Source organism: Stenotrophomonas sp. GSD10 (assembly GCF_056172695.1).
Genome location: NZ_JAOCMC010000002.1, coordinates 3,258,556 through 3,316,226 on the forward strand (window position 1 = coordinate 3,258,556; position 57,671 = coordinate 3,316,226).

Here is a 57,671-nt window from a genome sequence, read left to right on the forward strand (position 1 = left end):
GCCTTCGACAGTTTTCTGCGGTCTGTTGGAACGGCTTTTGGGGTCAGATCCGTTTTCCTTCGGAAAACGGATCTGACCCCATATGTATTTCGATATCTGACAGATGTGTCGACCAAGGTCGACACCTATCCACAGCCGCCTGAATCTGTCAGAGGCGGGGCGGTGTCGGAGTGCGGGGACGCCGCAAGTACGTCCCTGTAGGCTTGGCAGCCGCATCCATGCGGCTGACACCCCACACTCCGACACCGCCCCGCCATCCCACGGAATGCCTGCTTCTGCTGTTGCTGTTGAGGTTGCCGGCCAGCGGCCGGCACTACAGCAGGTGCAGGGCTGCAAGCCCTGCTCGACCCACCTCACACCGTGATGGTCTGGGTCAGCGATTCCCACGTCGGCGGCACCGGCCACGCGGCGGCCTGGTTGCCATCCAGCACCCTTCGCAGATCGCGCGGGTCGATCTGCGGTGCCAGCACATGCACCAGCTCCAGCGCGTAATCGCGCAGCACCCGATCGCGCGGCAGCACCGCCCAGGCGATGCACTCGCTGATCGGGTCCGGGGCCGGCCATGCCTTCAGGTCTTCATCATTGGCACTGACCGCCATCTCGGCCAACAGGCCCACGCCCAGCCCGGTGCGCACGTAGGTCTTGATCAGATCGGCATCCAGCGCGGTCAGCGCCAGATCGGGCACCAAGCCATGGGCGGCGAAGGCACGCTGCAGCGACGAGTTCGGGCGCGTGGAGGATTCATAGCTGATCAACGGTTGCCGGGCCAGCGCGGCCAGGTCCGGCACGCGCCCGGCGCGGTCCAGCGGGTGGCCCTTGGGCACCACCACCAACCGCCGCCAGCGGAACAGCGGCACCGCAATGCCATCGGTCGGTTCACTGCCAGCCGTACTGATGATGGCGATATCGGCATCACCCTGCTTCAACCGGTCCAGCGCGTCGGCCTCGGCCGCCTGCTGCAGGTGCACGCTGACCTGCGGGTAGGCCTGCTTGATCGCCGCCACCGCCGGCGGCAGTACGAAACGCGCCTGGGTGTGGGTGGTGGTCAGGATCAGCTGGCCCTGGCTCTCGCGGCGCTGGTTGGCCGCGTAGGTACGGATGTTGTTGGCTTCGGCCAGCACCGCACGGGCACGCGAAATGACCTCGGTGCCGGCCGGGGTGACCGATTCCAGGCTGCGCCCCTTGCGCACGAACAACAGGAAGCCGAGCTCGTCCTCCAGCTGCTTGAGCTGCTTGGACAGGCCGGGCTGGGTGGCGTGCACGCGCGAGGCGGCCAGCGTGATGTTCAGCTCGGCGTCGGCGATGGCAACCAGGTAGCGCAGCTGGGTCAGCGTCATGGGCGGGCAGGCGGCATGGGGCGGAGGTCCACTCTAGGGTCAATTGCCGTCACCAGCTTATAACCAAAGGTTGTTTAAGAAAGGTATCTGGTCATTTCCGGGCGTCATATGCCGGCGCTACGGTCAGCCGGCAGCCGCTGGCCTGAACAGCCAGCCCTCCCCTTTGCCCGCCGATGCCCGGCGCGGCCCCGTTTCCGGAGTGCATCCATGGCCCTGTACGACTCCATCCTCGATACCGTCGGCAACACCCCCATCGTCAAGCTGCAGCGGCTGGCGCCGCCACAGGTCAGCGTCTACGCCAAGGTCGAGTCGTTCAACCCCGGCGGCTCGGTAAAGGACCGGCTGGCGCTGGCGATCATCCTCGACGCCGAAGCGCGTGGCCTGCTCAAGCCCGGCGACACCATCGTCGAGGCCACCTCGGGCAACACCGGCGTGGCGCTGGCGATGGTGGCCGCCGCGCGCGGCTACAAGTTCGTGGCGACCATGGTCGAGACCTTCTCGGTGGAACGCCGCAAGCTGATGCGCGCCTATGGCGCCAAGGTGATCCTGACCCCAGCCGCCGAGCGTGGCAGCGGCATGGTGCGCAAGGCGCGCGAGCTGGCCGAGCAGCACGGCTGGTTCCTGGCCAGCCAGTTCGCCAACCCGGCCAATCCGGCCTATCACCGCAACACCACCGCCGCCGAGATCCTGCGTGACTTCGCCGGCAAGCGGCTGGACTACTTCGTCAGCGGCTGGGGCACCGGCGGCACGCTCACCGGCGTTGGTGAAGTACTGAAGGTCGCGCGCCCGCAGACCCGCATCATCGCTACCGAGCCGGCCGGTGCCGCGCTGCTGAAGGGCGATGACTGGAAGCCGCACAAGATCCAGGGCTGGACCCCGGACTTCGTGCCAGACGTGCTCAACCGCGATGTGGTGGACGAACTGGTGTCGGTCGACGACGACCGTGCCATTGCCACCGCACGCCGCCTGGCGGCCGAGGAAGGCATCTTCGTCGGCATCTCCGCTGGTGCCACCGTGGCCAGCGCGCTGGACGTGGCCGCGCGCGCTGAACCGGGTTCGGTGATCCTGGCGATGCTGCCGGACACCGGTGAACGCTATTTCTCCACGCCGTTGTTTGCCGATGTGAATGAAGGCTCCGACGACGAGTGGCTGGCCGGTCTGCCGTGACACCCGGGGTCAGAGCCTTTTCCGCAGGGAAAGGGCTCCGACCCCGTTCTGCTTCAGCCTGCGTGAAGGCGCCACCCTCCATCGTGCGTGAAGGCCGTCGGATCGCAGCGCGTGAGACGGTCATGACGCAGTATCGATGCCCTGTCCCCTACCGTGGGAACAGCCGGCGCAGATGCTGCGCGGATCACCTCACAGGCAGGAGACGGACGCATGAAGATCGAAGTTTGGCAGGGCGACATCACGACCCTGGCGGTGGATGCGATCGTCAACGCGGCCAATGAGGCACTGCTCGGTGGCGGCGGTGTCGATGGCGCGATCCATCGCGCGGCCGGCGCCGCATTGCTGACCGAATGCGCGCAGTTGCCGGAGCTGCGCCCGGGCGTGCGTTGCCCGACCGGCGAAGTACGTGCCACCGGTGCCTATGCGTTGCCGGCGCGACATGTACTGCACACGGTGGGACCGGTCTGGCACGACGGCCAGCGCGACGAACCGGCACTGCTGGCCAACTGCTACTGGAAATCGCTGCAACTGGCCGAGTCGTTGGGCGTGCAGTCGATCGCGTTCCCGGCCATCAGTTGCGGTGTGTACGGCTATCCGCTGTACCAGGCCGCGCAGATCGCGGTGACCGAAACGCTGGCGTGGCAGCGCAGCCATGCGCAGCCGATGCGCATCGTGCTGGTCGCGTTCAATACGGCCACGGCCAAGGCCTATCAGCAGGCATTGGCTGCAGCGGGCCAGAGTCCGGAAAGCGAGCCGCGCGGCGCGATGTTGCCGCCGCTGGGCGATGCAGGCCTGGCCGCCGCGCATTGAGCGACGGGTTGAGAGAACGGAAAAGGCCGGGCATTGCCCGGCCTTTTCCGTTGTTCGGTCAGTGTCATCCACGCATGGCGTGGATCCACCTCACGGGCTGGCGGCTTCCACGGCGGCGTCCTCGGCCACCGCGGCGGCGGCACCCGCGCTGGCGCCCTCCACCTGCACGCGCACTTCCACCAGGCCGGCAGCGTCGTTCAGGCTGGACACGTCCACGGTGTAGTGACCGGCCGGCAGCGTTTCCTGCAGGCGCGCATTGGTACCATTGCCACCATCGTCGTCGCTCAGCTCAACGTCGCCACCGACCACGCGCAGCACGGTGTCGACCTGGCTGGAGATCGCATCCAGACGCACGTCGGCCGGGCGATCCAGGGTCAGCAGGAAGCGGCGGCGGCCCTCATCGTCGAGCATGGTGTACACGCTGCCCGAGCTCGGCAGCGCGCTGCCATCGCGCTCGACCAGATTGCCCGGCAGCTCGATGCGCGTGGCGGTCAGGGTGAACATGCCATTGACGCCGCTGCCGAGGCCACGCGCGGTCAGGGTGTACTTGCCCGGCTTCAGCGACAGGCTCAGGCGCGAGTTGGTGCTGTCACCGCCATCGTCGTTCTCGGCATCCACGCCCTGGCCGGACAGCTTCAGCACCGGATCGAACACGTCCGACACCAGGCGGATCTCGTACAGGCCTTCCTTCTCCACCTGCAGCGTGTAGTCCTGCGAATCGCTGGCCAGCATGTCGACCACCTCACCACTGCCCAGCAGCGGCTTGCCGTCATACGGCTTCAGCTTCTCGGCGCGCAGGCGATACGGGCCAAAGGCAGTGGCGCCATCGGCGTTGACCGCCACCTGGTAGGTGCCGCCGCCGTTGGCGCGGAAGGCCAGCGAAACGTCACCTTCGCGCTCGTAGCCGGTGTTGCTGGTGGACACCAGGCTGCCGTTGCTGAACACGGCGATCGAACCGCTCAGTGCACCGGTCAGCTTCAGGCCGACCAGGTCCTTGTCGGCCAGCGTGATCTGGTAGAGCTGGTGATGGCTGCCGTCGTTGAAGTTGATGCCGCTGCGCGAGGTGATCTCGCCGGACACCGGCTTGTCGAATTCCAGCGACGCGGCCTTGCCCGCATCCGCGCTGCCACCGATGCGGTTGCAACCGCCGGCGACCAGGGCCGTGGCAACGGCCAGTGTGAGTGCTGCCAAACGCATGTTGTTTCTCCTTGGCCTTCCATGTAGTTCCCGCATGCCGGCCGGGCACGCGGGGGCGGAAACGATACCCGCAAAAGCAAACGCCGGCGTGATGCCGGCGTTGCCCTGTTCATCCTGCGATGGAACGGATCAACCGTTCCACTTGCCCAGCGCGGCCAGGCCGTTGTCCTTGGCGCGCTCATACACGGTCTTCTGGGCAGCGGCGTAGTTGCCCTTCATGTCCTTGGCCCACAGCTTCAGCGCGGCCTGCTGCATGGCACGGCCGTAGGAGAAGCTCAGCGGCCACGGCAGGTTGCCCAGCTGGTTCATCGCGTTCAGGTGCTCGGTCGACTGCTCGTCGGTCTGGCCGCCGGACAGGAACACCACGCCCGGCAGGATCGCCGGCACGGTGCTCTTGAGGCACATGACGGTCGATTCGGCCACTTCCTCGACGTCGGCCTGCTCATCGCAGCCCTTGCCGGAGATGACCATCGAGGCCTTCAGGATGGTGCCTTCCAGCAGCACGTTCTGCTGGTACAGCGCATCGAACAGCGAACGCAGGGTCGCTTCGGTCACTTCGTAGCAGGTCTCGATGTCGTGGTCGCCGTCCATGATCACTTCCGGCTCGACCATCGGCACCAGGCCGCATTCCTGGCACAGCGCCGCATAGCGGGCCAGCGCGTGGGCGTTGGACTCGATGCAGGTGCCCGACGGAATGCTCTCGCCAATGTTGATCACCGCACGCCATTTGGCGAAGCGCGCGCCCAGCTTGTAGTACTCCTGCAGGCGCTCGCGCAGGCCGTCCAGGCCTTCGGTCACCAGCTCGCCCGGGCAGCCGGCCAGCGGGTGCGCACCCTTGTCCACCTTGATGCCCGGAATCATGCCGTGGTCGGTCATGTACTTGGCGAACGGCACGCCGTCCTTGGTCGACTGGCGGATGGTTTCGTCGTACAGGATGGCGCCGGAAATGTGCTCGTTGAGCTTCGGCGTGGTCAGCAGCAGTTCGCGGTAGGCGCGACGGTTCTCCTCGGTGTTCTCGATGCCGACGCCAGCAAAACGCTTGGCGATGGTAGCGGTGGACTCGTCGATCGCGATGATGCCCTTGCCCGGGGCAACCATGGCCTGGGCGGTTTCAGCCAGCTGTTCGATGCTCATGTACTTCCTGTGGCGGGTGCGGGAAAAACGTAAGTATAGCCCCGCCACCCGTTGCCTCGACGTCGAGGCCAGGATGGAAACGATTCCAATGTCCGCACAGGACAACGTGTGTCCTGCGCCATGGGGTCAGATCCCCTAAGGGGCTCTGACCCTGGCCCGGCAGCTCCGCTTACAGGTCGCCCAGGCCGCTGGCGCGGCCGTCCTCGCCCACTTCCAGCAGGCGCAGGGTGTTGGTCGCGCCCAGCGTCTCCATGTGCTCGCCGCTGGTGAATACGACGCGATCACCGGCCTGCAGCAGTTCCGATTCCACCAGCAGGCGGATGCTGCCACGTGCGGCTTCGCGCGGGGTCAGCCCGCGGCTGTCGAAGTTGATCGGGTAGACATCGCGCATCAGCGCCATCTGCCGGCGTGCGCCGTCATGGCGGGTCACCGCGAACACCGGCGCCTTGGCGCGGAAACGCGACAGGTAACGTGCGGTGCCGCCGGATTCGGTCATCGCCACGATCGCGCGCACGCCCACGTGCTGCGACAGGAACATGGTGGCCATGGCGATGGCCTGGTCGGCACGCTCCAGGTTGCGCGGCGAGGCGTTGAAATCGGTCTCGGTCTGGAACTGGCGCTCGGCGCCCAGGCAGATGCGCGCCATCGCTTCCACGGCCTTGACCGGGTAGGCGCCAGCGGCGGTTTCGGCCGACAGCATCACCGCGTCGGTACCGTCGATGACCGAGTTGGCCACGTCCAGCACTTCGGCGCGGGTCGGGATCGGGCTTTCCACCATCGACTGCAGCATCTGCGTGGCGGTGATCACCACCTTGTTCTGCGCCAGCGAGGCCTTGATGATCTTCTTCTGCAGGCCCGGCAGTTCGGCATCGCCGATTTCCACGCCCAGGTCACCGCGGGCCACCATCACCACGTCGCTGGCCTCGACGATTTCTTCCAGGTTCTCGATCGCCTCGGTGCGCTCGATCTTCGAGACCAGCGCGGCGTCGCAACCGTGTGAGCGGGCGATCTCGCGCGCATCGTTCATGTCCTGCGCGTTGCGGCAGAACGACACGGCGATGAAGTCGACGCCGATCTTGGCGACGATGCCAATCAGTTCCTTGTCGCGCTCGGTCAGCGCGCCCAGCGACAGGCCGCCGCCCTGCTTGTTCAGGCCCTTGCGGTCGGACAGCACGCCATCGTTGAGCACGGTGTTGACGATGCGGTCGCCCTGCACTTCCACCACCTGCAGCTGCATCAGGCCATCGTCGAGCAGCAGCACATCACCGGGGCCGACGTCCTGCGGCAGGCCGAGGTAGCTGACGCCGACCTGGCTGGCGTTGCCCGGGCCGGCGTTCTCGCTGGCGATCAGGTCGAAGCGGTCGCCGGCCTTCAGCTGCACCTTGCCTTCGGCGAAGCGCTCGATGCGGATCTTCGGGCCCGGCAGGTCGGCCAGGATGCCCACTTCCACGCCCACGCGGGCCGCGGCGGCACGCACTTCGGCCGCACGCTTGGCCTGGCCGGACGGATCACCATGGCTGAAGTTCAGGCGCACCACGTTGACGCCGGCGCGGAACAGATCCTCCAGCACGCCCGGCGGATCAGTGGCCGGACCGAGGGTGGCAAGGATCTTGGTGCGACGCTGACGCTCGAACATGGTGAAGGGGCCTCTCCCGTTAAAGAACGGAAATTAGCACATCCTTCACGCCCCATGTATACGGTTACAGCCTTGCGCCACCTGACTTCGCGGGTCATGCAACGGACATGCCCCGGACATACGCTGGCGCAGGGCATTCCGTAGAGCCGAGCCCATGCCCGGCTGGGCATACGCCGAAGCAGCCGAGCATGGGCTCGGCTCTCCAGGAGCCTACGCCAGCAGCGTCGTCAGCTGCGCCGGTTCGCGTGCCAGCTGGCCGGCACCGGCTTCGGTGAGTTCAGCCTCGCCACCAAAGCCCCACAGCACACCGACACTGCGCAGGCCGTGGTGACGTGCGCCTTCAATGTCCATGCGGCGGTCGCCGATCATCCAGCACTGTGCCGGCTGCACCCGCAGGCGGCGCAACGCCTCGCCGACCAGTTCCGGCTTGTGGCTGCGTGAGCCGTCCAGGGTGGAACCGACGATCTCCTCGAACAGCCCACCAAACGGCAGGTGGGCGAGGATACGGCGCGCGTGCGGCTCGTTCTTGGCCGTAACCACCGCCAGGCGGTGGCCGCGACCATGCAGCGTGCGCAGGGTGTCTTCGATCTGCGGATACACGGTGTGCTCGCGCCAACCTTCGGCGTCGAAACGCTCGCGGTAGTAACCCACCGCCTGCTCCACACGCGCCGGTTCACCGAACAGCGGCGCGAAGGTGGTGCGCAACGACGGACCGATCCAGCCCAGCAGCGTGTCCTGCGCCGGCACCGGATGGTCCATCTTCTGCAACGCATAGGCGATGCAGGCGGTGATGCCCACCTGCGAATCGATCAGCGTGCCGTCCAGGTCGAAGAACAGGACATCCCTGCGCGGGTCGGCACTCATGCGCCGCGCGCGTCCAGTGCCGCCACTGCCGGCAGGGTCTTGCCTTCCAGGAACTCCAGGAACGCGCCGCCACCGGTGGAGATGTAGCTGACGTCCTTGGCGATGTCGAACTTATCGACCGCCGCCAGGGTGTCGCCACCGCCGGCGATGGAAAATGCCGGCGAACTGGCGATGGCGCGGGCCAGCGCTTCGGTGCCCTTGCTGAAGGCTTCGAACTCGAACACACCGACCGGGCCGTTCCAGACCACGGTGCCGGCCTTGCCGATCAGCTGCGCGTACTGCGCGGCGGTCTGCGGGCCGATGTCCAGGATCAGGTCGTCTTCGGCAACGGCATCAACCGCCTTCACTTCGGCAACGGCATCGGGCAGGAACTGCTTGGCGGTGACCACGTCCACCGGCAGCGGAATGTCCGCGCCGCGCGCCTTGGCATCGGCCACGATCTTCCTGGCGGTATCCAGCAGGTCCGGTTCGTACAGCGACTTGCCGACGTTGTAGCCGGCGGCGGCGATGAAGGTGTTGGCAATGCCGCCGCCGACGATCAGCTGGTCGACCTTGCCAACCAGATTGGCCAGCAGTTCCAGCTTGGTGCTGACCTTGCTGCCGGCCACGATGGCCAGCAACGGCTTGGCCGGTGCGTCCAGCGCCTGTGCCAGCGCATCCAGCTCGGCCATCAGCAGCGGGCCGCCGGCAGCCACCGGGGCAAAGCGGATGACGCCGTGGGTGGAAGCCTGGGCGCGGTGCGCGGTGCCGAAGGCATCCATCACGAACACATCGCACAGCGCGGCGTACTGCTTCGACAGGGCTTCATCGTCCTTGCCCTCCCCACGTTCATGCGACAGTTTTCCAGCAGCACCAGCTGGCCCGGCTGCACGTCCACGCCGTCAACCCAGTCACGCACCAGCGGAACCTCGCGGCCGAGCAGTTCGGACAGGCGGGCGGCGACCGGCGCCAGCGAATCGGCTTCGCTCCACACGCCTTCCTTCGGGCGCCCCAGGTGCGAGGTGACCATCACCGCCGCGCCCTGCTCCAGCGCGCGCTTGAGCGTCGGCAGCGAAGCGGTGATGCGCTGTTCGGAAGTGATGCGGCCATTCTCGATCGGCACGTTCAGATCCTGGCGGATCAGCACGCGCTTGCCGGAGAGGTCGAGGTCGGTCATGCGGACGATGGACATGGGCAACTCTTTGGCTCAGGGACGGGATGCCGGGATGCGGCAGACGGCCATTGTATCGGGTGCGGGTGGCGGGGGGCCGATGCCTGCGGCAGGCAGAGGCGTACGGCAACTGCAACGGCAACCGCAACGGCCGAAGCGCTGGCGCTTCATGATGCTGGAGGTGGGCCGGGGCGGTGTGGGCTGGCAGGGGACGCCGTGAATCCGTCCATGGAGGCTTGGCAGCCGCATCCATGCGGCTGACACCCCTGCCAACCCACACCGCCCCGGCCTCGACAGGTTCATGAGGTGATGCGGATGGCAAAGGCAAGAGCGGTTTCTGATATCGGATGGAGAAAGAAGGGGTCAGATCCGTTTTCCTGCGGAAAACGGATCTGACCCCGAGGGCCCGCTGTTCTGTAGAGCCGAGCCCATGCTCGGCTGGATCTACCGCGAACAGCAGCCGAGCGTGGGCTCGGCTCTACAAGAAGCGCGCAGCCAAGCTGCTTTTGCTCTTGCTCTCCAATTTCTCTTCCGTGGGTGGAAGCAACCGGAAACTGTCAGAGGCCGGGCGGGGTGGGTTCGCGGGGGTGTCAGCCGCATGGATGCGGCTGCCAAGCCTACAAGGACGTACTTGCGGCGTCCCCCGCGAACCCACCCCGCCCGGCCAAGCGCGGCTTTTGCTCCTGCTTTGCACTACCAACCCCACCCACGAGGGGATGTGCCGTTCGCCGGAACCTACGCCGAAGGCGCAGGCTTCTGCCGCAGCAGGCTGAGCGCCAGCCCCCACCACCAGCACGCCCAGGCCCAGCAGCGCCCATAGCAGCCACGCCTTCCAGTCATGCTGCGGCTTCAGCGCGGCATCGCCGGCCAGCGGCTCGGGGCTGCCCTCCAGTCGTGCCAGTGTCGGTTGCCATGACGGATCATTGCGCTGCCGCAGTTCCTCGATCAGTACCCCGATCGGGGCTTCGGCGCGGCGCGCGGTCGAACTGCCCACCGCCAACGCGTAGGGCGCGGCACCCTGGCTCAGGAACACCAGCACTTCCGGCTGGTAACCCAGGCGCAGGGTCGGCGCGGTCGCGGACTCCGCCGGGTTCGCCACCAGTTTCCAGTAGCGGTCGCGGTACACGCCGCCCAGCGGCTGCGCGGCCGACTGCTGGCGCTGGCCCTGCGTTCCCTGCTGCACCTGGTAGGCAATCCACGGCGCGCTGCGGCGCTGCCATTCCGCGCCCGGGTCATCGCGGCTGAACAGCGTCCACTGCACCAGGCTGTTGTCGGTGCTGGCCACGTCGGCACGTGCCGCCGGGAAGCGCCCGTCCATCTCGAAGGTGTACTCGCCCTTGCCGGCCGCGGCCGGCTCCAGCGACAGCCATTCCCACGGAATCGTGGCCGGTGCCGGTGGCAGTTCAACCAGTACGCTGCGCAGGGCCGGCAGGCGTGCGTCGCCCTGTGCCAGCACGCGCAGGTAGCGTGCTTCACCGTCCACCTGCAGGCGGCGCTGCAGCAGGCGCTTGCCGGCGCGCTGCAGATCCACCAGCGGAATGTCACGGCCCAACGGACGCCAGTGCTGCAGGTCGTCGCTGGCGTCAAGCTGCACCTGCGCCTGCAGAGGCTGGCCACTGTCGGCCCAGTCCAGCACCAGCGCTGCCATCGGCTGCTTGTCCAGCACGCTGGCGTCGATCAGCCAGCCGCCCTGCGCGTTGGCAGCCACGCCGGCACCCACGCGCGCCTCGACGCGGCGCACGCGGCCGTCGGTATCACGTTCGGTCAGCAACTGCAGATCGTTGCGCTGCGCTTCGGCCAACGGCGGCAGCGCGAACCAGGGCAGTTCACGCTGCACCGGCGGCTGCGCCAGCGGCTGGTCCGGCGCCAGCAGCGCCGAAGGCAGTGACTGCCCGGCCGCGTTGAACACCTGCAGATCGCCGAGGTCAGCGGCACCGGAACGGCGGTAGATCGCCGGTTCCAGCACGATACGGTAGGCACCGGATTGTGCGCTGGACAGCGTCAGCGGCCATTGTTCGGCGTACTGCGTTCGATACTCGGCGGCCTGCGCAGCCACAGCGGCCAGCAGGCCGAACATCGCCGGCAGCAGTGCCCTGCTCCACGTTTTCATTGTGTTTCCTCCACGGTCGGCGCCGCGCTGGGCGGTGCCGGTGCCAGATAGCCCACGACCGTGCACAGCAGGCCGTAGGCGATGAACGATGCGATGCCCAGCAGGTTGCCCAGGTGCTGACGATCGACAAGCACCAGCTTGGCCAGCACCACGCCCATCAGCACCGCGCCGACCATCCACAGCACACGCTGGCCGCGGCGCGAACCCCACACCCAGGCGATCACGCCAAGCACGCTCCACAGTACGGTCAGGCTGGTCTGCGCCAGGCTGAAGCGCAGCATCGACGCGCTCCACGACAGGCCACCCCACTGATGCACGCCATGCAGCACCAGGCTGGTCAGCGCGACGAAGGCCGACAGTGCCAGCAGCGGCGTGCGGAGATTCAGCAAGGCCTGCGGTGCCTGCCCGCTGTACAGCCAACGCGCCAGCAGCAGCAGGCTCAGCCACTGCCCGACCTCGGCCGGGTTCAGCACCGGCAGCCACAGCAGCGGAGCGGCATCGCCCGGCAACAGCTGGCCGAACAGCCAGCCGATCGACAGCAGCCCGAACAGCACGCACTGCAGGGGCGTACGCGCGCGGTCGAACGCTTCACCCAGCGGCCAACGCAGTACGCTCCAGCGCCACAGCGACAGCGCGGCCATCAGCAGCCACGGCAAGGTGATCAGCAGCGTCGTCCAGCCCTGCGCCAGGCCAGCCTCGCCACCGCCCCACAGCGCCAGCAGCGAAAGCAGCGACGGCCACAGCAGCCACCACAGGAACTGCGCAATGCGCGCCACGGTGTCGCCGCCCTGACGCAGGCACAGCAGTGTTCGCACGCCCAGCAGTGCGAACACGGCCCAGGCCAGCGCGCCGTAGCCCGCGAACGGCTGCTGGTGCGCATCGCTCTGCATCAGGGCCAGCGGGAAGCCCAGCGCCAGCATCGCCAGCGCCGTCACGCCCAGCGCACGCGCCGGCTGGCGGCGCTGCATCTCGGCGGCCAGCCACGCGGTGACGGCCACCAGCACCAGCAGCGCATCGGCTTCGGCACGGTGCGGGAAGAAGCGGAAGATCTCGTGGACAAGCCCCCCAGCCACCACAGCAGCCCCCACAGGTAATAGACCAGTGCGACCTCATGGCGCGGCCTGCGCTGGTAGCTCCACGCCGAGGCGAACCCGGCCACGGCCAGCAACAGTGCTCCAATGGCCGTTGGGTTGAGCAGGAAGCGCGCGTCTTCAAGCCAGTGGTCGGCGCCTGCAACAAAAGCGAACGCCGCGCCGATCTGCAGCAGTGCACCGGCCACCTGCGGCAGCCAGCGCTTCTGGCGCAGCCCCAGCCAGACCAGGCCGGCGCCTTCCAGCGCGAACACCGCACCGGTGGCACGCGCCGACAACGCCAGCGGCACCGCCAGCGTGGCAAAGCCGACCGCCAGCACCGCGTGCGACTGCGCCAGCACGGTGTACGACGCGCGTGCGATCAATGCCCGTGCCAGCACCGCGTAGATCGCCGCCAGACCCAGCGCGCACAGCGCCAGCGTCATCGGCTGCTCATGCAGCATTCCCGCCTGCAGCGAGAACGCCACCAGCGGCGTGCCGAACACCAGGCTGCCATCGACCAGGTCGCGCCGCCCGGCCGGCTGCCGGCGCGCGTACAGCAGCGGGATCAACAGGTAGAAAGCGAAGAACAGCAGCAGGAACGGTTCGGTGCTGGCGAACTTGTCCGGCGCGTACTGCAGCACGCCCCAGAACGTGCCGATGCCGAAGGTGAAGGCGAAGCCCAGCAGGTTCAGCGCGCGCCAGGGGCGGAACCAAGCGATGGCGAAGATGCCGGCGTTGAGCACGGCGTAGTAGCTGAACAATCCCACGTGGTTGCCGCTGCCGGTGGACAACCACAACGGCGCCATGAAACCGGCCAGGATGCCCAGCACCGCCAGCGTGCGCGAGTTCTGCACCACCGCCAGCACGCACAGCCCCGCCACCAGTGCGATTGAACTGGCAAAGGCGAACCCCGGCGTGAGCAGTTCGAATCGCTTGAACGCGGCAAAGATGGTCAACAGCAGTACGCCGATGGCCCCACCCTGCAGGGCCAGCGCGAACAGGCGCCGGCGCTCGCGCTGGTGCCAGCCGAATGCCAGCAGGCCCAGCGCACCCACGGTGATGCCGGCCAGGCGCAGCTCGATCGGCAGCACCAGCCAGCCCTGGTCGCTGACGTACTTCAGCAGCGCGGCGACGCCGGCCAGCAGCACCAGCATGCCGATCTTGACCGGCACGTTGCCTTCGGTGAACCAGCGCTTGACCGCGCCGATGCCACGCTCGATGAAATTCGGCAGCGCCGGTTCCGCCGGCAACGGCGGTGCGACAGGGGCCGAGGGCACCGGCGGCGGCGCAACCGGGCGCGGCACGAGCACGTCGGCGGGAGGCGCTTCGGGCACCGGCGGCTGCGCTGGCGGTGGCGCTGCGGTCGGTGCGGGCCGCAGGAAAGGCGGATCAGCACTGGCCACAGGCGTCACCACCGGCCGTGCAGGCGCACCCTCGGCGGCGGCAACCGGGACCGGTCGGGAAGCCGGTGCGGCGGCCAGCGCGCCTTCCAGCGCGGCAACACGGCGGCGCAGGCCGGCGATCAACACCAGCGCCACCACCAGCAACAGTGGAATGGCCAGCAGAACCAGGACAACCAGGGCGATCAGTGCTTCCATTGCATGCCTTCCAATGCGATCCCGCGCCCCAGCGGCGGCGGTCGACCGGCCCATGCTACGACAGGCCCGGCCCCATGAACGACGAACCCCGGCCAGGCCGGGGTTCGTTTGCGATCCTGGCCGGCCTTACTTGGCGGCGATGACCTTGGCCATTTCCAGGCACTTGTTCGAGTAGCCCCACTCGTTGTCGTACCAGGTCACCAGCTTGACGAAGGTGCCGTCCAGCGCGATGCCGGCATCGGCGTCGAACACCGAGGTGCAGGTCTCACCGCGGAAATCGGTGGCCACCACCTTGTCTTCGGTGTAGCCCAGGATGCCCTTCAGCGGGCCTTCGCTCTGTGCCTTCACTTCGGCGCAGATCTCGGCGTAGGTGGCTTCCTTTTCCAGTTCGACGGTCAGGTCGACCACCGACACGTCCGAGGTCGGCACGCGGAAGCTCATGCCGGTCAGCTTCTTGTTCAGTTCCGGAATGACCACGCCGACGGCCTTGGCCGCACCGGTGGACGAGGGAATGATGTTTTCCAGGATGCCACGGCCGCCGCGCCAGTCCTTGTTGGACGGACCATCGACGGTCTTCTGGGTGGCGGTGGCCGCATGCACGGTGGTCATCAGGCCGCGCTTGATGCCCCACTTGTCATTGATGACCTTGGCCAGCGGGGCCAGGCAGTTGGTGGTGCACGAGGCGTTGGAGATGATGGCCTGGCCGGCGTAGGTCTTGTCGTTCACGCCGAACACGAACATCGGCGTGTCGTCCTTCGACGGAGCGGACATGATGACCTTCTTGGCGCCGGCATCGATGTGCTTCTGCGCGGTTTCCTTGGTCAGGAACAGGCCGGTGGCTTCCAGCACCACGTCGGCGCCCACCTCATCCCACTTCAGGTTGGCCGGGTCGCGTTCCTGGGTCAGGCGGATCTTCTTGCCGTTGACCAGCAGGTCGTTGCCCTGCACCGCCACGTCGGCCTTGAAGCGGCCGTGCACGGAGTCGTACTTGAGCATGTACGCCAGATAGTCCGGCTCCAGCAGATCGTTGATGGCCACGATTTCGATGTCGTCGCCGAAGTTCAGCACCGCCGAGCGCAGGACGTTACGCCCGATGCGACCGAAACCGTTGATACCAACCTTGATTGCCATTTCTCAAGCTCCTGCGGCCGCGACGGGTGCGGCGGGATGGATAGGGCCCACAAGTCTAGCAAACCGGGGCTGGCCACCGTGGGCCAGCCCCCGGCGCGGCGGGCTGGCGGACAGGAATTGATCCGGATCAAAGCGTTAGCGCGGCGTGAGGCCGAGACTGTCGCCATCCACCCCGCAACGAGATCACCCCCATGCGCAAGACCTCCTCCCTGATCGTGGCCAGCCTGGCCGCCGCCCTGTCGCTCGCCGCCGCCCCGGCCATGGCCCAGTCCAAGGGCGACTGGACCATCTCGGCCGGCGTGCACCAGGTGGCCCCGAAGTCGAACAATGGCTGGCTGGCCGGCCACACCCTGAAGGTCGACGTCGACAACGACGTCAAGCCGACCATCACCGGCGAGTACTTCATCGCCGACAACCTGGGCATCGAAGTGCTGGCCGCGCTGCCGTTCAAGCACGACATCAACATCAACGGCCTGGGCCGCGTCGGCAGCACCAAGCAGCTGCCGCCGGTGGTGACCGTGCAGTACCACTTCAACAGCAAGGGCAAGGTGTCGCCGTTCATCGGCGCCGGCGTGAACTACACGACCTTCTTCAGCGAAGACACCACCGGTGCGCTGAAGGACAGCCGCCTGAAGCTGCAGGATTCGTGGGGCCTGGCCGCGCATGCGGGCATCGACTTCGCGATCGGCGAGAAGGGCGCCCTGCGCGTGGACATGCGCTGGATCGACATCGACAGCAAGGTGAAGTTGAACGGCGAGAAGATCGGCACGGTCAACATCGATCCGCTGGTCTACGGCGCGTCGTACGTCTTCAAGTTCTAAGCGGTGTGCTGGGCGCGGGGGCTTCGGCCCCCGCTCGCCCGCCACACGCAAAACCCTCGCGGCATGTTGCCCCGGTCATTGCCGGGGCTTTTTTGGGGGTGTGATGATTCATCCACGCGTGGCGTGGATCTACCGACGGGCGCGATGCCGCAACGACACGAACCGGGTCGATGGCCGGTCATTGATCCGCCGCCACTTCCACCCGGTTTCGGCCACTTTCCTTGGCCCGGTACAGCGCTGCATCGGCACGCGCCAACGCCTGTTCCAGCGTGTCGCCGCCATCATCGTGCCAGCGCGCGACGCCGATGCTCACGCTCACCACTGGCGCTGCATCCGAATCGGCATGGGCGATCGCCAGTGCCTGCACCTGCTGCCGCAGCTGTTCGAAGGGCGCTGTTTCCGGCTCGCCCGGCGCCCAGTGGCCGAGCGCCACGAACTCCTCGCCGCCGTAACGCGCCACCACCGAATCGACACCGCGCAGCTGCGCGGCCAGGGTGACCGCCACCGCGTGCAGCACGGTGTCGCCTGCGGGATGGCCGTGGTGGTCGTTGTAACGCTTGAAGTAGTCGATGTCGATCATCGCGATGCGCAGTGCGCCGCGCGCGTGCGGACGACGCAGGTAGCGCTGGAAGATCTGCTGGGCGCGGTGGTCGAATGCACGCCGGTTGAGCAGGCCGGTCAGGCCATCATGATTGGCCAGTGCATCCAGCCGCTGCTCTGCGCGCCAGGTCGCGCGCGCCTGGCGTTCGGAGATATAGCTGCCGACGATGCCGGCCAGGTTGCTGGCCAGCACGAACATCACGCTCTGCAGCATCTGCGGCCAGTGCCGCCCAGCCTGCAGTTCGGCCAGCACGAAGCCCAGCGCGATCAGCGTTCCGGAAAGCGTGGCGACACCGAAACGCAGGCCGCACAGGAAGTAGTTCAGCAGCAGGAACAGGCTGATGCCTTCGTAGGGATAGTTCACGCCGGCACGGTGCGCGGTCCAGATCATGCTCACCAGCGCCAGACCACTGACCAGCACCACGCTACCGCCCAGCCACTGCAGGTGGCGACGGAACACCGGTACGAAGGTGAGTGCCACGCCCAGCAGCAGGGTCGGCAACAGCACGCCCAGCCGCCAGCGCAGTACCGGCGCATGCACCTCCGGCGGCAACCAGTAGGAATCAAGTACGGCAAAGCCCAGCGAGAAGGCACCGGCCACGGCACAGGCCCAGCGCATGCGCCAGACGACCTGGGCATTGAACGCGGCGGCGAACCCATCGTCTTCGGGGTGGCCTGCCTGGATCCGTCTGTCCGTGATGATCATCACCCTCTCCCACTCCCCTTGGCCGGGCTACCGTAGCGGCCGCAGCATCAAGGCGACGTGGCGACCGGCCGGGCTCCATCAAGCCGCCAGTGCCCGGCCGCCGCTAGAATGTGCGCATGAAAGCCCTGCACTCCCTGTTCCTCGCCGCCGCCCTGGCGCCGGCTCTGCTGTCCGCTTCCGCCCCGGCCCATGCCTGGGGCGCACAAGGCCACCGCCTTGTCGCCGAAGTCGCCGACACCCGCCTCAACCCCACCGCCCGCGCCGAAGTGGACCGCCTGCTGGCCACCGAGCCCGACGCCACCCTGGCCAGCATCGCGCCCTGGGCCGATCAGCTGCGCGCCAAGGACCCCGGCCTGGGCCGTCGCTCGGCCGGTTGGCACTACGTCAACATCGCCGAAGACAACTGCCATTACGAAGCTCCCAAGCACTGCAGGAACGGCAACTGCATCGTCGAGGCACTGAAGGCACAGAGCGCCATCCTCGGCGACCGCAGCCTGACCGACGGCGAGCGCCTGCAGGCGCTGAAGTTCGTCGTTCACCTGGTCGGCGACATCCACCAGCCGATGCACGCCGGCTACGCGCACGACAAGGGCGGCAACGACTTCCAGCTGCAGTTCGGCAACCGCGGTACCAACCTGCACTCGCTGTGGGACAGCGGCATGCTCAACACCCGCAAGCTGGACGACAGCGGGTACCTGCCGGTGCTGCAGGGCCTGCGCGCGCCGAAGCTGGCACGCCAGTCCAACCCGCAGCGCGACCCGCAGACCTGGGCCGAGGCCAGCTGCCGCATCTCCATGCAGGCTGGCGTTTATCCGGCCACGCGTAAGATCGGTGACGAGTACACCGAGCGCTACCGGCCACTGGCCGAAGCGCAGCTGCGACTGGCCGGCGAGAACCTGGCGCAGTTGCTGAACCGCGTGCTCGGCACGCGCTGAGGAGCGTTCCCATGCCAGTCCAGGTGCAGTCGTTCTTCCACCATGACAGCAACACCTTCAGCTACCTGGTCAGCGACACGGCCAGCGGCGAGGCGGCGCTGATCGACCCGGTCCTGGACTACGACCCGGACACCGACGCCAGCAGCGAGTCACCGCTGCGCGACGTGCTGCAGGCCATCGAACAGCAGGGCCTGCAGCTGCACTGGCTGCTGGAAACCCACGCCCACGCCGACCATGTGTCGGCGGGGCGTCGGCTCAAGCAGCGCTTCCCGCAGGCCACGCTGGCCATCGGCGAAGGCATCCGCGCGGTGCAGGCCACCTTTGCACCGCGCTACGGCCTGCAGCTTCCTGCCGCCGATGACATCTTCGACCGCCTGTTCGCCGATGGCGAGACCTTCGCCCTCGGCGAGCTGCAGGCGCGCGTGATTGCCGTGCCCGGCCACACCAGCGACAGCGTTGCCTACCTGATCGGCGACGCCCTGTTCAGCGGCGACTCGCTGTTCATGCCTGACGGTGGCACCGCCCGCTGCGACTTCCCGGGCGGTGACGCCGCGCAGCTGTATCGCTCGATCCAGCGCCTGCTGGCCCTGCCCGATGCCACCCGCGTGTTCGTCTGCCACGACTACGGCCCGGGTGGCCGCGCGTTCGCCAACGAAACCACCATCGGCGAACAACGCGCACACAACATCCACGTGCATGACGGCGTGGCCGAGGCCGAGTTCGTCAGCGTACGCCAGGCCCGCGATGCGACGCTGGCCGAACCGGCACTGATGCAGCCGGCGGTGAAGGCGAACATCCAGGGCGGGGCCTGACGCGCGCCGTTGCACCCGCCGGCCATGGCACGGCGCTACCCGCCCTGTGTGCGCACCACATGCTGGCCCTTCACGATCTCGAAGGTGAAGGCGTACTGCAGGGTGACGGCGACCGGCTCAACCCGCTCGGCGCTGCGGCAGTCGCCGCGATCGGCCGGCACCTTGCCTGCTGGGAAGTGGCAGACCGCGGCGGACGAGTACTGCCACATCGCCACCGCCTCCTGCGCGGCCTGCAGCAAGGGCGCATTCTCCGGCCTCGCGCCCGCACGGCATTCGCTGCGGTCGGTCAGTGGCATGCTGCGCTCAACGCTGCCCTGCGCATCCACCACCACCTGCAGGCAGACCGTGGTCGGCGGCAGTGCCGTGCGTGGGTCGCGCTCGCCCACCACCGGATCGGGTGCCGTATGCAACTGCGGCATCCGGTAGCCCTCGCTGTCGGCCAGCGTGTAGGGCTGGATCTGGCCGGCGCCGCCTGCGGCATCGGGCCGCAGACGCTGGTGACCAACGTTCTCGCTGCGGGTATCGACGGTGGTCAGGCGATCCTGGGTTGCACACCCCACCAGCAGTGCCGCCATCATCCACAGCGGCGCCCGCCTCACTTCGTTTCCTCGGTCTCATCCATGGCGTAGGTGATCGGAATGCGGACGGCACCGGCCACCGGCTTGCCGTTCTTCCGCGCCGGTCGGTAGGTCCAGCTGCGCGCGGCGGCGATGGAGACGGCATCGAACACCCCCGGATTGGTCGCGCTGAGCACCTGCACATCGGTCGGATGGCCCTGTGCGTCCACCTCGATGCGCAGGTTGACCACGCCCACCTGGCGCTGCTCGAAGGCGGACTTCGGATAGGACGGCGGCGGCATCTTGTCGACCTGGATCGGACTGTCCAGCCCCGCCTTGGCCGCATCCTCTGCAGCGTATTCGAACGGCTCGACACCGATCCGGGTACCTGCCGCCGCACCGCCCTGGCTGGCCCACGCCACCGCCGCCATTCCCGCGCACAACCCGACCACCAGCACCTGACCCGACACCCACGGCAATGCCTTCCGCTTGGACTGCTTCAACATGGCGATACGCTCCTTCAACACGGGTTGGCTGCGCCAATGGCAGACCGCGGGCGCAACCGGATGGACCAGCTGCGCCTTCAGCAGCGTGCTGGCATAGAGGCCGCGCAGCGCAGGCTGCGGGGCAATGGTGCGGGCATCACAGGCCAGTTCCTGGTCGCGCAGGAAACGGCGTGCAGCCCATGGCAGAAGCGGGTGGAACCAGAACACTGCGCGCACCAGCAGCAGCGCGCCGTTGGCCCAGTGGTCGCCATTGCGGCGATGGCTGCGCTCGTGCTGCAGGATCAGGTCCTGCTCCTGTGCGGTGAACTGCTGATCGAATTGCGGACCGACCACGATGCGTGGTCGCCACAGACCGACCAGCGCGGGCAGGCCCGGATCAGCGCTGGCCTGCCAACTACCGTCGGCGCGCGCGTGCAGCACGCCCAGGCTGCGTTCGAAGCGGCGCTGCGCACGCAGGTCGCGCAACAGGCTGATGCCCACGCCCAGCGCCCATGCCAGCAACAGCAGCCGAGCCCACGGCAACGACTCCCCGCCGAGACCATCGGCTGCTCCCGGCACCACCGTCAGCGGCAGCGTCGGCACCTGCTGCAGCAACGCCACCTCGGGCAGCGGCAGCAACAGCGCCGCCAACAGCAGCGGCAGCAGCCACCAGCTGCGGTAGGCCAGCGCGGCGCCGCCCAGCCGTACCAGCAAAGGGCGCAACGCGGCCAGCAGCAGCGCAGCCACCGCCAGCCACAGGCTGCCCTGCCACAGTCCATCAAGCAGCTCAGTCATGGTCCAGCTCCTGGATCAGCTTCTTCAGTTCGGCGATGTCCTGCGCGCTGAGCTGGCCGCGCTCGCTGAAATGCGCCACCAGCGGCGCTACCCTGCCCTCGAACACACGGCCGATGAAGTCCTGGCTCTGCGCCTCCACCCAGGCCTGGCGCTGCAGCAGGGGCCGGTACAGATAGCGCCGGCCATCGCGCTCGGCGGCGATCGCGCCCTTGGTCAGCAGGCGGTTGAGCAGGGTCTTGATGGTCGGCTCGGCCCAGTCGCGGTGGGCCAGCGCGGCCACCACGTCTTCGGCGCTACGCGGTGCCTGCTGCCACAGCACCTCCATAACAACGGCTTCGGCTTCGCTGATCGGGGTCATTGTTTACATCCGTAATCGACAACCCGATTACGCGCGTAATCGAGCTTTGTGTCAAGCCCCTCGACTCCGGGTTCATCGCAGCTGCGCCAGCATCGGTTCCTCCCGCCCCAGGCCCCGGATGAAAGCGCTGCCCAAGAAGGAATTCCCGGTCGAGCAGGCCCGCCGCTTCCTCGAGCCCGGCCCGATCGTGCTGGTCAGTACCGCCTGGCGCGGCCAGCGCAACCTGATGACGATGGGCTGGCACATGGTGATGGGCTTCTCGCCGTCGCTTGTCGCCACCTACCTGTGGCACGAGAACCACAGCTTCACACTGGCCCGGGGCAGCGGCGAGTGCGTGATCAATGTGCCCGGCGTGGAACTGCTCGATACCGTGGTGGACATCGGCAACTGCAGCGGCCGTGAGGTCGACAAGTTCGCCCACTTCGGGCTCGACGCCGTGCCCGCGCGGGAGGTCGGCGCGGCGCTGGTGGGCCAGTGCCATGCCTGTTTCGAGTGCCGCCTGTACGACGACAGCCAGGTCGACGCGAGCAACCTGTTCATCTGGGAAATCGTGCATGCACAGGTTGCGCCGCGGCCGAAACTGCCGCGCACGGTGCATTACCGGGGCGACGGGCAGTTCATGGTGTCCGGCGCGGAAGTCTCGCGTCGACGGCGGTTCAAGCCCGACATGCTGTAATGCCCGCACTCCCCACACGCAGGACCGCCGCGCATGACCGAACACCTCACCGACCTGGACGCCGCCGTCGACTGGTTGTTTGCGCGCGTGGACGGGCCGTTGCGGATCGGCGCGCCGCTGGCACTGGGCAAACCGCATCGGCTGCTCAATGCGCTGTATGCACGCGTCGAGAAGGACCCATCGCGGCCGCTGCAGCTGTACACCGCGCTGTCGTTGAATCCTCCCCAGGCACGCGGCGAGGGCCTGGAGGCGCGCTTCATGGCGCCGTTCGTGCAGCGCCATTTCGGCGACGACTTCCCGCGCCTGGCCTATGCCGATGCGATCACGCGTGACGCGCTGCCGGCGCATGTGCAGGTGGAAGAGTTCTACATGCAGTCCGGTGCCCTGCTCGGTTCGCGCCAGGCGCAGTCCAGCTATACCAGCCTGAACTACACCCACGCCGCCGACGCGGTCGCCCAGCGCGCGCCGCAGGTGATCGTGCAGAAGGTGGCGATGCGCGCCGGTGACCGTCGGCTCTCGTTGTCATGCAACAACGACATCACCCAGGACACCCTGGATGCCATCGCCGCGCGTGGCCTGCCGCGGCCCCTGCTGATCGCCGAGATCGACCCGCAGCTGCCTTACCTGGGTGGCTCGGCCACGGTGGATGTGTCGTTCTTCGATCTGGTGATCACCCCGCCGCCACCGTACCCGGCACTGTTCGGCCTGCCGCGGCAGCCGGTCGGCGATGCCGACTACGCCATCGGCCTGTACGCCAGCACGCTGGTGCGCGACGGCGGCACGCTGCAGATCGGCATCGGCACGCTGGCCGATGCGCTCAGCCATGCGCTGGTACTGCGCCACACCGACAACGCGCGCTACCGCCGCGTGCTGCACGCGCTGGACCCGCAGCTGGCCAGCCACCCGCTGGTGCAGGAAATCGGCGGGCTGGATCCGTTCGAGGTTGGCCTGTACGGCTGCAGCGAAATGCTCAACGAGGGCTTCCGCCGGCTGGTGCAGACCGGGGTGATCAAGCGCAAGGTTCACGACGACCTGGCGCTGATGCAGCGCATCGAGAACGGCAGCACGCTGTCCATCGACCACGCCACGCTGGCGGCCGAAGGTGAGTACCTGCACGGTGCGTTCTACCTGGGTTCGCCGGAATTCTATGAGTGGCTGCGCACGCTGCCGGACGACGAGTGCCGCGCGATCGGCATGCGTCGCATCAGCGAGATCAACCAGCTGTACGGCGGCAACGAAACGCTCGAACGCCTGCAGCGCCGCCATGCACGCTTCTTCAATTCCTGCATGATGGCCACCGCGCTGGGTGCGGCGGTGTCGGACGCGCTGGACGATGGACGTGTGGTGTCCGGCGTGGGCGGCCAATACAACTTCGTGGCGATGGCGCACGCGCTGCCGGAAGCACGCAGCGTGCTGATGTTCCGCGCCGCGCGCGATGACAAGGGCCGGCGCGAATCCAATGTGCGCTGGAACTACGGGCACACCACCATCCCGCGCCACCTGCGCGACATCTACCTCAACGAGTACGGCATTGCCGATCTGCGCGGCTTGACCGATGAGGACTGCGTGCAGGCGATGGCGGCGATCACCGAGGCGCCATTCCAAGGTGATCTGCTGCTGCAGGCGCAGGCTGCGCGCAAGCTGCTATCGGCTGCGCAACCGGTTCCGCAGCGCCTGCAGCGCAACACGCCGCAGGCGTTGTCCGCAGCACTGGCACCGTTCCGCACCGATGGCAGCCTGCCGGACTATCCGCTCGGCAGCGATTTCAACGAGATCGAGCAGGTGCTGGTGAAGGCACTGGGCTGGCTGAAGGCCAACACGCAGACCCGCGGCGACAAGCTACGCACGGTCTGGGCCGCGCTGCGGCAGCCGGCCGGTGATGGCGACGCGGTGTACCTGCAGCGCATGGGCCTGCAGGCACCGAAGGATTTCAGCGAGCGCTTGAACGCACGCCTGCTGCGCCTGGCGCTGGCGCGTACTGCGTAATCACGCGTACGGTAGCGCCGGGCCATGCCCGGCGAAAAAGCATCAGTGCCAACCAAGGTTGGCACCTACCAGGGCGCGGCGGCACGCTATGCTGTGGCGATGAACGATGATTCCCGTTTCCTGCATGATCTGCAGCAGCGCGAAGCTGCAGGCGAAGACCTGCGTTACCTCTGCTTCTGGGGCCACCAGCCGCCGCGCAGCGGAGTTTCTGCGTCCTGTTTCAGCCAGTGGTATGACGCCGGCTTCGAGATCGATGGCGTGCACTACCGCACCGCCGAGCACTACATGATGGCCGGAAAGGCGCGTCTGTTTGGCGCCACCAAGCTGCTTGAGAAGATCGTCGCCAGCACCACGCCGGACAAGGCCAAGGCTTTCGGCCGCCAGATCGAAGGCTTCGATGAAGCACGCTGGACGCAGGCCCGCTACGACCTGGTGGTGGAAGGCAACAGGGCCAAGTTCGCGCAGAACCCGGAACTTGGGGCGTTCCTGCGTGCGACCGCAGGCTGGGTGCTGGTCGAAGCCAGCCCGGTGGATTTCATCTGGGGCATCGGCCTGGCCAAGGACCACGCCGACGCGCACAACCCGGCGCAGTGGCGCGGATTGAACCTGCTTGGGTTTGCGCTGATGGACGTGCGGGACGCAATGTAACGCTCATCCACGCACGGCGTGGATCTACTGGCACGGCGGCCGATTCGTTTCGCCCCACAGAAAAAGAGAAAGGCCGGCTTGCGCCGGCCTTTCCTTCATCACGCTGTGATGCTGCTTACAGCGCCTTGGCCGCTTCCACCACGTGCGCGGTGGTGATGCCAAAGTGCTTGTACAGCTGGTCGGCCGGGGCCGAGGCACCGAAGGTGTCGATGCCGATCACCGCACCGTCCAGGCCGACGAACTGGCGCCAGAAACCGGTAACGCCGGCTTCCACCGCCACGCGCTTGCGCACGGCGTTCGGCAGCACCGATTCACGGTAGGCCGCATCCTGGCGCAGGAACACGTCGGTGGACGGCATCGAGACCACGCGGGTCTTGAGGCCGGCCGCGTCCAGCTGGGCCTTGGCTTCAGTGGCCAGCGAGACTTCCGAACCGGTGGCGATCAGGATCACATCCGGGGTACCGGCGGCATCGGCCAGCACGTAGCCGCCGCGCTCGATCTGGGCGATCTGCTCGGCGTTGCGCGGCTGGTGCGGCAGGTTCTGGCGGCTGAACACCAGGCAGCTCGGGCCGTCCTGGCGGGTGATCGCGGCCTTCCAGCTCACTGCCGACTCAACGGCATCGCACGGGCGCCACACGTCGTTGTTCGGGATGTAGCGCAGCGAGGCCAGGTGCTCCACCGGCTGGTGGGTCGGGCCGTCTTCGCCCAGGCCGATCGAGTCGTGGGTATAGACGTGGATGGCGTGGGCCGGGATCAGCGCGCTCATGCGCACGCCGTTGCGGGCGTAGTCGCTGAACACCAGGAAGGTGGCATCGAACGGAATGAAGCCACCGTGCAGGGCCAGGCCGTTGGCAATGGCGGTCATGCCGAACTCGCGCACGCCGTAGTACACGTAGTTGGCGTTGGCGTCGTCGCTGGCGACCGACGTGCTGCCCTTCCACAGGGTCAGGTTGGAGTGCGCCAGGTCAGCCGAGCCGCCGACGATTTCCGGCAGCAGCGGGGCGTAGGCTTCGATGGCCAGCTGCGAGGCCTTGCGCGAGGCGATCGTCGGGCCTTCAGCGGCCACCTGGGCGATGTAGGCATCGGCCTTGGCAACGAAGTCGGCCGGCAGTTCGCCGTGCGAGCGACGGGTCAGTTCGGCCGCTTCGCCCGGGTACTGGCGGGCGTACTTGTCGAACAGCTGTTCCCATTCGGCCTGGCGCAGGGTGCCGGCGCCATTGGCACGCCAGCCGTCATAGATCGCCTGCGGAATCTCGAACGGGCCGTACTCCCAGCCCAGCTGCTTGCGGGTGGCTTCCAGTTCGTCCTTGCCCAGCGGGGCACCGTGGCTGGATTCCTTGCCCGCCTTGTTCGGCGAACCAAAACCAATGGTGGTGCGGCAGCAGATCAGGGTCGGCTTGTCGCTCTGCGACAGCGCGGCCTCGATGCCGGCCTTGATGCTTTCCGGGTCGTGGCCATCGACGTCGCGGACCACGTTCCAGCCATAGGCCTCGAAACGCTCCGGGGTGTTGTCGGTGAACCAGCCTTCGACGTTGCCGTCGATGGAAATGTGGTTGTTGTCCCAGAAGCAGACCAGCTTGTGCAGGCCCCAGGTGCCGGCCAGCGAGGCGGCTTCATGCGACACGCCTTCCATCAGGCAGCCATCGCCCATGAACACCCAGGTGCGGTGATCGACCACTTCCAGCTCCGGGCGGTTGAAGCGCTGTGCCAGCAGCTTCTCGGCCAGGGCGAAGCCCACGGCATTGGCGAAACCCTGGCCCAGCGGGCCGGTGGTGGTTTCCACGCCCGGAGTCTCGTGGCGTTCCGGGTGGCCGGCGGTGTGGCTGCCCAGCTGGCGGAACAGCTTCAGCTGCTCGATCGGCAGGTCGTAACCGCTCAGGTGCAGCAGCGCGTACTGCAGCATCGAACCGTGACCGTTGGACAGCACGAAACGGTCGCGGTTGAACCAGTGCGGGTTGCTCGGGTTGTGGCGGAGGTAGTCGTTCCAGAGGACTTCGGCGATGTCGGCCATGCCCATGGGCATGCCGGGGTGGCCGGACTTTGCGGTTTCAACCGCATCGGCGGCAAGGAAGCGGATGGCGTTGGCCAACTGGCGACGGGTAGGCTGCGTCATGGTTCTGTCGGAATCGGGAGGCGGCCGCGGACGTGCGGGCGGCCTATTGTCCCATAGTCGCCGGGCGGGGTCAGGTCGGACCGGAAAACGAAAGGGGTCGGAGCCCATTCCGTGGGGAATGGGATCCGACCCCGATCAGGTCGCCAGCAGTGGTGCCGGGCTCAGTCCTGGCGCGGGGTCAGCGCCGGGCCGTCGTGCGGCTCGCCCTTGGCCACCAGGGTGGTCAGGGCCAGGTCGCCGGTCACGTTCAGTGCGGTACGGCACATGTCCAGGAAGTGGTTCACGCCCAGGATCAGGCCGATGCCCAGCGGGTTCACGCCCACCATCGCGCAGATCATCGCCACCACCGGCAGCGAGCCGGACGGCACACCGGCGGTACCGATGCCGCCGAGGATGCACACCGCCATCACCATGAACTGCTGGCCGATGCTCAGGTCCACGCCGAAGAACTGCGCCAGGAAGATCACCGTCACGCCCTCGAACAGCGCGGTGCCGTTCTGGTTGGCGGTGGCACCCACGGTCAGCACGAAGCGCGACACGCGCTGCGGCAGGCCCATCTGGTCGGCCACGCGCAGCGCGGTCGGCAGGGTGGCATTGCTGGACGCAGTGGAGAACGCCATCACCGTCGCTTCCTGGGTATCGCGGAAGAACGACAGCGGCGAACGGCCGGACAGCCACACCGCAGTGCCGTAGGTCACGATCATGTGCAGGCCCAGTGCCAGCACCACCACGCCCACATAGGCACCCAGGCGGATGATCAGCTCGAAGCCGAACAGTGCGGCCAGGTTGAACATGAAGCAGGCCACCGCATACGGGGCCAGGCGGATGACCAGGTTGATCAGGGTCATCGAGATTTCGAACACGCCTTCGATGGCGCGGCGCAGCGGGGCGACCTTCTCATTGTCGGTCAGCACCATGCCGATGCCGAACATCAGTGCGAAGAACATCAGCGACAGGATCGCGCCGTTGTCAGATGCCGCCTGCAGCACGTTGCTCGGCACGATCGACAACAGCATGTCCATGCCCTTCGGGGTGCCATGGATGCCGGCCACGATCTCCTTGCTGCGTTCGGCGTTCTCCGACAGCATCAGCGCTGCGGTCTGCGGATCGACGCCCGCGCCCGGCTTGAGCACGTTCACCAGCACCAGGCCGATGCCCACCGCGATACCGGACAGCAGCACGGTGAACGCCAGCGTCTTCCAGCCGATGCGGCCGAGGGCGCGGATGTCGCCCATCTCCGATACGCCCATGATCAGCGCCGAGAAGATCAGCGGCACGATCAGCATGAAGATCAGGTTGAGGAACAGGCCCGACGCCGGGGTGGTGACGTAGTCCATGACCCACTTGGCACCGGCCTGCAGACCCTCGACGCTGCCGCCCAGGGCATGCACGATCAGTCCCAGGATCAGGCCGATCGCAAAGCCGATGCCCATCTTCCAATGCAGGGGCAACTTCTTCCTGTCGGCAGCAGCTGCTGTCATACGCGGGTTTCCTCGAAAATGAATGCACTCTAACAAAGCCCGCAAGCGGCGCCGGTTCAGGTTCGCCGCGGTGGATACAGCGGCGCCAGGCCAGTTTCGGCGGCGCCCGTAGCCGCCGACCAGTGCGGTCCGTCACGGAAGACCTCGCGCAGGCGCGCGCGCAGCGGCGACAGATCGCCCTGCCCGCCCCAGCGTGCCCGCTGCAGATCCTGCAACACCTGGCGCTGGGCCGGGTCTTCCAGGCGGGCAATGACCTGATCGATGCGTTCCACACCGGCCATCGCACACAGCTGTGCTTCCACCCGGTCGAAACCTTCCCCGTCCAGCGCGCGGCGCAGTTCGGCCACGCCGGCACGTCCGCTCGCCACAGTCGGCACAGAAGACTTGCCGGCTGCAGGCGCCGCCGCACGCGGGCGGCGACCTCTCTGCCAGCCCCACAGCAGGGTCAACAGCCATAGCAGCGCCAGGCCGATGGCCGCCGCCATCCATGGCCATGGACGCTCGGACAGGCCACTGGCACGTGGATCGGTCGCGGCGATACGCGCGTCCTGTCCATCGGTGCCGGGCAGCGCGGCGTCGGTGTCGATCGGCGGCAGCGGCGCCGGCGAAGCAGTGCCCGTGCCAGTCCCAGTGCCAGTGCCAGTGCCGGCCGCAACGGCCAGCGTCAGGTCCGGCAGCCTCGCTTCCTGTGCCTTGCCATTGCGCACATCCCACCAGGGCAGGCGCGGCCCCGGCACCACCAGCGAACCCGGCTGGCGAGGCACGATCGAATAGCGACGGGTGATCTTCAGGCGCGGCGTGCTGCCGTTGAAGGTCTCTTCGTACTGCGCGGGTTCGGCGAACACCTGCGCGCTGCTGCCGAGATCGGGCACCGGCAGGTCGGTGAACTGCGCGCGGGTGGCACCCTCGGCGATGGCTTCGACCACTACGTTGGCCGCCTCGCCGGCGCGGCCACGGGTGGGCGCGCTGGTGTAGCGCAGCTGCAGCGCCTGCAGTGGCAGCCAGGGCTGCGGTGCCTGCGCCGGCTGTGCCTGCACCTGCAGGGTGCGATCGGCGCCGGTGGCGTTCATGCGCCCGTCGCCACCGCCGAAGAAATCGTCGAAGAAGCCACCCGCGCTGCGCCCGCTGAAGCGCGCACCGGCCAGCCGCAGTGCGCCACTGCGCTCAGGGATCAGCAGAAAGCGCCGCTCGACCACGTTGTAGCGCCGGCCATTGACCTGGCGCACATCGGTGCGGTCATCGCCCACGCGCTGCAACGAGGCGCCGGCCGGGGTATCCAGCACCAGCTCGCCGGAGGCCAGCTGCGAGGCGAAATACAACCGCACCACCACGCCCACGCTTTGCTGCACATACGGCGTATCGTCATCGACAACGGTTTCGATGAAAGCCATCGCATTGCTGTCGGGCCCCGCCACGGCGGCCGCATCGACCTGCAGCGTCAGCGGCGCGGTACGCACGCTGCCCACCTGCAGGCCGGGAACCACCAGCGCGCCGCTGCGCCGTGGCGTCAACGCCACGCCGTACAGGTTGCGCTGCTGCATGCTGCCATTGCTCCACTCCACCTGCCGGCTGCTGGTCTGGCCGCTCAGGTCGAAGTCGCTGCGTAATGGCGTGAAGTCAGGGGCACCCTGGTCGCTCTCGACATTGAGAGTGACCGTGTCACCCATCGCGATGCGGTCGCGGTCGAGCCAGGCGCGCGGCTGCGCCCACACCAGCATCGGCAGCCACAGCAGCAGCGCCGCCAGTATCTGCAGTGGCCAGCGCCCGTGCATGTTGATCGCCCGCGTCATCGCCCTTCCCTCTTCCTGCGTTCGTTTTCCAGCTGGAACTTGGCGCGCAGCAATGCGCCCGGATCATCCGGCACACGACGCATCCACGCCTCCACCGCCTGTTGCTCCTCGCGCTGGCGCGGCGTGCGGCCCTCACTGCCCGGCACGGGTCTGCCGTCCTTGTCGGCCTCACCCTCGCGCGCCTGCTGCATCGCCTGCTGCATGCGCTGGCGTTGCTGTTCGTCGGCCTGCGCCTGCGCCTTGGCATCTTCCACCTGCGGCGGAGCCTGCTGGCCATCGCGGCCGCGCTGGCCGGACTGCGGATTGGAGGATGCCTTGTCATCGCCGGGCTTGGGTTGGCCCTGCTGGCCCGGCGAAGGCTGGCCCTGCCCCGGGTCCTTCTGGCCCGGTTGTGGTGGCTGGCCCTGTGGACGCTGCTGTTGCTTCTGCTGCCCGTCCGGCGACTTCGGTTGATCCTGCCCCTTGCCGCCTGGCGGCTTGCGCTTGCGCGCGGCATCGACCACGGCACGGTTGGCCATTGCATCGGCCATGCCCGGATGCAAGGTCAGCGCACGATCGTAGGCGGCGATGGCGTCATCGTAGTTGCCTTCGCGCGCCAGCGTGTTGCCCAGGTTGTACCAACCGGCATCACTGTTGATGCCTTCGAACTGCTGACGGGCGCCGGCAAAGTCCCCCTTGCGGTAGGCCTGCACGCCGTCGGCAAGGCGCTGGTGCTGCTGCTGGTCGGCGCGCTTCCACAGCGTGCCCTGCGCCGGTTGCGAAGCCGGCGCCGCGGGTGTCTGCGCATGCACGTCGTTCATCCAGGGCAGCAGGCCCACTGCCAGCACCGCAGCGAGCACCGCGCGGCGGCGGAAGGCCAGCAGCGCCAGCAGCATCAGCGGCGGCAACAGCCAGAAGCCTTCGTCGCGCCACTGCTTGCCTTCGCCCGGCCGCTGCGCTGCCGTACCCTCGCGCGCATCGAGTACGCCGAGCGCGCGCAGGTCGCTGTCATCGGCGGAGATCCGTGCGTAGCGGCCACCACCGGCAGTGGCCACCGCGCGCAGGCTGCCCTCGTCCAGGGCGGCCTGGCGGATCTGCCCACTGCCATCGCGATAGGCCGCACCAGCAGGCGTGCCCAGGCCCAGCACCGACACCTGCAGGCCCAGGCTGCGCGCCTGCGCTGCGGCCAGTGCAGCTTCACCATCCGCCTGGTCGCTGACCAGCAGGATCTGCCCCTGCAACGCACCGATCTGCCGCATCAACCGTGTTGCCCAGTCGATGCCGCGGTCGGCACGCTGGCCATCGCGTGGCATCACCTCCGGTGACAACGCATCCAGATACAGCGCGACATTGCTACCGTCATCGGTCAGCGGGGCCACGGTGTAGGCATCATCGGCATACGCCACCAACCCCACCTGCCCGCCCTGGCGGGCGCGCAGCAACTCGCCCACCTTCGCCCGCGCCTGCAGCAGGCGCGACGGTGGCAGATCGGTTGCGGTGATCCGGCTGGACAAGTCCAGTACCACCAGCAGCGGTGCGCTGGACTGGAACATCGGTTGTGCCTGCTGCCGCCAGCTCGGCCCGGCCATCGCCAGCGATGCCAGTGTCCAGCCCAGCAGCAGCGTCCATGGCAGGCGCACTCGACGCTTCGCACCGGCGGCCAGCAGGTGCGGCAACAGGTGTGCATCCACGGCCTGCCGCCACGCGTCATTGCGGCGCTGACGGTACAGCACCGCCGAGATGATCACAGGCATCGCCAGCAGCGCCCACAGCCATTGCGGGCGCAGGAAATGCAGTGCGCCCCAATCAGGAAGATTCGCGGCCAGGGCGATCATCGGCGACGCTCCGGGCACAGCCAGGCCAGCACGCCCAGCAGCAACGCAAGACCCAGCGGCCACGCATAGCGTTCTTCGCGCGGGCGCAGGCTCGGTCCCTTCGCGGCGATCGGCTCCAGCCGGTCCAGCTCGGCATAGATCCCAACCAGCTGCGCGGTATCGCGTGCACGGAAGAACTGGCCGCCGGTCAGGCTGGCGATCTTCTTCAACGTGGCCTCATCAACCGGGTCCTGATCGGCGGAAACGGGAATGCCGAGAAAGCGCATGCTGCCATCCCCGCCGAAGGCGACGGTGTGGATGCGCACGCCTTCGGCGCGCGCGAGTTCGGCTGCGCGCAGCGGCTCCAGCACGCCTGCGTTGCTGACGCCGTCGGTGAGCAGGATCAGCACGCGCTGGCCTTCGGGCTGGCTGCGCAGGCGCTTCACCGCCAGGCCGATGGCATCGCCGATGGCGGTTTCGCGCCCCGCCAGGCCTACCACACTGTCGCGCAGCTGGTCACGCACGCTGGCCAGATCGGCGGTGATCGGCGTGAGCGTGTAGGCACGGTCGCCGAAGATCAGCAGACCGATGCGGTCACCGGCACGGCGGTCAAGAAAGTCGGCCAGCACCGCCTTCGCTGCGGTCAAGCGGTCCACCGCCTGCCCGCCCAGCACCATGTCGCCCTCGCTCATGCTGCCGGACACGTCCATTGCCAGCATCATCTGCCGGCCCTGCTGCGGCGGCGTAATGGCTTCGCCCAACTGCTGCGGGCGCGCCAGTGCGACGCACAGCGCGCACCAGCCCAGCCACAGCAGCAGCGTGCGCAGCCACGACACGTCGAGGCGGCCGCCAGCGGATAGCGCTTCCAGCTCACTCGCCGCATAGGGCACGCGCAGTGCCGCGCCCGGGTCAGCGCGACGCTTCCACCAGCGCATCAGCAACGGCAGCGGCAGCGCCAGCAGCACCAGCGGCCATGCCAGCTGCAGGTCCGGCCACGGCCAGTAACTTGCCAGCAGGCTCATCGGCGGCGCTCCAGCAGCATCGCCAGATAACGCTCGCGGGCCCAGCTGCGCACCGCTGCCACTTCACCGGCGTCGACGCGGGGGCGATAGGCGCCTTCGGCCAACAGGCGACGGCGCACGTCGGGCAACGTGCCGGCTGGATCCACGCGCTGCCACCAGGCATCGTCGCGCAGCGATTCGCTGCCCGGCTGTGCGTGCCGCGCGGCGCGACGCAGCAGGCCGGCGATCGCCGCCAGTTGCGCCGTGGCATCGGTAGCGGTGGTCAGCTCCTGATCGAACACCTGCAACCAGCGCTGGCGACGACTCCGGCGTTGCCACCACAGCAGGGCCAGCACCGCCACCACCAGCAGCACCAGGCCGCCGATCATCAGATAGCCCGGCGCCGGCGGCCACCACGGCGGTGCCGGCGGCAGCTGCACATCGCGCAGCGGCAGGTTGGCACTCATGCCGGCACCTCGGTCGGCGACGCGGCCAGCCAGGCGTCGCTGGGCGCGTCGGTGGACAGCACCTGCACATCGACGCGGCGTGCACCGAGCTGGCGCCGCAGTTCCTGCAGTGGTTCGACGAAGTGAGCCTGCCAGTGCGCCTGCACCTCGCTACGGCGCAGATCCAGACCGATGCGCTGCTGTGCAGTCTGGAACTGCAGGGCCGCCGAGGGCGGTTGCAGTTCCAGCGGATCGACCAGCAGCACCAGGCTGAGGTCGTGATGCTGGGCCAGCGCACTCCAGCGCGCCGGCGCAATCCGGATGGCCTGCTGCGGGTCTGCCAGCACCAGCATGCGCGCACCGGGGCGCAGTACGCGCGCCGCGTGGTCCAGTGCCCGCTCCAACCCCAGATCGTCGGTGGGCGGTTGCGCGTACCAGCGCGCCAGCGCGTCGAGCACACGCAGCACACCGCGTGGCCCACCGGCGGGGGCGATCGGGGCCTCGCGGTCACTACCGCGCAGTGCGCCAACGCGATCGCCGCGGCGCTGCGCCGACCATGCCGCGACCGCGCCAGCGCGTGCAGCCTGCACCGACTTGAAGCGCACACGGGTACCGAAGTAAAGGGCTGGCGAAGTATCGGCCACGATCAGGCTGACCCGCTCACGCTCGGCCTGGAACAGTTTGGTGTGGGCGCGACCGGTGCGCGCAGTGACGCGCCAGTCGATGTGGCGCGCGTCATCACCGGCCACGTACTCGCGCGACTCGGCGTACTCCATGCCACGTCCACGCATCGGTGATGGTGCCTGCCCGGCGTTGCCGGCACGCCCCGCCGCGGCGGCGGTGGACGTTGCGCGAGGCGACGCAGGGCCACCAGTTCGGACAGCTGCGGGCGCAGCCCATCACCATCGCTGACGGAGGGTACCTGCTGCGGGGATCGATCGGTCATGCGCAGGCTCAGGGGCCGGCACCCGGGCCAGCAGTTCCTGCACCAGCCGTTCGCCGTCCCAGCCCTCGGCGGTGGCTTCATAACTGGGCAGCACGCGATGCCGCAGCACGTCGGCGGCGACGGCGCGCACGTCGTCCGGGGTGACGAAATCGCGGCCGCCCAGCCAGGCGCGCGCGCGCGCAGCGTTCCAGCGCGATGGATCCACGCGGGCTGGCGCCCCAGGCGATGCGGCGGCCCAGGCCGGCGTCATAGCGCGATGGATCGCGTGAGGCCAGCACCAGCTCGATCAGATAGCGCTCCAGTGCCGGCGCCATGTGCAGGTCCAGCACTTCGCGGCGCGCATCAAACACGTCCTGCATCGGCAGCTTCTGCGGCGCCGCTGCGGCCTCGCCCAGCGCACCGCGTGCGCGCTCGCGGGCAAGCCGCAGGATTTCCGATTCGGCCGTCTGGTCGGGATAACCGATGCGCACGTGCATCAGGAACCGGTCCAGCTGCGCTTCCGGAAGCGGGAACGTGCCTTCCTGCTCGATCGGGTTCTGCGTGGCCATCACCAGGAACAACGGCGGCAACGCATAGGTGTGGCGCCCGACGGTCACCTGGCGCTCGCCCATGGCTTCCAGCAGCGCCGACTGCACCTTGGCCGGGGCGCGGTTGATTTCGTCGGCCAGCAGGATCGGGTGGAAGATCGGGCCGGGCACGAACTCGAACCGGCCTTCCTGCGGGCGCCAGATCTCGGTGCCGGTCAGGTCGGCCGGCAGCAGATCGGGCGTGAACTGCACACGGGCGAAATCGGTCTCCAGGCGTGCGGCAAGCGCGCGGATCGCGGTGGTCTTGGCCAGGCCCGGCGCACCTTCCACCAGCAGGTGGCCATCGGCCAGCAGTGCGATCAACAGGCGCTCGACCAGCGCCGCCTGGCCGACAATTTCGGCCGACAATGCGTCGCGCAGCTGGCTGAAGGCCGCATGCAGGCGGCTGGCGGCCGGCGTGGACGGCGCGGGGACGGTTTCGGGCATCGGCGGAGGCAGGTTCATGGGGGCCTTTGACCGGCGCAGGACGGCACGGGTTCCCAACATCATCGCAGGGTGCCCTGCGATTGGCATCAAGAACGGCTGAACGGCATCCACGCAGGGCGTGGATCTACCCATGTCAGACGGCGCAGAACGAAGAAGGGCCGCACTGGGCGGCCCTTCTTGGTTTTGCCGGTGCGGGTGGCTCAGTTCTGCTTGGCCACGCGCAGCACCTTCGGGGTGACGAACACCAGCAGCTCGGCCTTGTCCTTGTTGCGACCGCGCTTCTTGAACAGGTTGCCCAGGAACGGCACATCGCCCAGGAACGGCACCTTGCTGATGCTGCTGCGGTCGGTGAACTCGTAGACACCACCGATCACCACGGTCTGACCATCTTCCACCAGCACGGCGGTGTTCACTTCGCGACGGTTGATCGACGGCACAGTGCCATAGCCCTGCAGTTCAATCAGGCGATCGACCTCATCCTTCTTCACCTGCATGTTGAGGAACACGCGGTTGTCATTGGTGATGGTCGGGGTAACGCGCAGTTCCAGCACCACTTCCTTGAACTGCACGTTCGGGGTGGAACCGGCGCCGCCGGCAGCACCGGTGCCGCTGATGGTGACGTAGCCGATTTCCTTGCCCTGCTTGATCATCGCCTCGCGCTGGTTGGTGGTGACCACACGCGGGTTGGAGATCACCTCACCACGCGATTCCTCCTGCATGGCCGACAGCTCCACGTCCAGCAGGTAACCCGCATTGAGGATCGACAGCGCCAGCGAACCGGGATTGTTGGCCGCGGCCACCGGCAGGTTCCAGTTCAGCCCGCGCTTGATGGTCGAGCCGCTGGGTACTGGTGCCGGACCCACGCTGCCGCCGGCTTCCCATTCACGCACGGCCTTGGCATTGGCCAGCGCAGTATCGACCTGCGACTTGCGGGTCTCGGCGTTGGCGTCCAGGCTGCCGCTGAAGTAGACATTGTCACGGCTGCCGCTGATGCCGAACTTCGCACCCAGTTCGCGGGCGAAGGTATCGGTGGCAATGACGATGCGGCTCTCGATCAGCACCTGATCAACCGGACGATCGATCACCCCGATCAGTTCACGCATGCGCGCGATCTTCTTCGGAATGTCGCTGATCATCAGCGTGTTGGTGCGTTCATCGGCCACGATGCGGCCACGCGAGGACAGGAACCCGCTGTCTTCCTGCGACGAGCCGCCGCCGTTTCCGCCGCTGCCGCCACCACCACCGATGCCCTTGGCCTCGGTCAGCGCCTTGAAGATCTGCGTGGCGCTGTGGTAGTTGATCTGCACGTAATCGGTGACCAGGTCTTCGCGGTTCTCGATGGCGATGCGCGCGTCTTCCTTCTCCTGCTCGAACTTGGCCAGCTCGGCCTGCGGAGCCACCCAGATCACGCTGCCGTCGCGACGCTTGTCCAGGCCCTTGGCACGCAGCACGATGTCCAGCGCCTGGTCCCACGGCACGTTGACCAGGCGCAGGGTCACATTGCCCTGCACCGAATCGGACGCCACCACGTTGAGGTTGGATTCTTCGGCGATCAACTGCAGCACGGTGCGCACCGGCACGTCCTGGAAGTTGAAGGTCACCGGCTTGCCGGTGAAGCCACGCTGGCCGACGGCCTTGGCCGCCTGGGTGACACTGCCGGCCGTGACCGCACCGACCGCAGCCGGTGCCTGGCGCGGGCTGATCTCGACCACGTACTCGTTGCCGCTCTGGTAGGCCAGCGATTCCACTGCACCGCCGGTGCTCAGCACCAGCTGCGTGCCGGCCCCGGAGGGCTTGGCATCGATGCGCTGCACCGGCGTGGCGAAGTCGGTGACGTTCATCGGCTTCTGCAGGTTGGCCGGCAGGCGGGCGTTGCCGACGTCGACCACCACGCTGTTGCCCTGCGTGCGCAGGTCGGGGATCGCCCCCTGGCCGTCGAACTGCACGATCAGGCGCCCGGCGCCATCATCGCCACGCTTGAAATCGATCTTGGCCACCGACAGGCCGGCCGGCGCGGTGGCCGCTGCCACGGTGGTGCCTGCCGGTTTCTCTGCCGGTGCCGCGGCCAGCGCCGGAGCGCTGGCCAGCATCAGCGCGACTCCCAGCGCGCTGATGCGGTTCAAGGTAGAGCGCCGGATGGGACGCAGCCCCTTGGCTTGGTGAAAGGTCATCGTGCTATCCCCAGTAAACGATCATTGATCTTCAAGCGAGAGCGTTGCAGGCCGTTCCAGCCAGCCGCCCGCGCCATCCGGCACCAGTTCGATCAGCTCCACGCGGTCTTCAAAGACCGCCGTGACCCGCCCGTCGCTCTGCCCCAGGTAACCGCCCGGGCGCACCCGGTAGGTCACCTTGTCCGGCCCCATCACCAGCGCCACGGTACCGCCACCGGTACCGATGGTGCCCACCATGTCCAATGCATCCAGCGGGAAGCCTTCCAGAGGCTCCTTGCGCCGGTTCGGATCCGGCCGCAATCCGCCATTCCCCTGCTGCGGATTGGTCCAGGCATCGGTGAACGGATCGCGCATGCCCTGCGCGGAGTATTCAAAGGTTTCGAACTGCTGCATCACCGGCAGCGGCTCCAGCGGCTGCGCCGGTCGCGCACGCTCGCCTTCCACCCACTTTTCCAGGTTCGGTGCATCACCGGGCGTGCTGGTCACGCCGCGGCCGCAGGCGGCCAGCAGCAGCACAGCCAGCACCGTCGCACCCCTTAGGATCTGTGCGCGCATCACGGGGTCCCCTCCTTGCCCGCCTCAGCCGCCTGCTGCGCCTGCACCTCGGTCTCGTCCAGGTAGCGGTAGGTCTTGACCGTACCGGACAGTTCCAGCGCGCCGCTGCGGATGTTGCCGCCGGTCTTTTCCTTGGGCTTGAGGTTGATGTCATGCATGGTCAGGATCACCACCCGCGGCAACGAAGCCACGCCACTGACGAACGCGCCGAACTGGTGGTAACTGCCCACCATGCGCAGCTTGATCGGCTTCTCGGCGTAGAACTCCTTGATCTGCTCCTGCTCCGGCTCGAACAGCTCATTGGTCAGGCCGCTGGACAACGCGGTCTGTGAGATGTCGATGATCAGGTCGGGCATTTCGGTCTTGCTGGGCAGCTGCCGCAGCATCTGCTGCAGCACCTGCTCCATCTGCGCCAGCTGCTGCTTCAGCGGCTCCAGGTTCACCGCGCGCTCCTGCTGCTTGGTGAACTCGCCGCGCAGCTCCACTTCCGTCGATTCCAGGCTGGCCAGCTCCTCGCGCTTGCCGCTGATCAGCAGCATCCACGCCACGAACATGATCACCAGCGCCAGCAACGAGCAGAAGACGATCTTGGCCTTCTGCGGCCAGTTGCCGATGTCGTTGAAATCCAGGTTCTTCAGATCGATCTTCTGGCTCATGCGCGGTCCCCCGTCAGCGGGGCGTAGAAGGCCTGCGGCGGCTGCGCCAGGCGGCTGCCCTCGGGCTTCGGCGCCGGGGCGGTGGGCGGGTTCGGCTTGGCCGCAGCAGGTGCCGGTGCCGGTGCAGCCGGTGCAGGCTGGCCAGCGGCCGGTGCGGCCGGCGTTGCCGCGTCCGGGCCGGCAGCAAGCGGTGCCACCGGAGCCGGTGCAGGTGCAGGTGCAGGTGCAGGTGCAGCCACCGAGCCATCGGCGTTCAGGCCCGGCGTGGCCGAGGCCTCTTCACTCTGCGCCGGCAGCTTCACCTTGACCACGAACACGTAGGGCAGCGCCTTGATATCGGCAACCGGGCCGGCCTTGCCGTCCTTGTCCTTCTCCGGATCACGCGCCTCGATGATCGACAGTTCCGGGTTGGTCATCCAGCCGGAGGTCTCCAGATTGCGCATGTAGGCCGACACCCGCGCATTGGACTGGGTGCGCCCTTCCAGGGTCAGCACGTCGCCTTCCTGCTTCAGTGCGGTCAGCACCACACCGTCGGGAATCGTGCGCACCAGCGCGTCGAACAGGTGGACCATCTGCGAGCGCTTGGCCTGCAGTTCCTCGATCACCTTCTTGCGCGCCAGCAGGCGTTCCTTCTGCGCGTCGAGGCGGTCGATCTCCTTGTTCTGCTCCTTGACCTTCTCGATCTCGGCCTGCAGGTAGGCATTGCGGTCCATCTGGCCGCTGACCTGGCGGTCGTAGTAGAACCAGATCATCAGCGACAGCAGCAGGCCACCGACAGCGGCCATGCCCAGCATTGCGTAGAACTCGCGCTGGCGTTGCTTGCGCCGTTCGGCGCGCCAGGGCAATAGATTGATGCGTGCCATCAGTCGAAGCTCCTCAGCGCCAGACCGGTGGCGATCATCAGCGCCGGGGCATCCTGGGCCAGCGCATGCGCGTTCACCTTCGGCCCCAGGGTCATCTGTGCCAGCGGGTTGGCGACGACGGTCGGCACGCCCAGCTGTTCTTCGACCATCTCCGGCAGGCCCCCGAGCACGGCGCAGCCGCCGGCCAGCACGATGTGATCGACGCGGTTGAATTCGCTGCCGGCATAGAAGAACTGCAGCAGGCGGCTGATCTGCTGGACCGTGGCCTCCTTGAACGGCTCCAGCACTTCCATCTCGTAGCTTTCCGGCAGCCCGCCCTGGCGCTTGGCCAGTCCGGCTTCCTCGTAGCTCAGGCCATAGCGGCGCATGATCTCGTCGGTCAGCTGCTTGCCACCGAACACCTGTTCGCGACTGTACAGGCTGCGGCCGCCGCGCAGGACGTTGAGCGTGGTCATGGTGGCGCCGATGTCGACCAGCGCAACCACGCCGTCGATGGACACCGGCAGTTCACTGGCGACCAGGGCGTAGGCGTTCTCGACCGCGAAGGCCTCCACGTCCATCACCTTGGCCTGCAGGCCACCCAGTTCCAACGCCGACTGGCGCAGCTCCACGTTCTCCGAACGCGATGCGGCCAGCAGCACCTGGACCATTTCCGGGTTGTTCGGGATCGCCCCGATCACCTCGAAGTCCAGGTTCACTTCCTCGATCGGATACGGAATGTAGTTGACCGCTTCCAGCTCGATCTGGGCTTCCATGTCGTTTTCGTCCAGGTCGGCGGGCATCGGGATCACCTTGGTGATCACCGCCGAGCCGGCCACGGCAGCGGCGGCCAGCTTGGCCTTGCTGCCTGAACGGTTCATCGCGCGGCGGATGGCCTCACCCACGGCCTCCACTTCCACGATGTTCTTCTCCACCACCGCATTCGGCGGAAGAGGTTCCACAGCATAATGTTCCACACGGAAACGATTGCCGCTGCGGGACAGCTGCAAAAGCTTTACCGCAGTCGAACTGATGTCGACGCCAACGAGCGGCGACTGACTTTTTGGGATGAGCCCCACGGTTTCTCCCCTGCCGACGGGCACTTGGACGCAAGAGCTGCGTCCGCGCATTAATAACGTATTCTTAGCAAATGACAACCGCCCTGCTGTGAAATCCCTCACGGATTCACGATGCAGCCCCTGGCAATTCCCCTTGCGTTCCCCGGTGCCGACCCCAGCCGCCACCTTGCGTAATCTATACTCTGCGACCACGAAATTCGCAATCGGAATCTGAACCCGATGACTCGACTCCGCCGCTGGCTGCGCTGGATCTTCCTGATTGTCCTGGTCCTGGCGCTGATCGGCGCGGCCGCTGTGGGCGGTCTGTATTACGCCGTGTCCTCCAAGCTTCCCGACGTGCAGACCCTGCGCGACGTGGAAATGCAGGAGCCGATGTACGTCTACGCTGCCGACGGCAAGCTGATGGCGGTGTTCGGCGAGACCCGGCGCACCCCCATCACCATGAAGGACGTGCCGGAGAAGCTGAAGCAGGCCTTCCTGGCCACCGAGGACGCCCGCTTCTACGAGCATGGCGGCGTGGACTACAAGGGCATCGCCCGCGCGGTGTGGCTGCTGGCCACCACCAACGACAAGCGCGTGCCCGGCGGCTCCACCATCACCCAGCAGGTGGCCCGCCAGTTCTTCCTCAGCTCCGAGTACAGCTATACCCGCAAGCTGGCCGAGATCCTGCTGGCGCGCAAGATCGAGTCCGAGCTGAGCAAGGACGAGATCTTCGAGCTGTACCTGAACAAGAGCTTCTTCGGCAACCGCGCCTATGGCGTGGCGGCCGCCGCCGAGTTCTATTACGGCAAGAAGCTGGGCGAACTGAATCTGGATGAGATGGCCTCGCTGGCCGGCATCCCGAAGTTCCCCTCCTCGGGCAACCCGATCTCCAACCCGGAACGTGCCCGCCAGCGCCGCGACAACTATGTGCTGCAGCGCATGGCCGACCTGAAGTTCGTCACCCAGGCCGAGGCCGACGCGGCCAAGGCTGTGCCGATGCATGCCAGTGCGCATGAACCGCCGGTGCAGGTGGACGCCCCCTACGTGGCCGAGCTGGTGCGCCAGGAAATGATCGCCCGCTTCGGCGGCGACGTGGTCAACAAGGGCTACCACGTCACCACCACCATCGATTCCACCCTTCAGACCGCGGCCAACCTGGCCGTACGCGACGGCCTGCTGCTGTACGACCACCGCCACGGCTGGCATGGCGTGGAAAAACAGGTGCCGCTGGGCGCTGGCGACGATGCCGCCGCCCTGGCCGAGCACCTGCGCGGCCTGTCCAGCCAGGCCGGGCTGTTGCCGGCGATCGTCGCCAGCACCGGCGCCGACGGCAGCGCCACGGTGGTGCTGGCCAACCGCAGCGAAGTGGTGCTGCCGGCCGGTGCCGCCAAGTGGACCAACAAGACCCCGGGCAAGCTGGTGCAGCGCGGCGACATCGTGCGCGTGCGCGCCGGTGCCAAGGAAGGCGAGTGGCTGCTGGACCAGATTCCGCGCGGCCAGTCCGCGCTGGTCTCGCTGGATGCCCACAGCGGCGCGCTGAAGGCGCTGGTGGGTGGCTTCAGCTTCTCCGGCAACAAGTTCAACCGCGCCACCCAGGCCCGTCGCCAGCCGGGCTCGAGCTTCAAGCCGTTCGTCTACGCGGCGGCCTTCGACAAGGGCTACAACCCGGCCTCGATCGTGCTCGACGCCCCGGTGGTGTTCCGCGACCGCCGCGGCAAGACCTGGGCGCCGCAGAACGACGGCGGCGGTTTCCGCGGCCCGATGCGCCTGCGCGAGGCGCTGGTGCAGTCGCGCAACCTGGTCTCGGTACGCCTGCTCGATGGCATGGGCGTGGACTACGCGCGCAAGTACATCAGCGAGTTTGGTTTTGCCGAATCGGAGCTGCCGCCGAACCTGTCGATGTCGCTGGGCACCGCCTCGCTGACCCCGCTGTCGGTGGCGCGTGGCTATGCCGTGTTCGCCAACGGCGGCTCGCGCGTGGACAGCTGGCTGATCGACCAGGTGAACGACCGCGACGGCAACCTGGTGTTCAAGGAAAACCCGGCGATGGCCTGCCGCGATTGCGCCGGCAGCAGCGACCAGCCGATCAACCAGGTAGTGGACGGCTTCAACTTCGGCGCTCCGGCGCCGAAGGTGGACCCGGCCGCGGTGGCCAAGGCCGAAGCCAAGCCCGAACCCCCGGCAGCGCCGGCCAACCCGGATGCCCGCACCGCCCCGCGCGCGATCGACGCCCGCACCGCCTACCAGCTGGTGTCGATGATGCGCGACGTGGTCCAGCGCGGTACCGGCGTGCAGGCCAAGGTGCTCGGCCGCGAGGACGTGGGCGGCAAGACCGGCTCCACCAACGACCATCGCGACGCCTGGTTCTCCGGTTTCGGCGGCCCGTATGTGACCACCGTGTGGGTGGGCCGCGACGACTTCCGTTCGCTGGGCTACCGCGAATACGGTGGCAAGGCTGCCCTGCCGATCTGGATCGACTACATGCGCACCGCGCTGAAGGACACCCCGATTGCGCAGAATGACCCGCCCAGCGGCATGGTCCAGGCCACCCTCAACGGTGCCACCGAGTGGGTGAAGGTGGAGGACATGGACCGCCTGACCGACTACGACCTGAACCTCAACACCCCGCAGGCCGACGCCGCCGCGTTCGATATCTTCTAAGGGGCAGGTATGGGGGTGCCAATCTGGGTCGGCGCTGCCGTTGTCCGGTAGCAGCCAACCTTGGTTGGCGCCCTGTGCCGACCAAGGTCGGCACCTGCCAGAGCAGCAACATCCGTCATACCCACGCAGATGTCACATCCTTGCGCTAGTCTGCAGCCAGGTCGCAACAGGAGTCATCGCATGCATCGCGCACGCCAGCATGCTGCCAGCCAGACCCGCGAGCGGCGCCACCGCCTCGCACACGAAGCCGCCCGCCTGATGGCCGAAGGCGGCATCCGCGACTACCACCAGGCCAAGTTGAAGGCCGCCAGCCGGCTCGGCATCCACGACGATGCCTCCCTGCCGCGCAATACCGAGATCGAAGACGCCCTGCGCGAATACCAGCGGCTGTTCTCCGGGCCCCAGCACGGCAACGAACTGCAGCGCCGCCGCGAAGCCGCGATGCGGGCGCTGGAGTTCCTGCATGGCTTCGCGCCACGGCTGGCCGGCCCGGTGCTGGACGGCACTGCCGACGCCAACAGCCCCGTGCAACTGCACCTGCACAGCGATGACCCGGAGGCCGTGCACCGCTTCCTGGACGAGCATGGCATCCCTGCCGAATCGCGGGTGCGGCGGCTGCGCATGGACCGCGAGCGCAGCCTCGACGTACCGGTGTGGGTGTTCAGTGCCGAAGAGCTGACTTTCGATCTGGCCGTGCTGCCGTATGACGCCCTGCGTCAGGCGCCCCTGTCGCCGGTGGACGAGAAGCCGATGCGCCGCGCGTCCGCCGCGCAGTTGCGGCAGGTGTTGGCCGACGCCGAGATCACCGCGTACATCGGGGGATGACACCGCGCCGGGCCCTGCCCGGCGCTTCCCGCTGCGTTACCAGAGCAGGTGCGGGTCCAGTGCATCGCCGTGCAGAACACGCGCCATCCATGGCGCCGCTGCGCGATGTGGGTACTCCAGCATCATCCGCGCGTGCATCCTTTGCAGCTCGCCCAGCAGCCAGAGCTGGTCATGCGTGTCACCGAACCCATCGGACCATGGGCTGCGTACGCGTACCCGCTCGCCACCGCTGAGGTCGGGCATCCTGTCCAGCGGCACCTCCAGGATCGCCTGCAGGCCGACGGTGATCGCCCTGTTCTCCGCCTCGGCCCGGCGCAGCAGTTGCAGGTGATGCAGCACCCGGTTGCAGTCATAAGGGAAGCAGCCGTCCGTTGCATCGATGTACTCGGCAACATCTGCGAGCAGGTTGGCCTTCAGCTTCCAGAGCATCTCGCTCTGCAGCACCTGGCGCACACGTATCGCGCGCAGCGTGCCATCGCGCACTGCTTCCGGCGTCGCGAAGGGATCGCCGCCGCTGCCATTGCCATGGCGGACCAGCACGATGCGATGGATCGCCTCGTGCGAGACACTCTCCACACGCACGGCCACCACATCCGGATGCACGCGCGGTGGCGGCAGACCGACCACCCGTGCGTAGTACCAGAGCACCAGCACCACGCCGGCCACGCACGACGCGCTCAACAGCGACCATCGATCCAGATGCCGGGTGTAGTAGCGAAAGCGCGCACGCCACAGGTAGTAGCTACGGTAGCTGATAAAGCGGCTCATGAACCGGTACATTGCCATCTCCTCGGCCAGTGCCCCGGCGCGGCGGGGCTTGTTACGCGCACCACGCCGGGGCGTCATGGCTTACCAGCCGATGCCCACACCCACGCCCACGGTGCGTTCGCCACTGTTGGTGAACGCGCCATTGAGGCTGAAGGTGGCTGAGCCCTTTTCGTTGAGCACGCGCTGGTAACCGACCGCCATGGCCGATTCGCCATCGCTGTAGCCCACGCCCGCACCCAGGCGGTTGTAGGTGTTCAGGCCAGCGGTGTTCATCGCCATCGCACTCTGCGCGCTGCTCATCGCCGCCATGCGGTTGAAGCGCTTGTCCATCTTGTCCAGGCGACGATCCACCTCGCGCGAGATGCCATCGCTGTACTCGTTGGCGAGGGCGAGCATCTTTTCCAGGTCGGCGGTATCAACCTGCGGAGTCGGCTCTTTCGGGGATTCCGGCGTGGCGTTGGGTGCCTTGCCGGTATCAGCCACGGTCGGCGTTTCGGCCGGCGGCGTGGGTGCCTCGGGTGCACCGGCGGCGCTGGCGGCAACGCGCGCCTGCGGCTGGCCGTCGATGCGCTGTTCCAGCCCGTCCATGCGGCCGTTGAGCTGCTGCTGCACGTCGTGCAGCTGGCCGCCGTTGACCGCATCGCGGCTGCCGGCAGCGACCACGCCGTTGGCCACGTTGGAGATGACCATGCCCTGTGCACCGGCCAGGGTGAGCTGGTTCAGGCCGTCGCTGCGGGTGGTGGTGTCCTGGAAGACGGAACGGAGCTGGGTTTCCACCTTGTCCACGCGCGAGCCCTGGGTGGTGACAGCGCCATCAAGCGACTGCAGGGCATCGTTGAGCGTGGACTGCTGCTGGCCCTGGACAGTGAAGCGCGGGCCGATGATGTTGCCGTTGCTGTCGATGTGAGCGCCGCCGCCTAGGGTGGCGAGGGTGGCGTTGAGCTGGGTGACATTTACGGCATCGTTGCTGCCTCTGCCGCGCGCAAGATTGACGATGCGACGCTCGTAGCCCGAACGGCCGATGGAGATCGTGTCTGCGGCATCAGCATATGAGTTGTAGCCGAGCGCAACGCTGTTGGTTGCGTTCGCGTGTACGACTGATCGGGCGCCGAGTGCGATGCCCCCGGCGGTCTGAACATGCGAGCTTGAACCCAACGCAAAGCCCTCAACCCCGGCTGCTGTGACGTACGCCGCCCGCCCCAACGCAACGGAATTAATGCCGAGTGCCTTCGAGAAGCTACCAACCGCAGTGCCACCCTCACCTGTTGGCGAGGATTCCGCAGAATCACCAATAGCCACACCCAGCCAGCCCGCCGAAGCATCAATGCTCAGATCGTCGTAGCCGACCTTCACGAAGCGGCTTCCCTGCTCAAGGCCATCCATGCGCTGGTTGGTGGCATACAGCTGCCGGCCATTCACAACATCCTTGCTCCCTGCGGACAGCTCGCCATCCGCCACACCAGTCAGTGTCGCGCCGCCGAAGTCAATTACGTTCCCTGTCTCAGCCGCAGACAAGCGTGCAAGATCGTTGTTAGTCACCTGAGATCCGCGCAGTGCATCCAGATCGCTGCGATTGCGGGCGATCTCCTGCTTGGCATCGTGCAACTGGCTACCCGTCACAGCATCACGACTGCCGGCCGCGATTCGACCATCTGCCAGATTGGTCAGCACCGCCCCCTGTGCGCCGGACAGCGTTACTTGGTTCAAGCCATCAGCACGGATCGTGGTGTCCTGGAATGTCGAGTGCATCTTGCCTTCCAACGAGCCGATCCGTGCATCGGTCACGACCACCGCACCATCCAGCGCGGTCAGCGCATCGCCGACGGTGTTGTGGTTGCCACCTTGGATCGCATACGTGGGCGCGATTATGTTGCCACCGGCGTCGAGGCTGGCACCGCCGCCAAGGGTTGCCAGAGATTCTCTGAGTTGTGCAACTGTAACTACGTCATTCTCTGCGTGGCCGCGATCTACGTTGACGATTCGACGCTGCCGTCCCTTTGTCCCAACAGAAACCGTATTCATCTCATCAGCGATTGAGGCGTGGCCGAGTGCGACAGATCCATCTGCTCCCGCTTCCACTACAGACCTAGCGCCAAGTGCGACGCCACCACTCGCCTGGACATGCGAACTTGCACCCAGCGCAAAGCCCTCTGTGGCGCCTTCAACCACCCAAGAAGCGCGCCCCAACGCCACCGAGTTAATACCAAGCGCCTTCGAGAAGCTCCCCACAGCGGTGCCACCTTCACCAGTCGGTGACGACTCTGCGGAATCACCGATGGCGACACCCAACCACCCAGCCGACGCATCCTCGCTGAACTCGTCGTAGCCAACCTGCAGGAAGCGACTGCCCTGCTCCATCTGCTCGATCCGGGCATTGGTGGCAAACAACTGCCCACCGTTCACTGCGTCCGTACTGGCAGCCGAGCTGATATCTCCCGGACCAACACCCTTCACCACTGCACCCTCGAGGTCCACGAGGGTCCGGTCAGCATTGAACTTCACCACGCCTTCCAGATCCGGTTCGAAGCCATCGAAGTCGGCGCGCAGGCGGTCCAGATCCACGCGATGGTCAGCCAGACGATCTGCGTGATCCACCAGTTGCAGATCCTGGGCATCGTTTCGCACCTCGACCGTGCTCAAGCGCACGTTGGTGGCAAACAGCTGCTGACCCGTTACCGCGTCGGTGCTCGATGCGCCCAGGATGCCGTTGGCGATGTTCTGGATGCGGCGGCGCGCGCCGTTCTTGTTGGACACGTCCAGTACAGTGCCGGTGTTCTCGGCGCCCAGGCGAACCTGCCCGCTGGCTGAAACCTGCCCGACCAGACCGGCCACGGTGGTCACCTGACCGAGGGCATTGTCTGCGGTCGTCTTCGCGGCGGTTGCGGTGGTCTGCGCGGTGGTCACCGCCGTGTTGGTGGCATGCAGCTGCTGACCAGTCACGGCATCGGTGCTGGATGCACTGAGCGTGGCGTTGGCCACATTGCTGATACGACGTGCGGCGCCATTCTTGTTGGCTACATCGAGCACGGTGCCAGTATTCTGCGCACCCAGGCGCACATTGCCCGTGGCGGACACCTGACCGACCAGACCGGCCACGGTGGTCACCTGTCCGAGGGCAGTGTCTGCGGTCGTCTTCGCGGCGGTTGCGGTGGTCTGCGCGGTGGTCACCGCCGAGTTGGTGGCATGCAGCTGCTGACCAGTCACGGCATCGGTGCTGGATGCACCGAGCGTGGCATTGGCCACGTTGCTGATACGACGTGCGGCGCCATTTTTGTTGGATACATCCAGCACGGTGCCGGTGTTCTGCGCACCCAGGCGCACATTGCCGGTGGCGGAGACCTGCCCGACCAGACCGGCCACCGTGGTCACCTGCCCCAGTGCGTTATCCGCTGCGGTCTTTGCCGCGGTGGCGGTGGTCTGCGCCGTGGTCACTGCGGTGTTGGTGGCATGCAGTTGCTTGCCCGTTACCGCTTCAGTGCTGGTGGTGCTGAGGGTGGCATCGGCCACGCCGGTCAGCTTGCGGTTGGCATTGGACCTGTTGCGGATGTCCAGTTGCGTGCCAGTGTTGTCACCGCCCACGCGTACGGCGCTGCTGGCCGAGGTCTGGGTGACCAGTCGCGTGTTGACCAGTGCCTGTTCGGCAGCGGTCTTCGCGGCATTGGCCGTATTGGTCGCGGTGGTGACGTTCTGGTTGGTGGCATGGAGCTGCTTGCCGGTTACTGCATCAGTACTGGTGGTGGACAGACGGGCGTCTGCCACGTTGACGACTCTGCGCTTCGTGCTGCTGTTACCCACAGATACCGAATTTGATTCGGTCGCCTCCGAGTTCAGTCCCAACGCGACGCTTCCGATCGCCAATGCTTTGGCATGATGACCCACGGCGACGCCGTTGTACTCAGCGCGAGCGTTTCCGCCCAAGGCGACCGCCCCTGAGTACCCGGCAGTTCCCGCGAATGCATCGCCACCGATGGCGACACGAGAGACACCGGCGGTGCTGTTCACGGTTCCTGCGCCACTGCCCACCGCAATCGAGTTCTGGGAGTAGGCACGCGCATTGTTGCCCAGCGCCGTGGCGCCAATGCCTTCGGCGCGGGCAGTTGCCCCCAGCGCAGTGCCGTAGCCCCCACCTAGAACTTCAGCACCATATCCCACGGCCGTGCTGTGGCTGCCATGTGTATTTGCGAAGTTCCCCACCGTTACAGAGTACGCACCGTTGGCCCTGCTTTTGATGCCAGCGGCGAAGCTGCCGTAGCCGTGCGCGCCGGCCTCCCCACCTAGCGCCATGGTTTCCGCTGCCGTCACCAGGCTCCAGTTACTCGCACTGGTATTGCCGTAGACATCGCCGCGGATGACACCCAGTGTGCGCGCTTCGAAGGTATCTGCAGTGGAGCGCGTGAACGGGTTGATGAGTTCCCATAGGGGCGCGCTCCAGATTTCATCCTGCACGTCAGCATCGTTGGCAGATGCGGCGAGCGGCAGCGCTGCTGATATCAACGCCACGGCCAATGCGCTGCGTGACGTAGCCATTGCTCCGCGAGCACGTGCAAGTTCACTTGCAACGACCCAGCACTGCCGCGCAGTGCACCAGATACGACGATAGATTCTGTTCATGGTTTTTCCTTAACAAACAAGGGAAAAGAAGCCCGTCGCAGCGCACTGCCGAGACGGGTCGAGCGCTTCAGAGCGCGAGGGCCTGCACGTGTTCGCGATAGCCATCGCGGGTCAACCGATAGCGCAGCTGCAGGCGATGGCCGGGCTTCGGGGTAAAGGGCAATTGCAGGGATGCACCGGGGTACAGGCTGCGTGAGACGTCATGAGCGGTGCAGGCGCCGGCCGCATCGCAGTCGGCCACGCTGGTCAGGCCCACGCGCAGGGTTCCGGCATTGACCAGGCTGTCGCCCTGCACGCGCACGTCTACATGCCCGTTGGCCGGCACCACGTTCACCAGCGCCCCCAGATCAAGCTCATGCCCACGGCAGCGCGGGTAGCCGGATTGTCCGGCTCGGCGTCATCGGGACCGCGCACACCTTCGAAGTACACGCGGTAGGCGGTTTCCTTCTCCACCGGCTGCAACGGAATGACCCGGATCAGGCGATTGCCGCCCCCGGCCAGGGCGAACTTGCCCGGGGTGATGGCAATGGCAGCGTCGGCCGGCTCGATCTCGATTTCCTGCTCGTCGGGGGCGGCCGGATCGTCAATGCGGCGAATCGAGGTTTGCACGTACTGCGCCGTGGTGGATTGCGAGTACACGCGGATCTGCGCCCCCTTCCGGGCCTCGACCGAGGTGCGCATCGGATGCACGGTGAGGTTGGCGTGGGCGGGCGCGACGGCAAGCAACAGCGCGCAGGCGAACAGGCAGGACAAGACGGGATGCATAGTGGGTTCCATCGACTTCACGGGCGGGAGGTAGGCAGGCGCAGTTCGACCTTCAGATCACCCTGGTAGGCACCAGAGCGTTTCTCGTCGATGGGTACGCGTGGGGTATCGAGGGTGAGCGGCGTGGGCACGCAGAACACCGGCTGCGACATTCCGGGCAACATCACCAGGCGCAGGCGCGCCGTATCGATGTTGCGCAGTTGTTCTTCCACCCCGTTGCGCATGGGAATACGCGCGCCGTTGTGGTCGAGGGTGACGGTGTAGTCCATGCGTTGGCTGTCACCGCCGGCGCCGGCGGTGTGCCACACCGAATAGCCAGTGGGACCGGGAGGGCGCGTGCCGCTGTCGCGCACGGTGACCCCCAGGTACTCACTCTGCGAACCGAGGCCGTCGTACAGGCACATGTCCAGGTGCGCGCGGCCACCGACCGTTCGGGCAATGGGGTCGTAGCTGAGATTGAGGCCTACAGTGGGGGCGGCTTCCTGGAATTCAGGCAGGTAGATGGAGACCGCGTCGTAGTCGGTGATCGTGAGTTCGAAACGGTAGGTATACGTGGCGAGGTTGCGGGTGTCGGGGGTGTTCGCGCGGAGTTCGAGCGTTGCGGTCCAGATGCCGGCGACAAGTTTCCCTATTTCCGGCATCTCAAGTGCAAGCTGAGCACCGATTCCCGCGGCGTTTGCGCCGGGGCAGCCAGTCACGTGGGTCGACCACGGCGCCATGATTCCCAGTTGCCAGAAGTCCCCCATGCAGGCACGATTATTAAGTGCTCTCTCCAGGCCTCCGCGAACATTCAGGTCCGTCCGCATCTGGCTGCGCTGTTCGACAAAAGTGAGAGCGATGTTTCTAAGTCCCAGATCAGGATCTCTAATCCCCTCCACCGGGCACCGCCCCCTCTCCGCGCTGCTATCCGAAACACACGTCAGATGCAGTTCGCCGTAGCGCTTGCCCAGATCCACATGGTCGTACGCCAACAGCGTGCGCGGTGGCATCAACACGATGTCCCCCGGCATCGCAGACCGATCCCAACTCATCACGATGTCGCGATGCTCATCGGTCGGATGCGTTTCCGGTGGCCGCTGTGCCATCGCCTGCGGCACCACCAGCACCAGCGCACTGAACAGCACCAGCCACCACCACAGCCGCCGGCTCATCGCGCACCTCCCGCGGCAGCCTGCTGACTGCTGGCAATCAGCGCCTTTTCCTGCAGCAGACGCGTCACCCGCGCCTGCTGGCGGATGTCCGCCGGCAGCTGCGCCACGTTCAGCGGCTCGCACTGCACGGCACCCACCAGCAGCACCACCTGACGGCGTTCGCGCACCTGCAGCGGGCATTGCAGCAGGCGGTCGTCCTGCAGCAGGTACAGCACCGCTTCGCGGCGCGGGAAGTCGGCCACGAAGCCGCCGTTGCTGCCGGTGCCCGGCACCGGTGCGTTGAGGATGCGGGCACCGCGCAGCGGCGTGCCGGCCAGGTCGTGCGCATTGCCGATGAAGGTGTAGGTCACTTCAATCGGTACCGGCATGCGCAGCAGCTTGCCGGGCGACAGGAACAGTGGGCGCGCGCCGCCCACGCCGGTCACGCGGATGGAGGCGATGCTGTCCAGCGCGCTGGCATCCTGTACTTCGGCACGATGCGACTGGTACGCCGACACCGGCAGCAGGCGGCGATCACCCAGCTTCAGGCGCTGGCGGCGCAGGCCGCCCACCTGCAATTCGGCGGCCACGCCGGTCAGTTCCAGGTCGTCGGTGCCATCCACCTGCACGGCCAGGCCTGCATCGGCGCCCAGGCCACCGCCCCAGTACAGGCCGCGCGAACCGAGCGCCACGCCGGAACTGTGGGTGGCGCTGTAGGCCAGCTCATCGCGCCCGCGCTGCTGGTAGTGCGACACAGTGGCGCCGGTGTGGCCGATGCGGTTCTGCAGCTGCCCGCTGAGCGTGGCGCTGTAGCGGTCGCTGTTGTTGCCGCGCAGTTCGGCGGACAGTTCGCGGAACTGGTCGTCGTGATCCTGGCGCAGGCTCTGCGCCACGCTGTAGGTCACATCCGGGCGCTGGTGCTGCGGCTGGCGCAGGTCCAGCCCGTAGCGGCGCTGCGCGGTGCCGCGCTCGCCCTGCTGCAGGCGGGTGAGGGCAAGGGTGAGGAACACGCCACGGTCGCGGCTGCTGCGCAGGCTGCCGTCGTTGTGCTGCCGCCACACGCCCACGCGCGTGGAGGCGCTGAAGTCGCCCCAGCGTTCACTGCGGTTGTAGCTGGCCTGCCAGGTACGGCTGAGCTGCGGTTCGCGGCTGGGACGCGGCGCCCACGGCGGCAGCAACGGGTCCAGGCCGTACAGCGGATCGTCGATATCGCCGGGTATGCCCACGCCCTGCCGCCAGGTCTGGCGCCGGGTATAGGCCAGGTAGGCATGGCCACCGGCCACCGGCAGCGCCACCGAGGCGCTGAGCGAATCGGCGCAGCCGAGCTGGTCGCGGGCATCGTCGCGGAACTCGCAGGCCTTGCCGCGCATGCGCTGCTGGTACAGGTTCCAGGACGCATGGCGGCGGTAGGACAGCTGGTGCTGCTGCCCGCGGCTGCCATCACTGCCCTGCATGCCGCTGAAGCTGGCGCGGATCTCCTGCGTGGCGAACACCCGGCGCAGGTCCACGCGCAGTTCGCCATAGCTGAAGCCCGCCAGGTCGGCCACGCCAGCGGTGACGGTGGCGCTGCGGCCCAGCGGCACGCGTACACCGGCCATGGCGGCCATCTCGCCATCGAACTGGTCGCTGCGGCGCTCGCTGCGGCGGCCGCCCTGCATGAACCACTGCACGCTGCTGTCGGCCCAGTCGCCGCCCTTGTCGAAGGGCGCTTCTTCGCTGCGTACCAGCACGCCGTCTTCGTAGACGCGCAGGGTGACGGTGTAGTTGCCGAACGGGAACCGGCGCGTATCGATCTGGTTGATGCCGGCCTGCAGGTAGTAGGTCTGCAGCAGGCGCTGGCCATCGAAGGCATCCACGCGTGCATCGCGCGCCAGCAGCACGGTCAGTGGCGTGGCCTGCACGGCCGCTTCACTGTCCACGTAGGCCTGGGTGGTGCCGATGCGCAGGCCCTGGAAGCGGTCCAGCGGCAGCATGCTGAAACTGAAGGTGCCGCCCTGCGGGCTGGACAGGTTGCGGCGGTCCATGCGCCCGGCCTGCAGGTAATGCTCCGGACCGATGTCGTGCCGGTAGTAGGCGTTGTCGAGCTGGAACTCGTGCCGCGTGCGCTGGTTGCGGTAGCGCTGGTGGCTGAAGGTCCAGTTGGCCGAGACATGGCCACGTTCGAACACCCCAAGTACGCCCGCACCCTGCGCGGCCAACGCCTGGTAATCGCGGCCGCCACTGAGGTTGACCGTCTGCTGGTGCAGGAAGGCGTTCTCGGCGTTGGTGCTGACCTGGTGGTGGCGCTGCGCGGCCGGCTCGCCGGGAATCCATTGGCGGGCGACGAACAGGCGCACCGCGCCCTCGCCCTCGTCATACAGTGCGCGCACGGCGGTGGGGTCCTCCGGGGGATCGAGATAGCCGCAGCCGGCGGCGGCACCGCCGTAGCGGCAGGCCAGGTGGCTGTTGCGCGGCAGCGGCTGCGACAGCGCCGGCAGCAGCGCCGCCTGTGCCTCGGCCGGCAGTTGCAGCGCCTGCAGCGCCTCGGCGGGCGCTTCCAGCTGCACGTGGTCGAGGGTGACGCGCACGGGCATCAGCCCGGTCGAACGGCCGAACAGGCGCACGTCCAGCTGCTCGGTCTGGCCTTCAACCAGATCCTCGAAGCCGGCGGGAACACCGCGCGCTGCGACCAGGGGTGTGGCCAGCGACAGGGCGAGCGCGAGCGCCAGCCGGGTAACGGCGGGGGCGGTAGCATTCATGGGGGCAACCAGAAGCGGCCGGCCCAGCAAGCGGGCCGGCGCGGGGCGGAACTTACGGGCTGGCGGTCTTCTGCTTCATGGCGATGCTGACCATGCCCTGGAAGCTGTCAGCCACGGTGATTGCGCCTGGGGTCTTCTGCGCGATCTCCAGCGGCATGGCGACCGAAGCGCCCGGCAGCGCGCCGTCGAACAGGTCAGCAGCGAGGTAGTCGGTGGCAGCCAAGCCCAGCTCGCGGGTGTTCAGGCTGACCTTCAGCGGCACCGACGGCGTACCCGGCGCATTGCCGATCAGCACCGGTTCGTTGATCAGGCGGACTTCGATGTCCTTGTCGATGTCGTTGGAATAGATGCGCACCTGCCGCGACCATGCATCAAGACCAGCTCCCGGCTTGTGGACCATCTTGATCGCATCCGGCAGCGGGCTGCCATCGGCCTGCAGCAGGGCCAGGGTCGGGTCGACATCGGCCAAGACGGTGATGTGGGTTTCGGCGGCATTCGCCGACAGCGAAGCGGTGACCAGCGCTGCAGCCAGCGCGGCCTTCTTGAAGATCTGCATGGGTGTCTCTCTCGGACAGGGGGAACAGGAAGGCTCCCTCCGCAATCCAGTGGGAGGAAGCGCCACCCGCGGGAATGAATGCGGGCGACGGAGAGAATGTTAGGAAGGCAATGGCATGCAGACCATTCAAGCATTCCTAAAATGTCGAATGTTAAGGAGGATCCTTGAGGCCGTTCAATGTTTCGCGATTATGCAATTTTCCTCATCCAGCGATTGCAACTTTCCTCATTGAGCAGGAAAGGTCAGTCCTGGCCTCTCGCACGAGGAACTCGCATCAGGCGGCAGCCACGTACGTCAGCGGATAGGTACTTCCCTGCGGTGCAGGATTCAACGACCTGAGCAGGGAAAGCGCCTGATCTTCCTGCTCGTCCGGGAACAGGTAGGACGCAGGGAACGGGTTGTCCAGGCGGAAGTCGGGATGCAGCCGCAGCTTGAGCCCGACGTAGCGTGCGCAGTAGTTCCTGGCGAGGTTGCCCGCCCCCCAGCAGTCCGCACGACTGTCGATGCGGGCGGAGCGCGGTCTTGTCCGAAAGCATCGATGACAGGTCCAGGAAGGGATGCTCTCCTTCGACCAGGGGAAACACGAAAATCGTTGGCCAGGTGTGGGAACCGTCGCCATCCCAGCGCTTGGCGGTGTAGGTCAGCCTGCCATCATCACCGGCGGTACAGTCGTGGGTAGCAAACCAGGCAGCGATCCGCACATCGCGCGTGATGTCCAGGTAGGACGTCGGAGCGCCGTACTGCTGCAGCATCAGTCCGCGCTGGTAGGAGGTCAGACCCTCGGCGGCGTTGGCATGGCGCTGCTGCTTGTTGAATGCCGACCTCAGCTGCTCGTCATCCGGCAGCAGGGCCTTGGAGGCCTCCACCCATGCCGATATGCCACGGAGCAGGCTCTCGTAGCTCGCGAAGGACTCCAGATGAGAGTCAAAGCGCCGGAACAGTGACGGCACCAGGCTCGATTCACGGATGTTCGAGAAAGGCACCAGCCCGCGTCGGAACAGAGCGGTCCTGTCAGGCACACGGTAATCCTGCCCTTGTCCCCGGAACCACAGTTGTACGCCGTTGATGGCCCTTGCACCCTCCTGCAGAGCGTGCACGACCTCGGTCAGCTGCGCCGGGCTTCGTACAACGAGCTCTGCCACCTCGCTGCGCTTGATCGCATCAGGCTCTGCCGGAACGAGATTGCCGAACAGCAGCCGGCCGGCCAATGCACCACCAGAAAGCAGATTGTCGGCACGGTTTTCCCATAGCGCTGCCCGTATTTCGGGAGGCATGGTGGCCAAACGCGAACTCCAGAAATCAATCGCGAGACAGTGATTGCGGTAGCGGTTGTTCTCGCGCAGGAAAACGAACCCATACAGCGGATCCAGCAGATGCAATGCGACTCGACCGCCCGCCCAACGATGCAGCATGGCCGCGTCGGACTCCGGTGCCGCCACGGCCACCATCGGCAGGGAAACCAGCGACATGCCGGCCTCCTTCAATGGCAGGACCGGGCCACCAAGCTTCTCCAGCTCGCGATCGATCCTGGCGGGGGAATCGGGTGCACGGGTTCCAGGCCCAGTGCAGATCGCTCATAGGGATTGGATAGACCAAGGTTGGCGATGTCATCCACAAGCTCTGAGAAGTAATGCGCCCGGCGCGCCTGCTCTGGATGGAGCCCCTTGAAGCGAGGAGACACCGCAGCTTCCGAAGCACGCTGCCGTGCGCGTATGAAGCTCCGCTCCAGAACGTCAATGGTCGCATCATTCATCTGTTGGCACGCCTGTCTGCATTCTGGTGATTGCGGCGCAGCTGCAACGACAACGACGTCTGACAGCCGCCATGATGGGCTGCGTAGTGTGGCACGCGAGATCCGGCGCGATGCACGTGACGCAGGGTTCACAGCACAAAAAAACGCCCCGCAACTGCGGGGCGTTTTCAGCACAACCTACGCGGGCCGATCAGCCCTGGTAGTCGCGCACGTCGCTGCCGGTGTAGACCTGGCGCGGACGGCCAATCTTCATTTCCGGGTCGACCTGCTGTTCCAGCCAATGCGACACCCAGCCGGAGGTACGGCCCAGGGCGAACATGACGGTGAACATCTCGGTCGGGATCTGCAGCGCCTTGTAGATGATGCCGCTGTAGAAATCGACGTTCGGGTACAGCTTGCGGGCAACAAAGTACTCGTCCTGCAGCGCGGCCTGTTCCAGCTTCACGGCCACGTCCAGCAGCGGATCCTGCACGCCCAGCTGCTTGAGCACCTTGCTGGTCATCTCGCCGATGACCTTGGCGCGCGGGTCGAAGTTCTTGTAGACGCGGTGACCGAAGCCCATCAGGCGGAAGCCGGAGGTCTTGTCCTTGGCCTTGACCACGGCGGACTCGACGTTGTCGGCAGTGCCGATCTCTTCCAGCATCTTCAGCACGGCTTCGTTGGCACCGCCGTGGGCCGGACCCCACAGCGCGGTGACGCCAGCGGCAACCGACGCGTACGGGTTGGCACCGGTCGAGCCGACCAGGCGCACGGTCGAGGTCGAGGCGTTCTGCTCGTGGTCGGCGTGCAGGATGAACAGCAGGTCCAGCGCCTTGACCACGTCCGGGTTCAGATCGTACTGGCCGTCAGCCGACTCGAAGGTCTGCTTCAGGAAGCGGCTGACGTAGTCCAGCGAGGTGTCCGGCTTGTTGGCCGGCAGGCCCTTGCCGTGGCGGTAGATCAGCGCCGACAGGGTCGGCACCTTGGCGATCAGGCGCACGGCGGCCTGGCGGCGCTGTTCGGCGTCGGACAGGTCCAGCGAGTCGTGGTAGATGGCCGACAGCTGCGCGATGGCGGCTGCGAGGATGGCCATCGGGTGGGCATCCTTGGCGAAGCTGGCGATCAGGGCGTTGACCGAATCGTCGACGTTGGCTTCGGCGGTCAGCTCATCGGTGAAGGCCTTCAGCTGCTCGGCGCTCGGGCGCTCGCCGTTGATCAGCAGGTAGGCCACTTCGACGTAGCTCGACTTTTCCGACAGCTGCTCGATCGGGTAGCCGCGGTACAGCAGCACGCCCTTGTCGCCGTCGATGTAGGTGATGGCGGACTTGCAGCTGGCCGTCGCGGTGAAGCCGGAATCGTAGGTGAAATACCCCGTTTCCTTGGTCAGCTTCGCGATGTCGACGCAGTCGTTGCCAAGGGTGGGTTTGATGA

The 57,671-nt window shown here is 67.0% G+C and carries 38 protein-coding genes and 6 pseudogenes (1 of these 44 running past the window's edge); 10 read left to right on the plus strand and 34 right to left on the minus strand.

The features are described 5' to 3' along the window. Positions 1–353 precede the first annotated feature (353 nt). Positions 354–1,337: a LysR family transcriptional regulator gene (locus N4G47_RS15310; RefSeq protein WP_107231697.1), complete on the minus strand. Its 984-nt coding sequence runs from the start codon at positions 1,335–1,337 to the stop codon at positions 354–356. 207 nt (positions 1,338–1,544) lie between these two features. Between N4G47_RS15310 and cysK the strand changes: the two genes are divergently transcribed. Continuing rightward, positions 1,545–2,504 carry a cysteine synthase A gene (gene cysK / locus N4G47_RS15315; protein WP_475288346.1) on the plus strand — a complete coding sequence of 320 codons (960 nt, stop codon included), beginning with the start codon at positions 1,545–1,547 and terminating at the stop codon, positions 2,502–2,504. 210 nt (positions 2,505–2,714) lie between these two features. Then, positions 2,715–3,314, plus strand: coding sequence for an O-acetyl-ADP-ribose deacetylase (locus tag N4G47_RS15320; protein WP_475288350.1), 600 nt, complete (start codon positions 2,715–2,717; stop codon positions 3,312–3,314). A 90-nt stretch (positions 3,315–3,404) separates the two neighbouring features. On the opposite strand, the gene N4G47_RS15325 is transcribed toward N4G47_RS15320, so the two are convergent. The 8 genes and pseudogenes from N4G47_RS15325 to gap form a co-directional block, all read right to left on the minus strand. Next, a complete protein-coding gene (locus N4G47_RS15325; RefSeq protein WP_475288353.1) occupies positions 3,405–4,511 on the minus strand; it encodes an ABC transporter substrate-binding protein in 1,107 nt (368 codons plus the stop codon). Between the two features lie 129 nt (positions 4,512–4,640). Further along, complete coding sequence (locus tag N4G47_RS15330) at positions 4,641–5,645, minus strand: class I fructose-bisphosphate aldolase (RefSeq protein WP_475288357.1); 1,005 nt, start codon at positions 5,643–5,645, stop codon at positions 4,641–4,643. Positions 5,646–5,814: 169 nt separating this feature from the next. Beyond that, positions 5,815–7,281 carry a pyruvate kinase gene (gene pyk / locus N4G47_RS15335; protein WP_107231692.1) on the minus strand — a complete coding sequence of 489 codons (1,467 nt, stop codon included), beginning with the start codon at positions 7,279–7,281 and terminating at the stop codon, positions 5,815–5,817. 210 nt (positions 7,282–7,491) lie between these two features. Further along, positions 7,492–8,145, minus strand: coding sequence for an HAD hydrolase-like protein (locus tag N4G47_RS15340; RefSeq protein WP_107231691.1), 654 nt, complete (start codon positions 8,143–8,145; stop codon positions 7,492–7,494). Beyond that, positions 8,142–9,316: pseudogene (locus N4G47_RS15345) on the minus strand (phosphoglycerate kinase). The gene N4G47_RS15340 and the pseudogene N4G47_RS15345 overlap by 4 nt, the downstream one beginning before the upstream one ends. Before the next feature lie 714 nt (positions 9,317–10,030). After that, positions 10,031–11,405 (minus strand): annotated as a pseudogene (locus tag N4G47_RS15350) (DUF3999 domain-containing protein). Continuing rightward, positions 11,402–14,076 (minus strand): annotated as a pseudogene (locus N4G47_RS15355) (DUF2339 domain-containing protein). Before N4G47_RS15355 ends, N4G47_RS15350 begins: the two co-directional pseudogenes overlap by 4 nt. A 126-nt stretch (positions 14,077–14,202) precedes the next feature. After that, a complete protein-coding gene (gene gap / locus N4G47_RS15360; protein ID WP_049465610.1) occupies positions 14,203–15,207 on the minus strand; it encodes a type I glyceraldehyde-3-phosphate dehydrogenase in 1,005 nt (334 codons plus the stop codon). Positions 15,208–15,398: 191 nt separating this feature from the next. On the opposite strand from gap, the gene N4G47_RS15365 reads away from it, so the two are divergent. Next, complete coding sequence (locus N4G47_RS15365; RefSeq protein WP_475288368.1) at positions 15,399–16,028, plus strand: OmpW/AlkL family protein; 630 nt, start codon at positions 15,399–15,401, stop codon at positions 16,026–16,028. A 178-nt stretch (positions 16,029–16,206) separates the two neighbouring features. On the opposite strand, the gene N4G47_RS15370 is transcribed toward N4G47_RS15365, so the two are convergent. Beyond that, on the minus strand, positions 16,207–17,334 hold the full coding sequence (locus N4G47_RS15370; protein ID WP_475288372.1) for a GGDEF domain-containing protein: 1,128 nt from the start codon (positions 17,332–17,334) through the stop codon (positions 16,207–16,209). 116 nt (positions 17,335–17,450) lie between these two features. Here N4G47_RS15370 and N4G47_RS15375 point away from each other — a divergent pair, with 116 nt between their 5' ends. Beyond that, positions 17,451–18,269: a S1/P1 nuclease gene (locus tag N4G47_RS15375; RefSeq protein WP_475288375.1), complete on the plus strand. Its 819-nt coding sequence runs from the start codon at positions 17,451–17,453 to the stop codon at positions 18,267–18,269. A gap of 11 nt (positions 18,270–18,280) precedes the next feature. Continuing rightward, a complete protein-coding gene (locus N4G47_RS15380) occupies positions 18,281–19,081 on the plus strand; it encodes an MBL fold metallo-hydrolase (RefSeq protein WP_475288380.1) in 801 nt (266 codons plus the stop codon). Positions 19,082–19,116: 35 nt separating this feature from the next. Here the strand turns inward: N4G47_RS15380 and N4G47_RS15385 are convergent, their stop codons facing one another. The 3 genes from N4G47_RS15385 to N4G47_RS15395 are packed head-to-tail and all read right to left on the minus strand — an operon-like array spanning position 19,117 to position 21,276. After that, a complete protein-coding gene (locus N4G47_RS15385; RefSeq protein WP_475288385.1) occupies positions 19,117–19,680 on the minus strand; it encodes a hypothetical protein in 564 nt (187 codons plus the stop codon). Further along, positions 19,677–20,918, minus strand: a complete 1,242-nt coding sequence (locus tag N4G47_RS15390) for a M56 family metallopeptidase (protein WP_475288388.1) — start codon at positions 20,916–20,918, stop codon at positions 19,677–19,679. The genes N4G47_RS15385 and N4G47_RS15390 overlap by 4 nt, the downstream gene beginning before the upstream one ends. After that, positions 20,911–21,276 carry a BlaI/MecI/CopY family transcriptional regulator gene (locus N4G47_RS15395; RefSeq protein WP_249843002.1) on the minus strand — a complete coding sequence of 122 codons (366 nt, stop codon included), beginning with the start codon at positions 21,274–21,276 and terminating at the stop codon, positions 20,911–20,913. The genes N4G47_RS15390 and N4G47_RS15395 overlap by 8 nt, the downstream gene beginning before the upstream one ends. A gap of 118 nt (positions 21,277–21,394) precedes the next feature. On the opposite strand from N4G47_RS15395, the gene N4G47_RS15400 reads away from it, so the two are divergent. The 3 genes from N4G47_RS15400 to N4G47_RS15410 are packed head-to-tail and all read left to right on the plus strand — an operon-like array spanning position 21,395 to position 24,586. Next, entirely contained in the window at positions 21,395–21,952 is a 558-nt protein-coding gene (locus tag N4G47_RS15400; RefSeq protein ID WP_475288392.1) for a flavin reductase family protein, read from the plus strand. A 33-nt stretch (positions 21,953–21,985) separates the two neighbouring features. Beyond that, positions 21,986–23,938 (plus strand): acetyl-CoA hydrolase/transferase C-terminal domain-containing protein, encoded by a 1,953-nt coding sequence (locus N4G47_RS15405; protein WP_475288395.1) that lies wholly within the window; start codon positions 21,986–21,988, stop codon positions 23,936–23,938. Between the two features lie 45 nt (positions 23,939–23,983). Beyond that, positions 23,984–24,586 carry an NADAR family protein gene (locus tag N4G47_RS15410; protein ID WP_475288400.1) on the plus strand — a complete coding sequence of 201 codons (603 nt, stop codon included), beginning with the start codon at positions 23,984–23,986 and terminating at the stop codon, positions 24,584–24,586. Between the two features lie 115 nt (positions 24,587–24,701). Here N4G47_RS15410 and tkt read toward each other — a convergent pair whose 3' ends face one another. The 13 genes and pseudogenes from tkt to N4G47_RS15475 all read right to left on the minus strand — a co-directional run bounded on the left by tkt (position 24,702) and on the right by N4G47_RS15475 (position 40,472). Continuing rightward, entirely contained in the window at positions 24,702–26,699 is a 1,998-nt protein-coding gene (gene tkt / locus N4G47_RS15415) for a transketolase (RefSeq protein WP_249842998.1), read from the minus strand. Between the two features lie 161 nt (positions 26,700–26,860). Continuing rightward, the gene (locus N4G47_RS15420; RefSeq protein WP_475288406.1) at positions 26,861–28,180 is read right to left on the minus strand and encodes a dicarboxylate/amino acid:cation symporter; all 1,320 of its coding nucleotides are present in this window, start codon (positions 28,178–28,180) and stop codon (positions 26,861–26,863) included. A 56-nt stretch (positions 28,181–28,236) separates the two neighbouring features. Then, a complete protein-coding gene (locus tag N4G47_RS15425; RefSeq protein ID WP_475288410.1) occupies positions 28,237–29,970 on the minus strand; it encodes a BatD family protein in 1,734 nt (577 codons plus the stop codon). Continuing rightward, positions 29,967–31,784 carry a VWA domain-containing protein gene (locus N4G47_RS15430; RefSeq protein ID WP_475288414.1) on the minus strand — a complete coding sequence of 606 codons (1,818 nt, stop codon included), beginning with the start codon at positions 31,782–31,784 and terminating at the stop codon, positions 29,967–29,969. Before N4G47_RS15430 ends, N4G47_RS15425 begins: the two co-directional genes overlap by 4 nt. Continuing rightward, positions 31,781–32,785 (minus strand): vWA domain-containing protein, encoded by a 1,005-nt coding sequence (locus N4G47_RS15435; protein WP_475288418.1) that lies wholly within the window; start codon positions 32,783–32,785, stop codon positions 31,781–31,783. Before N4G47_RS15435 ends, N4G47_RS15430 begins: the two co-directional genes overlap by 4 nt. After that, a complete protein-coding gene (locus N4G47_RS15440; RefSeq protein ID WP_475288420.1) occupies positions 32,782–33,231 on the minus strand; it encodes a DUF4381 family protein in 450 nt (149 codons plus the stop codon). Before N4G47_RS15440 ends, N4G47_RS15435 begins: the two co-directional genes overlap by 4 nt. Further along, positions 33,228–34,156 (minus strand): annotated as a pseudogene (locus tag N4G47_RS15445) (DUF58 domain-containing protein). The gene N4G47_RS15440 and the pseudogene N4G47_RS15445 overlap by 4 nt, the downstream one beginning before the upstream one ends. Beyond that, a pseudogene (locus tag N4G47_RS15450) lies at positions 34,110–35,187 on the minus strand (AAA family ATPase). The pseudogenes N4G47_RS15445 and N4G47_RS15450 overlap by 47 nt, the downstream one beginning before the upstream one ends. A 182-nt stretch (positions 35,188–35,369) precedes the next feature. Beyond that, positions 35,370–37,340, minus strand: coding sequence for a type IV pilus secretin PilQ (locus tag N4G47_RS15455; protein WP_475288423.1), 1,971 nt, complete (start codon positions 37,338–37,340; stop codon positions 35,370–35,372). A 21-nt stretch (positions 37,341–37,361) separates the two neighbouring features. Next, positions 37,362–37,895, minus strand: coding sequence for a pilus assembly protein PilP (locus tag N4G47_RS15460; protein WP_107231669.1), 534 nt, complete (start codon positions 37,893–37,895; stop codon positions 37,362–37,364). Next, positions 37,895–38,551 (minus strand): type IV pilus inner membrane component PilO, encoded by a 657-nt coding sequence (locus N4G47_RS15465; protein ID WP_107231668.1) that lies wholly within the window; start codon positions 38,549–38,551, stop codon positions 37,895–37,897. The genes N4G47_RS15460 and N4G47_RS15465 overlap by 1 nt, the downstream gene beginning before the upstream one ends. Next, positions 38,548–39,414 (minus strand): PilN domain-containing protein, encoded by an 867-nt coding sequence (locus tag N4G47_RS15470; protein ID WP_475288433.1) that lies wholly within the window; start codon positions 39,412–39,414, stop codon positions 38,548–38,550. The genes N4G47_RS15465 and N4G47_RS15470 overlap by 4 nt, the downstream gene beginning before the upstream one ends. Further along, positions 39,414–40,472 carry a pilus assembly protein PilM gene (locus N4G47_RS15475; protein WP_057496791.1) on the minus strand — a complete coding sequence of 353 codons (1,059 nt, stop codon included), beginning with the start codon at positions 40,470–40,472 and terminating at the stop codon, positions 39,414–39,416. Before N4G47_RS15475 ends, N4G47_RS15470 begins: the two co-directional genes overlap by 1 nt. A 219-nt stretch (positions 40,473–40,691) precedes the next feature. Between N4G47_RS15475 and N4G47_RS15480 the strand changes: the two genes are divergently transcribed. Next, a complete protein-coding gene (locus tag N4G47_RS15480; protein ID WP_475288437.1) occupies positions 40,692–43,115 on the plus strand; it encodes a penicillin-binding protein 1A in 2,424 nt (807 codons plus the stop codon). Between the two features lie 180 nt (positions 43,116–43,295). Beyond that, positions 43,296–43,940 carry a hypothetical protein gene (locus N4G47_RS15485; RefSeq protein ID WP_475288439.1) on the plus strand — a complete coding sequence of 215 codons (645 nt, stop codon included), beginning with the start codon at positions 43,296–43,298 and terminating at the stop codon, positions 43,938–43,940. Between the two features lie 36 nt (positions 43,941–43,976). Here N4G47_RS15485 and N4G47_RS15490 read toward each other — a convergent pair whose 3' ends face one another. The 8 genes and pseudogenes from N4G47_RS15490 to N4G47_RS15525 all read right to left on the minus strand — a co-directional run. Continuing rightward, positions 43,977–44,720, minus strand: a complete 744-nt coding sequence (locus N4G47_RS15490; protein ID WP_475288441.1) for a hypothetical protein — start codon at positions 44,718–44,720, stop codon at positions 43,977–43,979. A gap of 69 nt (positions 44,721–44,789) precedes the next feature. After that, the gene (locus N4G47_RS15495) at positions 44,790–49,319 is read right to left on the minus strand and encodes an ESPR-type extended signal peptide-containing protein (RefSeq protein WP_475288443.1); all 4,530 of its coding nucleotides are present in this window, start codon (positions 49,317–49,319) and stop codon (positions 44,790–44,792) included. Between the two features lie 67 nt (positions 49,320–49,386). Further along, a pseudogene (locus tag N4G47_RS15500) lies at positions 49,387–50,084 on the minus strand (pilus assembly protein). 17 nt (positions 50,085–50,101) lie between these two features. Further along, a complete protein-coding gene (locus tag N4G47_RS15505) occupies positions 50,102–51,235 on the minus strand; it encodes a CfaE/CblD family pilus tip adhesin (protein ID WP_475288447.1) in 1,134 nt (377 codons plus the stop codon). Continuing rightward, positions 51,232–53,952, minus strand: a complete 2,721-nt coding sequence (locus N4G47_RS15510; protein ID WP_475288451.1) for a TcfC E-set like domain-containing protein — start codon at positions 53,950–53,952, stop codon at positions 51,232–51,234. The genes N4G47_RS15505 and N4G47_RS15510 overlap by 4 nt, the downstream gene beginning before the upstream one ends. Before the next feature lie 52 nt (positions 53,953–54,004). After that, entirely contained in the window at positions 54,005–54,508 is a 504-nt protein-coding gene (locus tag N4G47_RS15515; RefSeq protein ID WP_475288454.1) for a CS1 type fimbrial major subunit, read from the minus strand. Positions 54,509–54,750: 242 nt separating this feature from the next. Continuing rightward, a complete protein-coding gene (locus N4G47_RS15520; RefSeq protein ID WP_475288456.1) occupies positions 54,751–55,977 on the minus strand; it encodes an FRG domain-containing protein in 1,227 nt (408 codons plus the stop codon). A 474-nt stretch (positions 55,978–56,451) separates the two neighbouring features. Then, positions 56,452–57,671, minus strand: the 3' portion of a protein-coding gene (locus N4G47_RS15525; RefSeq protein WP_475288460.1) for a citrate synthase. The gene runs 58 nt beyond the window's last position; 1,220 of the gene's 1,278 nt are visible here — the last part of the coding sequence; its start codon lies off the right edge, out of view; its stop codon occupies positions 56,452–56,454.

Excerpts from the sequence above, each read along its gene's own strand:
- N4G47_RS15420 (WP_475288406.1), bottom strand. The coding sequence starts at position 28,180 with ATGACAGCAGCTGCTGCCGACAGGAAGAAGTTGCCCCTGCATTGGAAG.
- N4G47_RS15465 (WP_107231668.1), bottom strand. The coding sequence starts at position 38,551 with ATGAGCCAGAAGATCGATCTGAAGAACCTGGATTTCAACGACATCGGC.
- N4G47_RS15485 (WP_475288439.1), top strand. The coding sequence starts at position 43,296 with ATGCATCGCGCACGCCAGCATGCTGCCAGCCAGACCCGCGAGCGGCGC.
- N4G47_RS15520 (WP_475288456.1), bottom strand. The coding sequence starts at position 55,977 with ATGTCGCTGGTTTCCCTGCCGATGGTGGCCGTGGCGGCACCGGAGTCC.
- N4G47_RS15320 (WP_475288350.1), top strand. The coding sequence starts at position 2,715 with ATGAAGATCGAAGTTTGGCAGGGCGACATCACGACCCTGGCGGTGGAT.
- N4G47_RS15395 (WP_249843002.1), bottom strand. The coding sequence starts at position 21,276 with ATGACCCCGATCAGCGAAGCCGAAGCCGTTGTTATGGAGGTGCTGTGG.
- N4G47_RS15430 (WP_475288414.1), bottom strand. The coding sequence starts at position 31,784 with ATGATCGCCCTGGCCGCGAATCTTCCTGATTGGGGCGCACTGCATTTC.
- pyk (WP_107231692.1), bottom strand. The coding sequence starts at position 7,281 with ATGTTCGAGCGTCAGCGTCGCACCAAGATCCTTGCCACCCTCGGTCCG.
- N4G47_RS15515 (WP_475288454.1), bottom strand. The coding sequence starts at position 54,508 with ATGCAGATCTTCAAGAAGGCCGCGCTGGCTGCAGCGCTGGTCACCGCT.
- N4G47_RS15470 (WP_475288433.1), bottom strand. The coding sequence starts at position 39,414 with ATGGCACGCATCAATCTATTGCCCTGGCGCGCCGAACGGCGCAAGCAA.
- N4G47_RS15310 (WP_107231697.1), bottom strand. The coding sequence starts at position 1,337 with ATGACGCTGACCCAGCTGCGCTACCTGGTTGCCATCGCCGACGCCGAG.
- N4G47_RS15455 (WP_475288423.1), bottom strand. The coding sequence starts at position 37,340 with ATGACCTTTCACCAAGCCAAGGGGCTGCGTCCCATCCGGCGCTCTACC.
- N4G47_RS15495 (WP_475288443.1), bottom strand. The coding sequence starts at position 49,319 with ATGAACAGAATCTATCGTCGTATCTGGTGCACTGCGCGGCAGTGCTGG.
- N4G47_RS15390 (WP_475288388.1), bottom strand. The coding sequence starts at position 20,918 with ATGACTGAGCTGCTTGATGGACTGTGGCAGGGCAGCCTGTGGCTGGCG.
- gap (WP_049465610.1), bottom strand. The coding sequence starts at position 15,207 with ATGGCAATCAAGGTTGGTATCAACGGTTTCGGTCGCATCGGGCGTAAC.
- N4G47_RS15400 (WP_475288392.1), top strand. The coding sequence starts at position 21,395 with ATGAAAGCGCTGCCCAAGAAGGAATTCCCGGTCGAGCAGGCCCGCCGC.
- N4G47_RS15405 (WP_475288395.1), top strand. The coding sequence starts at position 21,986 with ATGACCGAACACCTCACCGACCTGGACGCCGCCGTCGACTGGTTGTTT.
- N4G47_RS15375 (WP_475288375.1), top strand. The coding sequence starts at position 17,451 with ATGAAAGCCCTGCACTCCCTGTTCCTCGCCGCCGCCCTGGCGCCGGCT.
- N4G47_RS15440 (WP_475288420.1), bottom strand. The coding sequence starts at position 33,231 with ATGAGTGCCAACCTGCCGCTGCGCGATGTGCAGCTGCCGCCGGCACCG.
- N4G47_RS15425 (WP_475288410.1), bottom strand. The coding sequence starts at position 29,970 with ATGACGCGGGCGATCAACATGCACGGGCGCTGGCCACTGCAGATACTG.
- N4G47_RS15505 (WP_475288447.1), bottom strand. The coding sequence starts at position 51,235 with ATGAGCCGGCGGCTGTGGTGGTGGCTGGTGCTGTTCAGTGCGCTGGTG.
- N4G47_RS15370 (WP_475288372.1), bottom strand. The coding sequence starts at position 17,334 with ATGATCATCACGGACAGACGGATCCAGGCAGGCCACCCCGAAGACGAT.
- N4G47_RS15330 (WP_475288357.1), bottom strand. The coding sequence starts at position 5,645 with ATGAGCATCGAACAGCTGGCTGAAACCGCCCAGGCCATGGTTGCCCCG.
- N4G47_RS15340 (WP_107231691.1), bottom strand. The coding sequence starts at position 8,145 with ATGAGTGCCGACCCGCGCAGGGATGTCCTGTTCTTCGACCTGGACGGC.
- N4G47_RS15460 (WP_107231669.1), bottom strand. The coding sequence starts at position 37,895 with ATGCGCGCACAGATCCTAAGGGGTGCGACGGTGCTGGCTGTGCTGCTG.
- N4G47_RS15380 (WP_475288380.1), top strand. The coding sequence starts at position 18,281 with ATGCCAGTCCAGGTGCAGTCGTTCTTCCACCATGACAGCAACACCTTC.
- tkt (WP_249842998.1), bottom strand. The coding sequence starts at position 26,699 with ATGACGCAGCCTACCCGTCGCCAGTTGGCCAACGCCATCCGCTTCCTT.
- N4G47_RS15510 (WP_475288451.1), bottom strand. The coding sequence starts at position 53,952 with ATGAATGCTACCGCCCCCGCCGTTACCCGGCTGGCGCTCGCGCTCGCC.
- N4G47_RS15490 (WP_475288441.1), bottom strand. The coding sequence starts at position 44,720 with ATGTACCGGTTCATGAGCCGCTTTATCAGCTACCGTAGCTACTACCTG.
- N4G47_RS15435 (WP_475288418.1), bottom strand. The coding sequence starts at position 32,785 with ATGAGCCTGCTGGCAAGTTACTGGCCGTGGCCGGACCTGCAGCTGGCA.
- N4G47_RS15365 (WP_475288368.1), top strand. The coding sequence starts at position 15,399 with ATGCGCAAGACCTCCTCCCTGATCGTGGCCAGCCTGGCCGCCGCCCTG.
- N4G47_RS15480 (WP_475288437.1), top strand. The coding sequence starts at position 40,692 with ATGACTCGACTCCGCCGCTGGCTGCGCTGGATCTTCCTGATTGTCCTG.
- cysK (WP_475288346.1), top strand. The coding sequence starts at position 1,545 with ATGGCCCTGTACGACTCCATCCTCGATACCGTCGGCAACACCCCCATC.
- N4G47_RS15325 (WP_475288353.1), bottom strand. The coding sequence starts at position 4,511 with ATGCGTTTGGCAGCACTCACACTGGCCGTTGCCACGGCCCTGGTCGCC.